This window comes from Streptococcus sp. A11, assembly GCF_043674225.1.
GTDB classification, from domain to species: Bacteria; Bacillota; Bacilli; order Lactobacillales; family Streptococcaceae; genus Streptococcus; species Streptococcus suis_V.
Genome location: NZ_JBIMJS010000021.1, coordinates 1 through 41,963, shown reverse-complemented (window position 1 = coordinate 41,963; position 41,963 = coordinate 1). Strand labels below are relative to the sequence as shown.

Here is a 41,963-nt window from a genome sequence, read left to right as displayed (position 1 = left end):
ACCTCAGTTCGAAGACGTTCATTTTCCTCTTGAAGGCGCTCTAATTCCGTCATCTCTTCCCAGGTTTTCTTGCGTTTACGTCCCATCTTGCTCGGTCTCCCTCTTGGTTTTTCAAGAATAGTATACCCGTTTTTCTTGTATTGTACTATCCAGTTTGGGAGAGTTCCTTGATTGGGTAGAGCATAATCAAGAGCTACTTGATTGAGGGACAGACCCTCAATTAGAACTTTATCAATCATTTCCTGTTTGAGTTCTGGAGGATAATAAGTGTTCTTACCTTTCTTGACAATGTTTATTCCATACCTATCGATCAGTCGAAGCATATATTGGATAATAGATTCTGAAATAGTAAATTGGTTTGACAAGTTCTTGATAGACTGACCACTTTGGCGTAGTTCATAGATTTCGATTTTGTTTTCATAGCTCAATTTCATAAAAATAGCACCCCAAAAGTTAGATTTTTCTCTCTAACTTTTGGGGTGCGGTTCACATGAACTTGTCTTTTACTTTTTACAACTCAACTGTCGCAACTTGACTATCTTTGCTTACTTGTCCAAGATTTTCAAGGCTGACAGATTTGATTTCTGCTGTGTTTGTGAAGGCAACAACGATGGTTGTTTCACGTCCTGCTGAACGGATAGCATCCAAATCTGCCACAAGGAGTAAGTCACCAGCTTCAACACGTTGACCATCTGTTACCTTAGTTGAGAATGGAGCACCGTTTAGTGCAACCGTATCTAGACCGACGTGCACCAAGACTTCTACCCCCTTGTCAGACAAAATACCGACAGCGTGTTTTGTTGGGAAGACACTGGTTACAATACCTGAAACTGGTGCGTAAACATTGCCGGAGCTAGGCTCAACTGCATAACCGTCGCCCATCATTTTTTGTGAGAAGACCGGATCTTTCACTTCTGTGATGGCAATGGCTTGCCCTTCAGCAACAGCATAAACTGCCTCGGCCACACCCTTGAATTGTGCTTCCTCAACTACTGTTTCAGTCGCAACAATTTCCGTACGAGGGATGGCTACGCCAGATTCTAATAAGTCTTGAATGTCTGATTTGAGAACATCTGCTTTTGGTCCGTAGACTGCTTGAACACCTGAGTCTTTGATAATCAAGCCCATAGCACCAGCCTGTTTCCAAGCATTTTCATCTCCAACCTGTGCCACATCTTTGACACTAACGCGAAGACGAGTCATACAAGCATCCACATCTGCGATATTATCACGACCACCAAGCAAGTTGATGATTTGTACCACTTGTGAACTAGCATCCGCAGTATCTACGTTTGAATTTGAAACCACATCTGTTGTTTCTGTATCATAGTTACCATTGCGTCCAGCTGTTGCTAGGTTGAATTTTTGAATCATGAAGTTGGCAATGAAGTACATTGCAACTGCAAAGAGGGCTGTTACCCAGATAAAATTGACAACGTCCATACCAATACCGGCTTTAATCGCCATCGGTGTACGTGTAAGGAATTCGATATTACCAAATGAGTGCATACGCAAATTGACAATATCTGCCATCGCAAAAGCCGCACCTTGTACAAATGCATAGACTACATAGAGTGGCATTGCCGCAAACATGAACATAAACTCAATTGGTTCTGTTACACCTGTCAAAAAGACAGCTGCAGCAGATGAAAGGAACATACCACGATATTTTTTCTTCTTATCCTCATCAACATTGCGGTACATAGCAAGGGTCAAGCCCATGAGAATACCTGAGGAACCAATCATTTGACCTACTTTAAAGCGAGCAGGGGTTACATTGGCAAGAAGGTCATTGTACTGAGTCAAATCACCAGCATCCTTGAGGTTAATCAAGTCTGTAATCCAAGCCAACCAGAGCGGATCTTGACCAAATACTTGTGTACCTGCTTGTGCACCTGTCAAGATGTCATAGGTACCACCAAGTGATGTATAGTTCATTGGAATGGTCAACATGTGGTGCAAACCAAATGGAAGAAGCAAACGTTCCAAGGTACCATAAACAAAAGGTGCAAGAATTGGTGCTGTATCCTGTGAGCTTGCAATCCATTTACCGAAGCTATTGATTCCTGTTTGAACAACTGGCCAAAAGATAGCTAATCCTAGCGCTACAAGAACTGAGCGATAGATAACCACAAATGGTACGAAGCGTTTGCCGTTAAAGAAGGTCAATACATCTGGCAACTTGCGATAGTTGTAATATTTGTTGTAAGCAGTCGCACCAACAAAACCAGCAATAATCCCTACAAAGACACCCATGTTCAAAGCAGGTTGTCCAAGGATATTGACAAAGTAGCCAGATACTGGAATTTCTGTCCCAAAGACTGTGCTAACAGTCGCAGTCGCATCTGCCAACATATCAGTCGTTACACCGAAGAAATGACCTGTAATCAAGTTAATCAAGATAAAAGCAAGACCTGCCGAGAAAGCACCACCAGCCTTTTCCTTAGCCCAGCTACCACCGATTGCCAAAGCAAAGAGCAAGTGAAGGTTTCCGATAATCCCCCAACCGATTTGGGCAATGATATTCCCAATACGAATGAGCAATTCTGATTCAGGACTGATTAGTGGAATCGAGTTTCCGATAGAAACCATCAGACCTGCCGCCGGCATAACGGCGATCACTACCATCAAACATTTACCGAATTTTTGCCAAAATTCGAAACTAAGAAATTTTTTCATATGTTTCTCCTAAATTTTTCTTGGTCAGTTGACCTTTAAATACTAATGTTAACTTCCACACCAAAGTGGTCTGAAATAATGGGAAGATTATCTCCATTGAAAATCACACGACTGGATTGAACCTGTCTTTTCTGATTTAAGAACACATAGTCCAGACGTTTTTCCTGACTATGACCTGCCCACCCATCAATAGCTTTTTCAACGGTGATTCCCCTATCCTTTTTCTCAGCCAAATCATAACTATCATATAAACCTAAGTCCTTGATTGCTTGATAGGCTTGTGGATTTGACAGGGCATCCGTATTGAAATCTCCCATTAGAATTTTCAAACGTCCCGAACTTGTCCGTTTCACAATCGAGCGAATATTCTCCAACTGATTTTCTTCTTTACTGTCAGGAAGATTGATATGACAGGAATACAAATCTATCAACTCATTCCCATATGCCACCGTCAATCCTATAATCTTGCGAGAAAGGATTGATGTCAATTCTTTGTGCTGACTACAGTAGAAGGCATCTACTTCATAGACAGGTAGTTTAGTCAAGAAGGCAATTCCTTCATCATATCTATCGTAACCAATATGGGAATTGGACCAGAAATAAGAATAGTCTGTCACTCCAAGCTCTTTCAGCTTTTCAAGCAAAACCAAACCATAATTGTCTTGGCGTAAGTCTTTGGTCACCAAGGGACTTGTCATTAGCTGATTGACTTCCTGAAGAGCGATCACATCATATTGCTTTTGGGCAATGGTCTGAGCTAAAATATCCAATTTTTCATGCTGGTCATCTTCTAGCCAGGCATGAACATTGACTGTTAGTAATTTCATATCTCTCCTTTCTATTTACTTCGTAAAACCTTTTCAACTTGTAGCCTTATTATAACGTAAACGTTTTCACTTGTCAACACTTTTACGGAATAATTTAAAATGTTTTACGTAAAAGTTTATCTGGACTTAGAATACTGACCTTTGGCATTTTTTATGATATACTAGCGATAAATAGCAAGCTAGGAAGTTCCCCCCAATGAGTAAATACAAGAAAGTCTATGCTGACATCAAGGAAAAAATTGAACAAAATCTCTGGCAGGCCAATCAAGAGATGCCTACAGAGAATGAGCTGATGGAGATTTATTCCTATTCCAAGGACACTATCCGCAAGGCCCTATCTCTATTGGAAATGGACGGCTATATCCAAAAACGTCAAGGGAGAAATTCCGTTATATTGGACCATAACCTCGTTAGAAAACCATTTGTGTCCGAATTGAAGACCGTCAGTGAACTCAACCGCTCTGCCCATCATCAAGTCCAGACTGAATTGACCAACCTCTATATTGTCCAAGGTCAGCCAGAAGTCATGAAAGAATTGGAAGTGGATGAAAAAACGGATCTCTACCGTGTCAGCCGCGTTCGGACTATCGACGGTGAGCGATTAGAGCATGAGATTTCCTACTTTGATCGCAGGATCGTTCCCTATCTCAGCAAGGAAATCGCTGAGAGCTCGATTTATCTGTATCTAGAATCGAACCTGGGCTTAGGAATCTCTCATTCACGTCGGGAAATTTCCTTCCGCTTTGCGACGGAGGAAGAAAAATCCTTGCTTGATCTAGCTGGCTACGACATGGTTGTCTCCGTTACCAGTACCACCTATTTAGCAGACGGCCGTCCCTTCCAGTACGGCACCATTACCTACCGACCAGACAAGGTCACCTTTGTATCTATGGCCAAACGGTAAAAACTAAACATACCAAAAAAGAATGTTCCCACTCGGAAACATTCTTTTGTTTTGGATTATTTACTATGCCAGATGTCTTCGTTGTACTGCTCGATTGTACGGTCAGAAGAGAAGAATCCTGCTTTAGCAATATTGTGAACAACTTTCTTGTTCCATGAATCTTGATCTTCGTAGTCTGCAAAGACTTGCTCTTTGACTTCAATGTATTCAGCCAAGTCAATCAAGGTCATGAACCAGTCTTTAGAAATCAATTCATGGTGCAAGCGACCAAGACGTTCTTCATTACCAAGTGCAAGCACTTCGTCGCTAACGATAAAGTCAACCGCACGTTTGATGTTAGCATCACCATTGTAGTAGTCCGCAGACACGTAGCCAGCCTTGTCGTACAAGTCGATAATGGTATCTGAATCCTTACCAAATGTATAGATATTGTCCATACCAGCCAACTCTGCAATCTCCACGTTGGCACCGTCCATGGTACCAAGGGTCAAGGCACCGTTGAGCATGAACTTCATGTTACCAGTACCTGATGCTTCTTTAGAAGCAAGCGAGATTTGCTCAGAGATGTCAGTCGCAGGGATGAGTTTTTCAGCAACAGTTACGTTATAGTTTTCGACCAAGTGAACGTTGAGGTACTTGCTCACTTCTGGGTCATTGTTGATCAACTCAGACAAGCAGAGAATCAAGTGAATGATGTCTTGGGCAATCACATAAGCTGGAGCTGCCTTACCACCGAAGATAACAGTGATTTTACGTTTCGGAAGGTTACCGTTCTTGATTTCAAGATACTTGTGGATGACATACAAGGCGTTCATTTGTTGGCGTTTGTACTCGTGGAAACGTTTGATTTGCGTATCGATGATAGAGTTTTCGTCCAACTCGATACCCTTGTTATCTTTGAGGTAACGTTTAAGAGCCAATTTGTTGTTGTGTTTGATTTGCGCCAACTTAGCATGAACTTCTTTGTCATCAGCAAAGGCCAACAATTTCTCAAGCTTAGTCGCATCTGTCAAGTATTCATCGCCAATCAATTCCTTGATGTAGTCTGCAAGATCTTGGTTAGCAAATTCCAACCAACGACGGAAGGTGATACCGTTTGTCTTGTTATTGAATTTCTCTGGGTAAAGCTCGTAGAAACCTTTCAACTCAGAGTTTTTCAAAATTTCAGTATGGAGAGCCGCAACCCCGTTGACAGAGTTTGAGAAGTGGATATCCATGTGAGCCATGTGCACACGACCAGACTCGTCGATGATGTGAAGAGCAACATCCGCTACTTCCTTAGCAACCAAGGCATCCAATTCCTTGATGATGTCTACTAAGTGAGGTACTACCTCTTCCAAGAATGACAATGGCCATTTTTCAAGGGCTTCTGCCAAGATAGTGTGGTTGGTGTAACCAGTCATGTTCTTAACGATTGCCACTGCTTCTGCAAATTCTAAGCCGTGTTTTTCAGTCAAAAGACGGATCAATTCTGGAATAACAAGTGAAGGGTGAGTATCGTTGATTTGAACGTAAGCATAGTCTGCCAAGTCACGCACATTTGAACCACGCTCTATCGCTTCATCAATCAAAAGCTGGGCAGCATTTGACACCATGAAATATTGTTGGTAAATGCGGAGCAACTCACCGTTCTTGTCTGAATCATCTGGGTACAAGAAGAGGGTCAAGTTTTCTTGGATAGCCGTCTTGTCAAACGTAATGCCATTTTCAATCAAGCCATAGTTGACAGACTGGATATCAAACAAGTTGAGGTAGTTCTTAGTGTCTTTCTTGTAACCAAGGATATCCAAACGGTCCAACTTAGAAGTCAAGGTGAAGTTTTTGAAGGGTACATCGTAGCTGATTGTCGTTGGAATCAACCAAGAATCATTTTCAATCCAGAAGTTTGGCTCTGCATCTTGTTGGTTGTCCTTGAAGACTTGCTTGAAGAGACCGCAGTGGTAGTTAAGCCCTACACCCTCACCATTGATACCAAGTGTTGACATAGAATCTACAAAGCAAGATGCCAAACGGCCAAGTCCACCGTTACCAAGTGATGGTTCTGGTTCAACGTCTTCAACCTGTGCCAAGGACTTGCCAGCTGCTGCTAATTCTGCCTGAATGTCTTTGTAGACACCCAAGTTGATCAGGTTGTTTGACAAGAGTTTACCAATAAGGAACTCTGCTGAGATATAGTAAACCTTGCGTTTACCTGTGTTTTTTGGCATATCTGCCGCTGATAGTTTGACATAGTTGAGCAACTGAAGATAGATTTCTTCGTTTGTCATGTCGGCTAATTTCTTATTGGCTTTGCTTTCTGCAAATGTAGTAAAGTTATTCATGATTTTTATTTCCTCGTTGATATAGTGTAGTCATTTTGACTAAGAAGTCTGTGCGGTCCTGGGTTAAATCTTCGGCTTTCATCCGCCATTCCCAGTTGCCTCCAACAGTTGAAGGCATGTTCATACGGCTGTCTTCACCCAAGTCCAGAACATCTTGCATGGTCGCAATAGCTGTATCGCTGACAGTTGCAAACAGTGTTCGAAGCATGGCTTGAGTAACTGGCTCAATCGGTTTTCTGTTGGTATAGGCATCTACAAATTCCTGTTGTTCAGGCTCTAGATTGTTATACCAGCCATTAACCACCTCATTATCATGGGTACCTGTATAGGCGATTGAGTTTGGCACACAACGGTGTGGGATGTCGATGCTCTGTCCAGTCACATCGAAGAAGCCAAATTCTAGGATTTTCATACCTGGGTAGCCGCAATCTGCCAGAAGTTTACGTGCCTTAGCATCGATATTTCCAAGGTCCTCTGCAATAATCGGCAGGTCCCCTAGGGCTTCTTTAACTGCCTTGAAAAGATTGTAGCCTGGTCCTGGCTCCCATGTGCCAACCTTGGCAACTTTAGCATCTCCAGCTACCTGCCAGTAGTCAGAAAAGCCTTTGAAGTGGTCAATTCTCAAGACATCGTAGATCTTGAAGCTCTCGTGAATACGGTAAATCCACCAGTTGTAGCCAGTCTTTTCATGTTGCTCCCAATCATAAAGTGGGTTACCCCAGAGCTGACCGTCCGCAGAGAAATTATCCGCTGGTACGCCTGCCACATAAAGTGGCTTGCGTTCGCTATCAAGCTTGAAGAGCTGTGGCTTGGTCCAAACTTCCACACTATCTGCCGATACGTAAATGGGCATATCTCCAATAATCTTGATGTGGTTTTTGTTGGCGTAGTCCTTCAACTGCTTCCACTGGCTAAAGAAGAAGTATTGAGTGACTTTGAAGTAGTCGATTTGATCTGCTAACTCTAAACGATACTTGGCCAAGGCTTCTTCGTTTCTGGCAACAACTTTCTTGTCATCCCATTCTTGTAGGGCCTTGTTGCCAAAATGTTCTTTAATTGCCATGAACTCTGCATAGTCATTTAGCCATGATGAATTAGCTTTTTCAAACTCTTGAAAGGCTACTTTACGCTTGTCATCAGTCAAGAAATTTTTAACAGCTCTTTCCAAGATTGGACGACGTGCTTCGTAAATCAAAGCGTAGTCCACTTTTTCTGGATTGTCCCCAAAGTTCACATCTTGGTAATCAAAGTTGGCCAATAAATCTTCTTCTGCCAATAAATCAAAATCAATTAGGTGGGTATTTCCAGCAATAGCTGAAAATGATTGGTAGGGAGAATCCCCATAACTGGTCGTTGTGAGAGGAAGAAGCTGCCAGTAGGTCTGCTTGGTTTCAACCAAGAAATCAACAAAATCATAGGCAGGCTTTCCAAAAGTACCGATACCAAACTTACCTGGAAGTGAGGTAATATGCATTAAAATTCCACTGGTACGATTCGCCATAAAAACGTTTTCCTTTCTTTCAAGTACAATCATAGTTTAACGCAAACGTTTGCACTTGTCAAGGAATTATACAAGATTTTTGAAAAACTTTTCCGTAAAACCGCTCGAAAGCTGTCAATATGAGCTTTTTTAGACACTAGTTAATACCTTTCAAAAAGAAAATCCGAGAATTTCTTCTCAGATTTTCTATATTATCTTATTTTTTTATGAAAAGGTTTGCTCTTCAATTTTGATTTCATTGTCAGCCACATCCGCGAGTAAGTTGGTCACATTTGTATGGTCCAAATAGAAGTCTGTCACCTTATCACGAATTTGATTTTCAATCACTCGACGAAGTGGACGAGCACCCATGGCCTTGTCATAGCCTGCTTCCATCAACAACTCTTTTGTTGCCTCAGTCACTTCTAAGTGAATACCTTTTTTAGCAAGTGTTTTATTGACCTGAGCCAGCATCAATTCTACGATAGCTTTGAGATCTTCTTTATCCAAATGCTTGAACTCGATAACTGCATTGAATCGATTGAGAAACTCTGGGCGGAAGAATGGAGCAATGCGGTCCATGATGTCTAGCTCTTCTTCTTGATCTTCTTCCACACCATAACCAAAACCTGCATTAGATGTAGCGATGATAATGGTATTTTTAAAGTTGACCTGATTGCCCTGTCCATCAGTCAAATGCCCGTCATCTAGCACTTGCAAGAGAAGGGTAATCACTTGTGGATCTGCTTTTTCAATCTCATCCAAGAGCACGATGGAGTACGGATTGCGGCGCACACGCTCGGTCAAGGTATGGGAATTATCATCGTAGCCCACATAACCAGCTGTGGTACCGATTAATTTGGAAACGGCTGTCCGATCGCTGTATTCAGACATATCCAAACGAATAATGGCATCCTTATTACCAAACAAGTCTAGCGCTAACTGTTTTGCCAACTCTGTCTTACCCACACCTGTCGGACCAACAAATAGGAAGGAACCAATCGGACGGTTTCCGTCATCAAAACCTGCTCGGTTACGACGAATGGCACGGGATACAGCTTCCACCGCATCGTCTTGACCGATAACGTTTGCTGCCAGACGATTTTTCAATTCCTTGAGTCGTTCAATATCAGAAGCTCCCATTTGCGAGACTGGAATTCCTGTCATCCGCTCAACTGCCTGAGCCACATCATTGACGGTCGCCACCACTTTCTGTTGCTCCGTATGATTATCAATCTGTTTTTGTAGCTTATCAATACGGACTTTTTCATTCAAGGCTTTTTCATAATCCTCTTTTTCAGCTGCTTCCAACTGCAACTGTTTTGCCTCAGCCATTTCTGCTTCCAAGGTCTGAATATCTGTCACAGGATGTTGTGCAGCCAAGTGTGCAGCAGTCACATCGACTAGGTCAATGGCCTTATCAGGCAAGCTGCGCTGTGGAATATATTGGACAGAATAATCTACTGCAGCTCTCAAAACCTCATCTGGCAATTCAATATTGTGGTGGGCTTCATAAAGCGGCTTGATTCCTTTCAAAATCTGGTAGGTGTCTTCTGCGGACGGAGCATTGACCTTGACTTCATTGAAACGACGAGCCAAAGCAGCGTTTTTGTGAATGGTATTGCGGTATTCGTCCTGTGTAGTGGCACCGATAACCGTCAATTCCCCACGGGATAAAGCTGGTTTGAGAATATCCGCTAAGCCCTTGGAACCTGAGTCTCCGCCAGTGCTACCAGCTCCCAAAATCTGATGAATTTCATCAAAGAAAAGAATGATATTTCCTGCTTTTTTGACTTCATCCACAAGATTCTGCACATTTTCCTCAAATGCTCCACGATACTGAGTCCCAGCTTCCAAGCCTGAAATGTCGATGGAGATAATTTCCTTGTTCTTAATGGCTGCTGGCACATCTCCGTTGACAATGGCTTGAGCCAAGCCTTCTACTACCGCAGTTTTACCAACACCAGCATCACCGACCAAAACAGGATTATTCTTAGTCCGACGAGCTAGGATTTCAGAAGTTTCTTGAATTTCCTTGTTGCGTCCAATGACTGGATCCAGTTTCCCATCACGCGCATCTTGGGTCAAATTGCGACCAAGTTTTGCAAGAATCCCATCTGACTTTATCTGACCTTTAGCCTGTGTTTGAGCCACTTCTTCTGTCTGTGGCAGGTGACCAGTCTGACGGTACATAGCAAATTCCTCTGGTGTCACTTCACGCCCATTGATAGAATAACGTCTACGTTCTGTGCTGTAGCCACCCATGTTTCCCATGAGTTGATTGAAAATATCGTCCATATTGTTAAAGTTATTGAAATTGTTGTTCATAGTTTTTACCTCGTTTATAAATTCTATTGTTTTTGACGTTTACTGACCTTTGTTGTATAAAAATAATAGCTAGTAGGGTATAATCCTGTCTTTCATATAACCTCCTTAGAAGTTTGTCTTTTACTGACCAAAAGGATTTTAGACAAAGTCACAACTAGATTGACCTTAACTGACCTTTTGACTAAAGAATATGCAAGGCTTATTTACCTTACATTCACTATTCTACACCATTGGTCAGTAAAAGTCAATAGTTTTGTTTGACCTTTTTTGACTTTTTATTGTCGAATGAATTATCTTTCAGACAAGGAACTGAAGCGCAGGCTATACTAAAGTATGGCAAGGCGAAAGTGACGATGTATCAAAGTTAATTCAAATGACTTTAAAAAAATCTACCTGACGGTAGATTTGGTAGCACTAGATGATAATCCCTTCCAAATGATCCAGCTCATGCTGAACAATCTGGGCTTGGAAGTCTGTTAGCTTTAGGCTCTGCTTTTTCCATGAAGCATCAAAAAACTCCACTTCAATTTCCTGATAGCGTGTCGTCGGGCGAGTACCTGTTAGCGACATGCAGCCCTCTTCTGTCTGATAGGGCTTGGCCTTGCTGATGAGGACGGGATTGTACATGACCAGGTTGGTGAAACCCATGTTGACGATGATAATCCGCTTTTTGATACCAATCATATTAGCCGCCATGCCCACGCAGGCGTGAGCGTTGGCTACCAAAGTGTCCTGCAAATCCTGACCGACTTGTAGATCCGCTTGAGTCGCAGGCTCAGACTTTTGTTGCAGGAAGAAAATATCTTTCATAATAGGTTGAATCATGGGGTGGCTCCTTACATTCTAGCTTCATCTAGTATACCAAAAAAGCCTAGTTCTCACTAGACTTTACTTATTTATTCTTTACAATAAACTGCTATTGCCTGACTAACAAAGGTTGCTGTTCCTAGTCCACCTGCTCGGTCGATATTGGCTGAAAATCGCTCGTCTTCAACATACATAAGACCTAGATTTTGTAAGATTTCCTTGGTACAGGTGTAGAAATTTTCCGTGATATAGGCCTGCAAGTTGGCTACCTGAGCCTGCACATCTGGATGACTGACTTCTAAGCTCTGCATTTTTCCAAAAACTTTAAAAATAGCCTGCATCTCTTGGGCAAACACCCGGTCCTTACTTGCATCGTATTTCTCTTCAAATTCCGCAAAGGCTGAGGTATTCCCCCAACGCTCCTTGGCCTCCGCCTTGTAGGCTTCTAGTTGACTGCTGTCAAATGCGTGAAAATCCATGACTTCTCCTCCTTTTTCTGTGAGCAATCTGGCGTGATTGATGATGCGATCCAGCCGTTCCCTTTTGAGCTCTAAAAGGGTAATATGGTCCCGCAAGACCTGCTGACGACTGACTTCCGTCACGTCCAGAAGCTGCTGAATGTCTTTGAGAGGAAAATCCAACTCACGAAACAATAGAATTTCTTGCAGACGAGCCAAATTCTCCTGATTATAGTAGCGATAACCATTTTCAGCCACAAATGCTGGTTTGAGCAAACCAATCTGGTCATAGTGGTGCAAGGTCCGCACCGTCAATCCTGTCAACCGACTGACCTGCTTAACTGTCCAATTTTCATTCATAAAAATTTCCTCTCTATGCCCAGTATAAGGGATAACGTAAGGTGAGAGTCAAGAGAAATATGATTTTTTTACCCCTTCTTTGTAATTTCATTCATATAGCCAGCCGTAATTATCCCCGCAGGTAGAGCAACAATCGCAATTCCAATTATGGAAGAAAACATTGTAATGATTTTCCCTAGCATTGTTGTTGCAAATATATCACCATAGCCAACTGTAGTTAATGATATGGTCGCCCAATAAATTGCATCAAAAAATGTTTCAAAAGTATCAGGCTCAACCGAAAAAATCAATAAAGCAGTAAAGAAAATATAACCAACAGCCAGGCTTGCTACTAGCAATAATGACTCTTTTTGATTTTGCAAAACGTTCGTCAAAATCTGAATGTTTTTTGAATAGCGGATAACTTTGAAAACTCGAAGTACTCGCCCCATCCGTACAATTTTCAATAATCGAAGACTGTTATTAAAGTATAAAAAAGTCGGTAAAATGGACAATAAGTCCACTATTGCTAATAAGCTAAATGGATAGAACAGAAATGATAGTTTTCCTTTTTGCAATTTGAAATCAGCTGTTAGCATTCTAAAAAGATAATCCAAGCAAAAAATAGCAGTCGAAATATAATCCATTAACAAATGAAAAGGATTCGTATGCTTAGACATCAAAGGAATCAAACTAACCACTATTGCAAATAACATTATTAAGTTATAGCAACGTGACAATAAACTATCGTTATCATTTTCTAGAATACAAAATAATTTTTCCCTCATCTCACTCCACCCTCACCGGCACGCGCCCATAGGTCTGCTCTGCTATTGCGTTAGCGCCCAGTTGATAGACCGCATCCGCCTGCTGGGTCATGCTGTCCCAGGGCTCTTTGCCGATCCGCGTCACCAAGTCCACCCGCTCCTTGACCGTCTTGAGATAGGCCTGGCCTCGAGCCGAAAAGCCTAGGATATGAATCGCTTCTGGCAAGGAAGTTTCCACCGCATTGACCAAGATGTAGGTCAGCACCCGCCGCACCCGCGCCTTAGTGTAGCGCTTGGTCGCAACAGCATCCACTAACTCCTCCACGGTCGCTGCGCTCCCAATGGCAGAGCGGATACGACTGGCTAGTTCTTCGTTGACCTGAAAGACCTGACTGAGATCTCGGTGGGTCGCAATCTGGTAGCGGAGCAGGGGAAAATAATTTCTCCAGCTTACCTTGGTCGCCTCTTCAAAAAGACTAGCAGACGGCAAAAAGTCACGCACCAAGTCCAACTGGTCAGCACCCTTTCGGATAGCCGTCGCCGAGGCGTAGGTCGTTTCCACCTCTTCCGAGTGAAAACCAGCCCCCTGCCGCTGAACTGGACCGAGCTGAATGCCTGTTCCAGCTACCGCCTTAGCGTAAGCTAAGGCCAGAATATGATTGGGCGTATCACCTGTGAAGGTCAGCCCAGCAAACTCCTGCCACATGGCCTGGGTCTTCTGCGGATAAGAGAGATTGTCTGGCAAGTTTTTCACAAAATTTTCCATCTCTTCCGACTTATCCATATAGATATCTGCGATTTTCTGGTAATCCAGCATTTCTTCCGTACCGAAAACCAGTTTTACCACACCTAGCCTGTGTAGAATGCTGATTGCTCCCTTGGCAAAATGGTCAGCCGACTGGACCGACACTAAAAAGGGCATCTCAACAACAAGATCTGCCCCGTGTTCCAAAGCCATCTGAGCCCGTGTCCACTTATCCACAATGGCTGGCTCACCCCGTTGCATAAAATTGCCAGACATAACCACGATTTTCAAGCCTTCCGCCTGTTCCAGCAGGTATTTATGCCCTGTATGAAAGGGATTATATTCAGCAATAATCCCTGAAATCATGCCTTGACCGCCTTGAAAAACCAACGCTGGCTAGTTTCTGTCGGAGCTTGATCTTCAAAATCCGCAAAGACTTCCACAGATGCAAAACCAGCTTGTTTCAACAAGTCTACGTAGGTTTCAATCGGATAGGTCCGCTCTTCATGAACTTCATCCCGACGAATAAACCGCTCCTCTTGACTGTCCTCATCTTTAACAAAGAAGGTCAATTCGTGAACAATGGAATGCTCATGCTCCCCTTCATAGGTGTCCCAGACAAAGGCAAAATCCTCGTAGTTTTCATGGTAGCTATAGCCTGCAAACACTTCCTCCATTTGATAGATGGAGTGAACGTCAAAAAGGAAAGTACCACCTTGATTGAGAACAGAGTGAACTCCTTCAAAGACCCGCAAAACAGCTTCTTGGTCCGCCATATAGCACAGACTGTCCGAGTAACAGGTCACCGCATCGAAATCTCCAACACCTTCCAGAGCCATCATATCTGCTTGGGACAACTCCATCATGACACCCGCAGCTTCTGCTTTTTTCTGGGCTAATTCCAACATTTCATAGGACAGGTCAAGCCCTGTCACTTCAAAGCCCTTTTGAGCAAAACGTACAGCCTGAATCCCTGTCCCACAGGCCAATTCTAAAATTGTCTTGGTGTCTTGTGGCAAGTTCCGCAAGCTAAAATCTGTCCATTTATCATACAAGCTGTCATCCATGATTTCATCATAGACCGCCGCAAAGGTTTCATAAGTCGCCATATTTCCCCATTTTTCCTTTCATAAAAAAGCAGCCAATCGACTGCTTCATTAACTCATGCTGTGTTCAAGAAGTTCATCACTTCTAATTACATAATAGTGAACTCTCTTTGGTCACTTTCGAGTTTTAAGGTGACCAGCTGAAACAGTCTATCCCCAGACTGTTTCACTATTCCACTTCTAAAAAGTCTGCGACTTCCAAGAAGCTGCCTTCGTGCCATAATTTTTCAAGGTTGTAGAGGTCACGCATTTCTTCTGAGAAGATGTGAACGACAACGCCTCCAAGGTCCAAAAGAACCCAGCCACCGTTACTATCGCCTTCTACACGGCTACCCTTGATTCCAACTTCCGCTACCTTTTCACGGATGTTTTCCGCAATAGCCTCCAACTGGCGACTGTTCATGGAGCTGGCAATCACAAAGTAGTCTGTCAGGCTGGTTACACCCTGAACATCAATTACAACTAGGTCCTCAGCTCGCTTGTCATCAGCAGCCTGAACCACAACTTTTACTAAATCTAGTTCTTTCATCTTATCCTCTAATTATATTTTCTAATTTATCCACCTGGGCAAAATTCCATGACCAGATGTTTTGGTAGTGGTCAATCAAGTCTTTGGCATCCAATTTGCCTGAATAACCTGTCGTCGTTCCGTCCTGAAGCACAGCTACCTTGTAGCCTAGTTCATAAGCTACTTTAATCGTCGTATCAATGCAAAAATTGGTCGCCATGCCCATGATGATGAGCTGCTCCATTCCCTTTTCCTGCAAATAAGCATGAAGCCCCGTTTCCTTGAAGGCACTGTTAAAGGTCTTATCGAAAATCTTCTCACTAGCTAAGGGTGCAACAGTTGAGTGAATCTCCCAGTCAGCAGTCCCCTTGACCAATTCCTGATCATGATGGCGGACATGGATGACCTCTAGCCCCGCTTGACGAGCTTTTGTGATGCTATCTTGCCAGAGGGCTAATCGCTCTTCAATGGCATAAGGTTTTTCCTCCACTAGAAGGGTTTGAATGTCAATGACTAACAATGCAGATTTCATAGCTTAACACCAGGCGTTTCCAAACGAAAGACCAATTCCCTTTCTTCTTCAAGCTCCAGAACAAAGCCTTTTTTCTCCAAGAGTCTTGCCATCTTTTGGTTGCCCTTGACATAGGCGGCTATCAGATGATTGCAGACAGGATGTGATTGAGCCATTGCTATTACAACCTCCAAAGCCGCCTGACCATAGCCCTTCCCCTGAAATTCTTGACCAATCATAAACCGCCAGAGCATATACTGCTGGATGTCCTCATCAATGTCAATCAGGGCAAAACCGACCACCTGTTCATCTGCCCAGATGGCATAGGGGAAGACATCGCCATTATCTCTATATAACCAGGCATCTGCCAAGGAACGCACGTTTGGAGCCACGAAGCCCTTGTCCTCCTCGGCTACTGTCAAGTCCAAGACTGCTTGATAGGAGCTTTCATCCACAGGTTTTAATACAATCATCCCTACTCCTTCAAATACGCAGCATAGCCATTATAGGTTTCCAAGGTTTGTGGATAAATGGGAATTCCCTTCTTGGCTAAGTAAGAAATGGTTTGGGCAGTTTCATAGGCTACTGCCTTGTCCAAGGACTCTTTTGCGATACGACGCGCCTCGTCCACCCCAGGAAAATCCCGATTGGGTTCGATGTAGTCCGCCACATAGAGAACCTTGTCCAGCAAGGTCATCTGTCCAGCACCAATGGTGTGGCGTTGAATGGCTTGGAAAATTTCCTCATCTTCCAAACCAAAATCTTCTGCGATCTTATAGGCGCCAACTACACCGTGCCAGATGTTATTATCCCAGTTGAGCAGGTCCCTGTCCAAATTATACTTGGCAATCAAGTCCAAAAAAACTTGGTCTTCCACTTCCTTAGCATAGTCATGCAAGAGTGCTGCTAGACTGGCTTTTTTCGGATCACAGCCATATTGGTCTGCCAATGCAAGCGCCGCCTGCTCCACACCCAAGACATGTTGGAAGCGCGCTGGCTTCATGGCTACACGGATTTTTTCCAAAAGAGCCTGACGGTCAAAGGTCAAATCTGCTGCAATCATTGGTAAAGTCCCTTTTCTTCGATATAGTCCAGAACTTCATGAGGCACCATAAAATTCGGCACTCGTCCTTGCTTGATAAAACTACGCACCATGCTGGAGGAAATGTCCATCAAGGGTACATCTACCCAGATAACCGGATAGGAAGTTCCTGCCTTGTAACGAGGACGCTGGACACCAACAAACTGCACCATCTGGACCAATTCATCAATCCTGTGCCATTTTGGAAGGTAGTCTACCATATCTGCACCGATGATAAAATAATAATCCGTATCAGGATTTTTTTCCTTCAGCAATTTCATGGTGTCGTAGGTATAGCTGACACCACGGCGTTCCAGTTCAATGGTTTCGATCCCCAAGCCCTCAATCCCAGCAATAGCCATCTTGAGCATGGAATAGCGATGGTATTCGTCAATGGTTTCTTTTTTATCCACATGAGGCGGAATGAATTCTGGCATGAGCAAGACTTCATCCAGCTTCAACTGTTGACGGACCTGGTCTGCCACAATCAAATGAGCATTGTGGACAGGGTTAAAATTCCCTCCCAGAATCCCCACTTGTTTGCGATTGGTTTCTTTCTTTTCAACCTCTAATTCAACCTTGGTAAAGGGTGTTAAGAGTTCAATAGCCATAGGCTCTCCTTCTTAGATTTCTTTGACCTGTTTGGAAATTTTACGGTTCTCTTTCTTGCTAGATTGTTTAAATAAAATCAAGATGCGACCGATTTTTTGAACCGTGTCCACACCGATTTCTTCTTCCAAGATTTCAGCTACCTCATGGATGTTTTCATCCGTATTTTGTAGCAAGGTCACCTTGATCAATTCACGCGCATCTAGCGCCTGACGAACACTGGTTTTAATCTGGTCATTTAGACCATTTTTCCCAATCTGAATGATGGGTTTAAGACTGTGTGCCTGACTGTTCAAAAAGGCACGTTGTTTTGAAGTTAATGACATAATTTCTCTTTTCTTTATTAAACGAATCAGATCTAGTCTGCTAACATTTTCTGAATCACTTGAGGAGGCTCTTTCAGCTTGTAGATACCAGTGTAGGGAAACTCCAGATAGCTTTGTAGTATTCCCTCATAGGCAAATGCTGTAGTTTCACCTTCTGCCATGACAAAGTCAATCCGCACATGGGGTGAAACCAACGGTGCATCGTGAACACTATCTTGATGGGTCTTTTTTGCATTTCCAAGTTCTGCCAAAAAAGTTGCTATCTCTTCTGATTGGTCGATTGTGACAACTACTTGACCTTGGACCAAACGAATTTCCCGGACCTCACTGGCTTTGGGAAGATTTGGTTCTTCCCCTGGCCAAAACCAATAGGCCAGAACACACAAACCAACAATGGCCAGCATACCAACTACTTTTTTCATAAGTGACCCCATTTAGACTTCATTAAATAATAGCCTTGCGAATCACCACATCAACACCCTTTGGAGCCCAGGCAGCAATCTTGGCCTTTTCATTGACACGAATCCAACCAAGTCCTGAGAAGACCACATCCGTCTTCTCGTTGATGGTAAATTCATGGCGGACCAATTCAGGAAATTCTTTCAATTCCTTGCTGGTTGGTGGCACTAAAAGTGTGCCCGCATGTTTCTGGTAAAATTCACTAGCTCCCTGCAACTTGGTCCGGTGGAGCTGGAGCTCATTGTCAAAGAAGGCCGTAAAGCCTTGGCGTTCACCAGCCACAAAGTCAAATCGTCCCAGACCAGCCAAGAACAAGGTTTGTTCTGGATTGAGCTGGTAGGTCTTTGGCTTGATTTCCTTGCGAGGGCTGATGTACTTGAGGTTTTTAGCCGTCAAATAATGGGCCATCTGGTGGCGGTGGATAATTCCTGGCGTGTCATAGATGTATGAACCATCATCCAAAGGAATTTCAATCTTGTCCAGCGTCGTTCCAGGGAAACGTGAAGTCGTAATGACATCCTTGTCCCCTGTGATTTCTTGAATAATAGCGTTAATCAAGGTTGACTTGCCGACATTGGTCACGCCGACCACATAGACATCCCGTCCCTTGCGGCGCTGTTCAATCTTTTCAATCAAGTCCTTGATAGCCTGCTTGTTTTGGGCCGAAGTCAAGACCACATCAACTGGTCGCATGCCGATTTCATGTGCCCGCTCAGTCAACCACTGAGTAACCTTGCCCGTCTTGACAGACTTGGGTAAAATGTCCTGCTTGTTGCCGACCAAAAGCACGTCATTTCCAGAAATAAAGCGAGGCAAGCCAGGAATGACTGAACCATTGAAATCAAAAATATCAATGACATTGACCACCAAGGCATCGCTTTCTCCTACGCTATGGAGGAGTTTCAAGAAGTCATCATCTGAGATATTGACATCTGAAATTTCATTGTAATGGCGCAAACGGAAACACCGCTGACAGTAAAGTTGTCCTGTTTCCAGACCTTTTTCGAGGGCAGATTGGGGAGTAAATCCGGCAATCTCTTTATCTGTCGTCTGAATTTGAGCACCACAACCGATACAAAATAATTCTTCCACTTACATCTCCCTCTTGTAGTCTATTGCTCCATATTTGGCGATGATTTTCTTCATGGTCCGTCGCTCACGCCAACGGTTAATCTGCGTATTGATAGAGTCCGTCTGAATCAGAGGTTTGACCAGTGCCGACTTGAGTCCTGCCCGCTTGGCCGCCCGAATATCTGTCATCAGCTGGTCACCAATCATAATGACCTCGCTAGGCTTGACATCAAAGCGTTTGAGAGCGCGGTTAATGCCGATAGTGAAGGGCTTGAGCGCATAAGATTCAAAGTCAATCTCGAATTTCTCGACCGCGCGCTTGACCCTCTCATATTTGTTATTGGACACGACGACAACTGGAATACCTGCGTCCCGCAAATCATGCAACCACTGGCGCATCTCAGGCGTTCCGTCAGGATTATTCCAAGCAATCAAGGTATTATCTAAATCGACAAACACCACCTTAATCCCATGCTTTTTCAAACTGTCCACCGTCACATCATAAGCCTTTTCCAAGGCAAAATCTGGCATGTAATTCTCTAAACTCACTAATTTCTCCAAAAAATATAATCAGATAATTATAGCATTTTTTCGCAAAAAAAGCGAATAACAAGGGGAACGATCATTTCCGCATCCCATCAAAAAAGACCGACTAGGTCGTATCCTTTCTGAGCATTTTATTGGTCAACGGCATGAGTCCTCGATTCTTCCAGACTTCATTCTATTTCTCCACCCGACTGCCAAATGCCACGAGTTGACGAATTTCTTCTATTTCGCCCTCATGCAGACCTTTGACGATTTTCGAGCCCATAATCACGCCGTCCGATACGCGGTTAAATCGGAGAATATCCTCTTGGCTGGAAACGCCAAATCCTGTTAATACTGGGATAGGAGACAAAGCCCTTAAGCGTTTCAGGTGACCATCCAAGTCCTCACGGTACTGGTTGCTCTTGCCGGTCACGCCATTGATGGCAACGGCGTAAACAAATCCTTCCGCATCCTGCACCAATTCTTGCTGCCGGTCAGTCCCTGTTGTCAAACTAACCAAGCGAATGAGGCATAAATCACTCTTTTCCAGATAGGGACGCAGGATATCCTCATGTTCGTAAGGTAGATCAGGAATAATCAAGCCTTTGACAGAAGTCGTCTCCAAATCGCGGAAAAACTGGTCCAAGCCATATTGAAAAACAGGATTAAAATAAGTCATCAAGATGAGTGGCACCTGACTGGCTTGCCCTTGCAACTGCTTGATAATGTCCAACAGATGGACACCCTTGGCCAAACTGCGTTGCCCCGCCTCCTCAATCACAGGACCGTCCGCAATAGGGTCCGAGAAAGGAACACCGATTTCAATAGCTGAAACGCCTGCCTGCTCCAGAAAATCAATGGTTTCAAATAGTCCATCTAAACCCTTTTCATGGTCACCGGCCATGATGTAGGGAAGGAAAATGCCCTTGCCATTTTCCTTAATATTCCGCAAGTATTTTTCTAGTATTTTTGTCATTATTCTTGGTCCTTTCTTTGGGCAGCTAAGCGTTCCTTGACTTGAGCAACATCCTTGTCACCGCGACCTGATAGGCAGACGATGATGGATTTGTCTAGTCCCAATTCCTTGGCTAAGCGTGGCAGATAGGCGATGGCATGGCTAGATTCTAAAGCTGGAATAATCCCTTCCAAGCGCGACAAGAGTTGGAATCCTTCCAAGGCCTCTTCATCAGTGACAGACACGTAGGTCGCCCGTTCGATAGCATTGAAATAGCTGTGCTCCGGCCCAATTCCCGGGTAATCCAAGCCGGCAGAAATGGAGAATGCCTCCATGATTTGCCCATTTTCATCCTGTAAGACGTCCATAAGCGCGCCGTGTAAAACTCCCGGTTTCCCTTTTGCAAAAGTCGCCGCATGATGCTCTGTGTCCAGACCCAGCCCAGCCGCCTCTACGCCATACATGGCAACGGACTCGTCGTCGACAAAGGGGTAAAAGAGCCCCATGGCATTAGAGCCACCACCGATACAGGCCAAGAGGGCATCGGGCAATTGTCCACCAGAAAGATCTGAAAATTGCTGCTTGGCCTCGCGTCCAATCACGCTTTGGAAGTCCCGGACGATTTCTGGAAAGGGCGCTGGCCCCAACACGGAGCCCATGACATAATGGGTATCTTCAACTTGAGCCACCCAAGCGCGCAGAGCGGCATTGACCGCATCTTTTAGCACACGCGAGCCATCAGTCACCGCATGCACCTTAGCACCCAGCAACTCCATCCGAAAGACATTGAGCGCCTGACGTTTGACATCTTCCTCGCCCATGTAAATGGTACACTCCATACCAAAGAGGGCTGCTGCTGTCGCAGTTGCTACACCGTGCTGACCTGCACCCGTTTCAGCAATAATTTTCTTCTTGCCCATGCGTTTGGCCAAGAGTACCTGTCCCAAAGAATTGTTAATCTTGTGGGCGCCCGTGTGGTTGAGATCTTCTCGTTTGAGGTAAATCTTGGCCCCACCACAATAATCGGTCAAACGTTTAGCGAAATAGAGGGGATTTTCTCTGCCCACATACTGGCGGAGCAAGTGGTCAAATTCCGCTTGAAAAGCAGGGTCCTCCTTGGCTGAACGGTAGGTTTCTTCTAGCTCCAAAACAGCTGTCATCAAGGTTTCCGGCACGAAACGGCCGCCATATTGGCCAAAAAAGCCATCTTTATTGGGTTGTTGATAGGTCATTTTTTCACTCTTTCTATAAATGCTTTAATTTTGACAGGGTCCTTGTGTCCATCCGTCTCTACTCCAGACGAAACGTCTACCGCATAGGGTGAAAACAAGTCTTGTGCCGTGGCAACATTGTCTACGGTCAAGCCACCTGCGATGAAAATCGGCTGTCTGAATTGCTTGCCGGTCAATAATTCCCAGTCAAATGTCTGCCCTGAGCCCGCTATAGGCGCATCGAAAAGCAGATAAGCCGCCTGTGTCTCACTGATATCGTCAGCCTTATCCAACTGAATGGCCCTAATAACAGGAACAGGGACTTGCTGGACATAGCTTTCATCCCAATCGCCGTGAATTTGCACAATATCCAAAGGCACTTGACCAATGGCCAACTGCAATTCTGTCGGGGTCGGACTGACAAAAACACCAACGATTTTCATCCTTTCCGGGATGAGCGTCGCCAATTGATGCGCTCTTTCTAGGCTGACCTGCCGCCTGCTGGGGGCAAAGACAAAGCCCAGATAATCCGCACCGCCCTCGATAGCCGCTCGCACAGCCTCTTCAGTGGATAGGCCACAGATTTTAACCTTTGTCAATGGCCAACTCCTTTACCTTCTGCTGAACATCCTCTGCCTGCATGAGGGCAGTCCCCACCAAAATGGCTTGAAAATGAGGTGCCAGTAAAGCCGCATCTGCCCCACTGAAAATAGCCGATTCAGATACATAGACGGCTTGGTCTTGAAAATGCTTGTTCAAGTCCAAACTGGTTTGTAAATCCGTTTCAAAAGTCGTCAAATTGCGATTGTTCACCCCGATAATCTTGGCACCGATGCGATGAGCAATCTCTAATTCTACCAAGTTATGGATTTCCACCAAGACTTCCAAGCCCAGTTTGCTGGCAAAATCATAGAGTTCCTGCAAACGATTTTCCGGTAAAGCCGCAACAATCAATAAAATCACCGTAGCCCCAGCATTTCGTGCACGAACAATCTGCTTTTCATCAATGATAAAATCCTTGGCCAAGGTTGGAATAGATACCGCCTCTGAAATTTGACGGAGATAGTCAATCTTGCCTTTGAAGAAAACCTCATCCGTCAAGACCGAAATCATGGCCGCCCCCGCCTCTTGATAGGTCCGCGCCTGAGCTAGAATATCAACATCCAGATTAATGGCGCCCAAACTAGGGCTGGCTTTTTTGATCTCGGCAATAATCTGTAGGCACTCAGAATGCTCCTTGACATAGTCGTAGAAAGAATAGGTCTGGCGAAGCGGCTGAACTTCCTCCAAAACAAGTCTAGCCACTTCTTTTTCTTTCTGCTCTAAAATGGTTGGTAAAAATGCTTTTGTCATAGCTGTACCTCTCTGAGTGCCTCTAATTTGGCAAGGGCTGAACCATCCGCCAGCAATTGACGGGCTAGGGTAATGCCATCCTTGATACTGTCTACCTTACCATTGGCAAAAAAGCCCAAACCAGCATTGAGCACCGTTGTTTCCAGATAGGGACTGGCTTGGTTGCGCAAGACGGAAACGAGAATGTTTGCATTTTCCTTGGCATCGCCCCCGCGAATATCAGCTGGCTCCACGCGTTGCATACCCAAATCCTTGTAGGAAAAACTGCCTTGGCTAATCTGCCCATCGGACAAGAGCGTGTAATGATTAGTGCCATACAAGGCCGCCTCGTCCATATTATCAGGACCGGTCACAATCACACCTCGACGCAGGCCCAGACTTTTCATGACCTGAGCCAATTCCAAGTGCAAATCGCCACGGAAAACGCCCATCAATTGGGTATCCAGAGATAACGGATTGGCCAACGGACCTACAATATTCATAATGGTCGGGATACCCAAAGCCTTACGAGCCGGACCGATATAGCGCATGGCTGGGTGCATGGATTGGGCAAAGACGAAGGCCAAACCGACTTCTGACAAGGCACGAGCCAAATTTTCTGGACTAGCTGCGATGTTGATGCCTAATTCTTCCAGAACGTCTGCCGAACCCGACTTGGAGGATACGGAACGGTTACCTCCCTTGGCCAGACGGACACCGCCCGCCGCTAGGATAAATCCTGCTGTTGTTGACACGTTAAAGCTATAAGACTGGTCCCCGCCTGTACCACAATTGCACATGGCATCGGTAAAGGTCTCTGGCAGCTGAATGGCGTGGGCCTTGAGTGATTTGACCACACCTGTAATCTCCTCGACCGTTTCCCCCTTGGTCTTAAATCCCAGCAAGAGCGCTGCAATCTGACTTTCCGACAATTGCCCCTCTAGTATTTGAGCAAAGACCCCTTCCATTTCTGACTGCTGTAAATCCTGTCTGGCTGCTATTTTTTCGTAAATTGCTTTCATCTGATTACCTCTTTCACAAACGCTTCAATCATCTTGAGCCCATCTGGCGTACCGATACTTTCTGGATGATATTGCAGACCATAAATGGGTAAAGTCACATGCTGGATGGCCATAATTTCCCCATCGTCTAGCGTGCGCGCCGTTACCTGAAAATCCTTTGGCATCTCCGTAACGACAATGGAATGGTAGCGCATGATGGTCACTTCCTTTTCCAAACCTGCAAACAAGGGCGACGATGCCTCCAAATTCATCTGGCTCTGCTTGCCATGCATGACCTGTCGCGCCAGACCAAGCTGACCGCCAAAAACCTCTGCAATAGCCTGATGACCTAGACAAATCCCCAAAATCGGTTTCTTCCCAGCAAAGGCTGCAATCATCTCTTCCATTTTACCCGCGTCTGCTGGCCAACCCGGTCCCGGAGAAAAGACCAGACCATCTGCCTTTTCGGCCTCTACAAAGAGTTGCTGGTCATCATTTCGCAAGACCTTAATCTCTGTAAAAGCTCCCACATATTGGGCCAAATTATAGGTAAAGGAATCGTAGTTATCAATAATGAGAATCATGGCAAATCTCCTATTCTAGTCATGGCCTTGGCCTTGTTGACCGTCTCTTGGTATTCATTTCCCGGAATGCTGTCGTAGACAATTCCTGCGCCCGCTTGAACATAGGCCATCTGATTTTTGATAATCATAGTCCGAATGGCAATGGCAAAATCCATATCACCAGAGGCAGATAGATAACCGATGGCACCTGCATAAACACCGCGCTTTTCCTTTTCCAGTTGGTAAATCCGTTGCATGGCACGAATTTTCGGTGCGCCTGATACCGTACCTGCTGGCAAGGTCGATTTGAGAGCGTCTAGTGGACTGAGTTCTGATAATAGCTGCCCTTTGACAATACTGGTTAAATGCATGACATAGCGAAAGAGCTCCACCTCCATGTACTTGGTCACTCGAACACTGCCGATTTGAGCAATCCGCCCCAAATCATTTCGCCCCAAATCAACCAACATCTGGTGCTCCGCCACCTCTTTCTGATCAGCTAACAAATCCGCCGCCAACGCCTTATCTGCCTCTTCATCCAGACCACGCGGACGTGTCCCCGCAATGGGATTTGTCGTCACCAGACCATCCTTGACAGAAACCAAACTTTCTGGGCTAGCTCCGATAATCTGATAGTCCCCGAAATCATAAAAGTATAGGTAATTTGAAGGATTGGTCACCCGCAAATTCCGGTAATAATCCAGTGGCTTGCCAGAAATTGGTGCCGAGAACCGCTGACTAAGAACACATTGGAACATATCCCCCTGACGAATGAGCTCCTTGGCTTTTGTCACCATCCCCTCAAATTCTTCTTTTTCCAGATGATTACGGAAAGACAAGGAATGAAGGTCATGCGGTTCAAATTCAGCCGGATGCGCCTGTTTGAGCGACTGCAAGACTTGCTCCAAAGCGCTAGCCATTTCCTGTTCATTTCGACCGCTGTAGATATTGTCCTCATGTATGGAAATGGTCTCTTTTTTATGGTCAAAGACCAAATAGGACTCATAGATGAAAAAGTGCATATCTGGCGTGCCAATCGGATCAGCCGGAATGTCGCCAATGTTTTCATAGAGGCTAATCATGTCATAACCAAGGAAACCGATGGCACCACCGCTAAAGGGACCGGCATCCGCTACTGGATGTTTACCCGTAAATTCCTGTAGATAATCCAGTGGGTCGGCATCAATAACTTTGCCATTCCGTGTCAAGATGCCATTTTCAAATTTAATCTCATAAACCGGGTTATAAGCCACAATGGAAAAACGAGCATTTTCCTTGTCTCTGGGAATAGACTCCAAAATCATCTTGTGCTGCCCCTCTAGGCGCATATAGGCTAAAATCGGGCTTAAAATATCTGCCGATAAACTTGTTTTCATATAGAACCCCTCTCACGAACACAAAAAACCTCGCACAGAAAAAATCTGTGCGAGGGCGTCTAATCATAGCTAGCGCGGTGCCACCTCCATTGACAAGAGTAGCCAAAAAGCCCTTGTCATCTCAAGCTCCTCCAACAAGAAGCCGCACGGTAAGGGGTGCCAACCGGAAGGATATTGTTTACCTTCTCTTATTTTCCATCAGCCCATTTCAACTTCGTCTGCTACTGGCTCGCAACAACCGCCAGTTTTCTGGAAACAAACCTGAAGTCTACTTCTTCTGATTGCTATTATTTTACACTATTATTTCTATATGTCAATCTTTTTTTCAGAATTTTTTTAAAATATTCGGATATTCGGATTTTCAACTCTACACAAAAAAAGGACTGGACAAGGTCCAATCCTGTGTGATGATTATTTACGTTTTGGTGGGTTGTGGATTGCCACGCCAAGAACATCAAGGAAGGCTTCATACATAACTTCTGAGAAGGTTGGGTGACCGTGGATAGATGCTGCCACGTCGTCAACTGTCAACTCAGATTCCATGATAGTCGCTGCTTCATTGATCATTTCTGCAGCAACTGGACCGATGATATGAACACCAAGCACTTCATGGTATTTCTTATCAGCAATAACTTTTACGAAACCATGTGCTTCGTTAGATGCAATGGCACGACCGTTACCAGTAAAGCTGTTGCGACCAACAAGGATGTTGTCTTTACCATATTTCTCAATTGCTTGGTCTTCTGTCAAACCAACCATAGCGATTTCTGGGTGTGTGTAGACCGCAGCTGGAGTGAAGTCCAAATGAGCTTTGTGGTGGTTACCAAGGATAGCATTTTCAGCAGCCACTTCACCCATACGGTAAGCAGCGTGAGCAAGCATCTTCGTACCGTTGACATCACCTGGTGCGTAGATACCTGGGATAGATGTTTCTTGGTATTCGTTAACCTTGATACGACCACGGTCTAGTTCAAGGTTAAGATTTTCAAGACCAGCCAATTGTGGTACACGACCGATAGAAAGAAGGGCTTTTTCAGAAATGATTTCTGAACCGTCGTTAAGCTTGATAGTCAATTGGTTGTTAGCTTCAACGATTTCAGATACACCAACTGAGGTCAAGAATTTCATACCTTTCTTAGAAAGGACTTTTTGCAATTCAACAGACACTTCGCGGTCCATACCTGGAATGATACGATCAGCCATTTCAACAACTGTTACTTCTGTACCGTATGATGCGTAAACCAAACCAAGTTCCACACCGACTACGCCACCACCCATAACAGTGAGTGACTTAGGAATTTCACGTAAGTCAAGAATATCATCAGAAGTCAATACCAACTTAGAATCGATACCTGGGATATTGATGCGGGATACTTTAGAACCTGTTGCAAGAACGATACTACGACCTTTGATGACCTTGTCGCCGATGACAACAGTCTTGTCAGGGTTTACTTGACCAAGACCGTTGAAGATAGTCACCTTGTTAGCTTTCAAGAGACCTGCTACACCGCCTGTCAAGGTCTTCACAACCTTGTTCTTGAAGTCAACTGTCTTGTCCATATCAACGGTGTAGTTTGTTGAAGCAAGGTTGATACCACGCTCAGCCGCAATCTTCAAGCCGTCAAGGATTTCAGCGTTTTTGAGGTAAGTCTTAGTTGGGATACAACCCTTGTTCAAGCAGGTACCGCCAAATTCTGATTTCTCAACGATAGCGATTTTACCGCCTAATTGAGCACCACGAATAGCTGCATAGTAACCAGCAGGGCCACCACCGACAACAACCATGTCGTACTCGTCAGCTGCCAATTCAGCCTTAGGAGCTTGTGGAGCTGCTGCAGGAGCTGCAGGCACTTCCAAACCAGCTGCTTTCAAATCAGCAGTTGCTTGAGCAACCTCAGCTGGAGCTGGTGCAGCACCCACTTCTACAGATTCGCCTTCTGCACCAAGGTATGCAATGACTTCAGTTACAGGAACAGTTGCACCGTTACCGTGAACGATTTTCAAAAGAACACCTGAATCTTCAGCTTCTAGCTCCATGCTAGTCTTGTCAGACATCATTTCCAAAATCACATCGCCTTCATTGACGAAATCACCTTCAGCTTTTTTCCACTCGATGATTTCACCTTCTTGCATGTCCACACCGAGTTTCGGCATAATAATTTCAATTGCCATAATTATGATACAAAGAACGTCCAAATGCGACTGAATTTTAGGAGTCCAACGCAGGATGATCATATCCAAGGCGGACTATCTAAATTCCGAGCATTTAGTTCGTGTTCAAATGTCACGAACCCGTTCTACATCCTTTCTTTGTTTTCTAATCAGAAATCTAATTCTCTAGTTTAAACCAATGGAGATCTTATCTTAGATCAACAATTCAAGCGGGTTTTCCAACAAGTTCTTGAGGTCAACCATGAATTTCGCGCCGTTCATACCATCAACAATACGGTGGTCAATGGTCAAGCAGAGTGCCATGATTGGACGGATTTTGATTTCACCGTCGATGACAACCGGTGTTTGAACCGTTGACGCCACACCAAGGATAGCAGAGTTTGGTTGGTTGATGATTGGGTTAAAGGTCTTAGTTCCAAACATACCCAAGTTTGTGATAGAGAATGTCGAACCAGACATTTCAGCACCCTTCAACTTACCAGATTGCGCTTTCTTGATGACATCTTTGGATGCAACCACGAATTCAGACAAGCTCATCTTATCTGCACCGTGAACAACTGGTACAATCAGACCTTCATCCAAACCAACAGCGATACCAAGGTTAACGAACTTGTGCAATTCGATTTCTTGCGCATCGTTGATGAGAGACGCATTCATGTAACGGTGTTCTTCTTTCATAAGCGTACGAACAACTGCAAGACCGATCAAGTCTGTGAAGGTTACTTTAAGACCTGTCTTGTTCATGATTGGTTCAAGAACCTGCTTACGAAGTGCCATGAGGTTGGTCATGTCAATGTCGTAGTTCAGCGTGAAGGTTGGTGCAGTCAAGTGAGAGTTAACCATACCTTTCGAAATAGCCTTACGCATTGGACTCATCTTGATGATTTCAACGCCTTCTGGCAATTCTTTGACTGATTTTTCTTCTGCTTTAGGACTAGCTGCTGCTTCAACCGCTGGAGCTGGTGCAACAAGGGCAAGAACGTCTTCTTTCTTGATTTTACCGTTGACACCTGTTCCTGTCACAGTTGTCAAATCAACACCCAGGTCAGCTGCAATACGAGCTGCAAGTGGAGTAGCCTTAGGAGCCGCACCCTTGAAGTCTTCAACGTCAGACTTGTGGACACGACCATTGGCACCCGTACCAGGTACTAAACCAAGGTCGATACCCAAATCACGCGCCAATTTACGAGCTGCTGGAGTTGCACGAACTTTACCACCACCTTGCGGTTTCGCAGCCACTGCTGGAGTTACAATAACCGGTGTACGGCTAGCAGGAACTTCTTCGATAGCTGCTGCTGGCTCAACCGCTGGAGCAGAGCTACCAGCCGCTTCCACTGTTTCACCTTCTGCACCGAGATAGGCAATGACTTCCGTTACTGGAACTGTCGCACCATTTCCATGCACAATTTTCAAGAGAACGCCTGACTCTTCAGCTTCCAATTCCATGCTGGTTTTATCAGACATCATTTCCAAGATGACGTCGCCTTCATTGACGAAATCGCCTTCCTGTTTTTTCCACTCGATGATTTCACCTTCTTGCATGTCCACACCGAGCTTAGGCATAATAATTTCAATTGCCATATTTAAGATACCAGGGCCCAACAGAGAGTGACTGGAAATGAGAAATTCCTAAAAATTCCTGATTTCCCAACTCTCCGGCCGGGTTCAATTCCTTTCTTTCAGTTTCTTACGTTTCATTCTTGTTTATAACAAGATTTTCTCTTAACCCTTGTTAACTTGTTTGTAGATTGCCGCTTTGATTTTCTCTACGTTTGGCAATACAGCATTTTCAAGAACGTTTGCGTAAGGAACTGGTACATCGTCTGAAGCGATACGGATGATTGGTGCATCCAAGTAGTCAAAGGCTTCACTTTCAGTGATGATTGATGCGATTTCACCGATGAAACCACCTGTTTTGTAAGCATCGTTGACCAAGATAACCTTACCAGTTTTCTTCACTGATTCGATGATCAATTCTTTATCCAATGGGATAAGGGTACGTGGGTCAACCACTTCAACGCTGATGCCTTCTGCAGCCACTTCATCAGCAGCTTGGATTGCACGCTCAAGCATACGACCGTAGGAGATGATAGTCACATCTGTACCTTCGCGCTTGATATCCCCTTTACCAAGTGGGATATAGAAATCTGGGTCCAAGTTAACTTCTTCTTTTTTACCGTAGAGAGCTTTTGGCTCCAAGAAGATAACTGGGTTGTTGTCAAGGATTGATGATTTCAACAGACCTTTTGCATCGTTAGCAGTACCTGGTGCAACCACCTTGATACCTGGGATGTGCGTCAACCAAGCTTCAAGAGATTGTGAGTGCTGAGCCGCAGAACCGATACCTGAGCCTGAAGCCACACGGAAGGTTACAGGCGTTTTCAAACCACCACCAAACATGTAGTTGGTTTTAGCAGCTTGGTTAACAATCGCATCAAGGGCAATGGTTACGAAGTCCATGAAAGTCAAGTCAACGATTGGACGAAGACCAGTTTGAGCCGCACCAACCGCAGAACCAGCGATTGCAGCCTCAGAGATAGGCGTGTCGCGAACGCGTTTTGGACCAAATTCGTCCAACATACCAACAGATGTACCGAAGTCACCGCCGTAGATACCGACGTCTTCACCCATCAAGAATACTTTTTCATCCTTACGCATTTCTTCGCTTTGAGCCAAGTTAATCGCTTCACGCAAGGCCATTACTTTTGTTTCAGCCATTTTTACAATTTCTCCTACTTATAAAAAATTTTTCTTCAATCTAGACTGTAGACTAGTCCACAAAAACGTCTTCGTATGCAATTGAAATATCTGGATCTGGGCTTTCTTGTGCGAATTTCACAGCTGCCTCAACTTGTTCAGCAACTTGTGCTTCGATTGCATCCAATTCTTCGTCGGTAGCAATTTTGTTTTCAGTCAAATACTTGCGGTATTTCTTAAGCGGATCTTTTGCTTTCCACTCGTTAACTTCTTCTTTTGTACGGTAAACACCAGCATCGGCTGTTGAGTGACCAAACCAACGATAAGATTCAACCTCAACCATGGCTGGACCGTTACCTGCACGAACATATTCGATAACTTCTTGCATTTTCTCGTAAACAGCAACCACATCGTTACCATCTTCGATATAGTGACCTGGCATACCATAAGCCGCTGCACGAAGGTAAAGGTGAGGAATCTTCGTGGAGTAAGAAATATCAGTTGAGATACCGTAGCGGTTGTTTGTGATAAAGAAGATAACTGGCAAATTCCAAACAGCTGCCAAGTTCATTGACTCATGGAAAGAACCTTCGTTCGTCGCTGAGTCACCTGAGAAGGCGATAACGATATTATCTGTACCAAGGTATTGTTGGGTCAAAGCCGCACCAACAGCCAGGGCATAACCACCACCTACGATACCGTTAGAACCGAAGTTCCCTTTTTCAACGTTGGCCAAGTGCATGGAACCACCACGGCCTTTAGATGTACCAGTTGCCTTACCAGCAAGCTCTGCCATCATACCGTTGATATCAATACCTTTTGCAATGACGTGACCGTGACCACGGTGGTGAGAGAAGATAATATCTTGGTCTGTCAAGCTAGCAATCGGACCTACCGCTGCTGCTTCTTCACCAACTGAGAAGTGAGTCATACCTTGTACAAAGCCACGACGCACTAATTTGTTCAACTTCATGTCAACATCACGAATTTGCTGCATTTTCAAGAACATATCCAAATGTTGCTCTTTTGAAATAGATACCATAATTTCCTCCAAAGGTTTTTTCTCTTTCCTTACTATGATAGACCTTTTTTTCACAAATGGCAAATTTTTGAACCGTTTTCCATTTTCTTGTAAACTTTCTGAAAACCTTGATTTCGTTCACTTTTTCACAAAAATGTCGACAAGGACGCACCTGATAAAGTTCTTTTTATCACAAACTTTTTTCTCTTGAACTTCCAATTGTTTCTATGGTAAACTAGAGGTGGAGGTAGGTATGGATTTTGAGCTATTTCTTATCATTTGTAACTACATAGGGACAATCGCTTTTGCTGTTTCAGGTGCCGTTAAAGGTTTCAGAAAAAAACTAGATATATTTGGGATTTCTCTCCTCAGTCTGATGACAGCTGTGGGAGGTGGTATTATTCGAGATATCATGGCCAATCGTATTCCAACTGCTCTGACGGACCCTTCAGCCATCTACTTATCCGTTGTCGTGGCCATTCTACTCTATCTCTGCGCCATTCATATCCGACAGGATACACCTCTTGACAAGCGGGCCCTGATTCTCCTTGCCCAAACCAACCTCATCTTCGACGCGATAGGTCTGGCGATTTTCGCCCTAATCGGGGCCAACACTGGCATAGAGTTACAGCTAAATGCTGTGACAACAGGTATTCTTGCGACCCTGACTGGAGTTGGTGGTGGCATTGTCCGAGACTTATTGGTCAATGAGACCCCTATTGTCCTTCGAGAGGACGTTTATGCTGTCTTGGCCCTATTTTCCGGTATGATTTACCATATCTGTGTGGTCAATTGGCAAGTACCTCAAATTCCTACCTTTATTACTATATTTGTCATCTCTTTGATTATCCGACTGCTAGTCATCAAATACAAAATCAATCTTCCCAACATGGATAGAAAACCAAAGGCCTGAGCATCAACTCAAGCCTTTTACTATTGTGCTTCTATCTGAATCCAGGTCAAACTGTTCAGATCAAAAACTGGTGATTCTGCTTCTATCTCAGGAACAGGACCCAATCCCGGAATATGTTCGTCATATTGATAGAGCTTGGATTGACCAGCAACCTCATAAAGATAGCTACCATCTTGTAGGGGACGGAGAATGGCCTCCTCACCTATTTCAGGACCGATATGACGGAAACTGTCAACCAGGCGTAAGAGGTCCCCTCCACCATACAGAGTATAGAGGTCAATCAGCACATAACTATCTGATTTTTTCAGAGCAATGATCAGATCTTCAACCCCATCTTGGTTAAAATCATACAGGCTATAGAAAGCGCCAGCATAGATTTCCGGCTGATGAACCAAGAATAATTGGGTGCTGACCTGTTCGGGATTGATAGCTTCTGGTTGGGCAAGACTAGCTTGGTAATTTCCGATGACGTCCTGATAAATTACTGGTAAGGAAAAACCTTGCTGAGCAGAAGACCCCGCCTCTTGCTCACTTGAACCAACCGATATCTCTTCTGATTCCGTTGGAGCAGAAGTTTGAGTAGACGTTTCTGTCTCAGTAGTAGTGGACTGCAAATCTGCTGGCTGACAAGCAGCTAGAAATGTCATAGCCCCCAAGAGCAGACCAAGATATTTTACCCTCTTCATAGAAACCTCCAAATGTTCTTTCTATTCTTAGTATAACAAATATTCTGAGGCTTGTATAGGATTTGGAGAGCCAGAACGAATAACCCCTGACTCTCATAACATATCTGAAGTCAGTCACCCCTTTCAAACTAGCTCAATAGTAACAGCATTCTTTGTCTCCAATCTACAGATAGTTCAATGCTCATAGTTCTCGCTCCATCCCCGATAAAATATAAAAAAGAAAGAAAACACCCGACAAATGCCGGGCGCCTTCAGGAGATTATATGAAAAAGAATAAATAGAGTATACTGAAGCCTCCTTAAAGAAAACTTAAAGTTTTCTTACCAAAACAATTTTGTTCCATGGACTTGGTCAATCGGTAGCTTGTTGACCAATTCTGGAACGTTATTCACCGTCAATCCACCACCAATAAGGATTTGAATTTTTCCCTTGGCATAAGTCACAATCTCGTTTAGCCAGTCAATGTTTTCCAAAGCACAACCAGACAGATTACCCCGCGTTAAAATCCGCGTCACACCGTGTGCTGCCAGCCAATCAATGGCCTCAAATTGTCTCCTGCGTGGTATTTGATCAAAGGCCATGTGAAAAACAACTTCGCACCCTTCAGACACGGCCAATAATTTCTCCAAAGCGACCTCGTCCAGCCAATTTTCCTCGGTCAACAGACCATAAACCAGACCGTCCGAACCCAGTTTCTTGGCCACCTTACAATCTTCTACCATCATGTCCACTTCCACCTCATCATAACAGAAATTCCCGCCACGGGGGCGAATCATGGTCATGACCGTCGCATCATTTTCATGGGCCAGTTGACAAACGTAATCAATCACCGCATAGCTAGGTGTCGTTCCACCGACTGCCAAATTATCGCACAACTCCACTCGTTGCGCCCCTAAAGAAAGGGCACGCGCTACGTCAATATGGTTCTCCGAACAAAATTCTCTAAGCATATTTTCTCCTTTGTAAGCCTTTTCTTTTAGTATAACAAAAAAGAGCATCTTAACCAATACTCTTTCGTGAAATCACTAAATCTTTCAGGGAAATCAGTAGAACAGCCACCAAAATCAGCACCATCCCCAAAAAATCAATGGGATAAAATTGCTCATTAACTAGCCAAACGGCAAAAAAGACCGATGCGACCGGCTCAATCGAAGCCAACAGACTGCCCTTGACCGGACCGACCATGCTGACGCCCTTGAGAAAGGCCGTATAGGCAAAAATGGTACCAACACCAACAATTCCCAACATGCCCAAGAGACTACCACCGTCCACGGGAAGGCTCTGGCCCCAGGTCCTAAAGGCAAAAACTGCCACCAAACCACCCATCAGCATGCCAATCCCAATGACCACCATACTTCCATATTGGCGAATATAGCGACTAGGCAGGATGATATAGAGGGCGTAAGTGAAGGCTGAGAAAATCCCCCATGCCAGACCAAGCGGTGTCACCGCCAGCTTGTCCAATTGCCCATGTGTCGCAATCAGAAATGTACCTACTACAGCAAGAGCAATCGACATCAATTCAACCGCTGTCGGCTTTTGTCGGTCCCGCAGACAGGTATAACCCAAGACCAAAATAGGACAGAGGTATTGCAAAACCGTTGCCGTACCGGCATTTGTATAGTAAATGGCTTGTAGATAAGCGATTTGATTGAGTACCAAGCCCAGCATGGCAAAGAGGAAAATCCCGAGCAGGGCTTTTTTATTTTTCAAAACAGCCATCAACTGGTCCCTACTGGTCAAATAGGCCACGCCCAGCAGAACCACGCCCGAAATCACCAAACGCAGGGTCGTAATCATCTCAACCGTCACCCCACGCGTCATCAAATATTGCCCACTGACTCCCGACAAACCCCAAGCAATACCTGCCACAAGCGTAATGAAAGTCCCAATTTTTGAATTTTTCATATCTACTCCTTTGATAACTTTTACTATTATAACAAAAAGAGCAGGCATCTGCCTACCCTTCGAAAGTTATTATACAACCCCCACAAACTCGACAAACCTTCTAAAGGCAACTTGGCCTTCTGGTGTGCGTTTGTAGACGCCAGCATCTTCAAGTACACGGGCAAAGATTTGTCCCACGGACGTGCGGACAATCTCTTGGACATTTTCAGCGGTAATTGAGCTGTGAGCGGCCTTCAAGCGGTCTGCCCAGTCTTGGTGATAGACTGCCACTTGACTGTCCTGCCCCAGCAGGAATTTCTCCACCTCGGCCAACTCCGCCTTAAGGCGCGGTGGCAAGATGGCCAAGCCCATGACTTCAATTAAGCCGATATTTTCTTTCTTGATATGCTGAACATCTGGATGAGGATGGTAGATGCCATCTGGGAATTCCTCCGAGGTCTGATTGTCGCGGAGGACCAAGTCCAGCTCATAACGACCGTCACGCTTGCGGGCAATCGGTGTAATGGTATGATGCGGTACTCCATTCGTCTCAGCCTTAATTCCAACCAAGTCATCTGAATAGCTCCGCCATTTTTCCAAAATCTTAGCCGCCAAACCAAGCAGCGCCGTCCGATCGCTGGAAGTCAAACGGATGACCGACATGGGCCACTTGACCAGTCCAGCCTGTACACCTTCAAAGCCTGTAAACGTCAGCTCCTGCTCAATCGGCGCCTCATCCATGGGGAAGGTGTGCCGACCGCCCTGATAGTGATTGTGGGTCAAGATAGAGCCACCAGAAATCGGCAAATCCGAATTGGAACCGACAAAATAACCCGGCAAAAGGTCAATCAAATCCAAGAGTTGCTCAAAGGTCTGTGGCGTAATAGCCATTGGCACATGCTCAGCATTGAGGAAAATGGCATGCTCATTAAAATAAGCATAGGGCGAATACTGAAAGCCCCAGTTCTCCTGCCCCAACTGAAGACGAATAATCCGGTGATTCGCACGAGCAGGATGATTGATCCGCCCCTGATAGCCCTCATTTTCCATACAGAGCAGGCATTTAGGATAATTACTTGCTTCTGCTAATTTGGCCGCCGCAATGGCTTTCGGATCCTTCTCTGGTTTGGACAAGTTGATGGTGATTTCCAGATTGCCATAATCTGTCGGTACTTGGTAATAGATATTTTTGGCAACAGCTGCTAGCTTGATATAATCATTGCGCTTGCTGAGGTCATAGAAAGCCGCAATAGCCTGCTCCGGACTATTTTCATAGGTCGCCCAAAATTGACGGTTGACCTGACTAGGAGCCGGTGTCACCAAGTCCATCAGACTAGCCCCAACCATGTCCTGCTCCTCCAAGAGTTCCCCAACTTGACCAGCCTCAAGAGCCGATGCCAACAAGGCATCTTTGAGGGCAATCATATCCGTCAGCTCCGTCTCAATGTCCAAGACCTGCTCGCCAACCAAAGCCAAAACCCGATTGCGCAGATAGAGACGGTCCATCTCCTCAAAGTCACTATGAACAATCGCTTGCTCCACAAATGTATCTACCAGATTTGCCATCGTCTCTCCTTCATCATTTCACATCTTACAAAACGGTTGAACCGCCAGCAATTTCTGCCACATAAAAGCTAGGTGCATAGCCGACCACTTCTGTGTAGGTCTTGCCAACATTTTCCTTAAAGGCCTCTACCTTATCCTTGTGGACAATGGCAATGCCACAGCCACCAAATCCTGCTCCCGTCATCCTCGCCCCGAGAACGCCCTCTTGTTGCCAAGCGGTGTGGGCCAACGTATCCAATTCCAGACCGGTCACTTCATAATCATGCTCCAAGGACACATGTGAGGCATTGACCAGACGACCGAATTTTGCCAAATCACCAGCTTCAAGCGCTGCCCGAGCCTGCAAGGTCCGTTGATTTTCCAGAACGGCATGGCGCGCCCGTTTGAGACGGTTTTCGTCCTTAATCAAGTAAGCATATTCGTCAAAAGTCCATTCGTCCAACTCACCCAAGGTCTCGATAGAGAGGACAGAATTGAGCTCTTCCACCGCTTTTTCACATTCCGCACGGCGCTCATTGTACTTAGAATCTGCCAATTCACGGCGCTTATTGGTATTCATGATAACAATGACATGGTCGCCCAAATCCAGCGGCACCAAGTCATATTCCAACGTATTGGTATCTAGGTAAATCGCCTTATTGTCCGCACCCATACCGATAGCAAATTGGTCCATGATTCCTGAATTAACCCCGATGAACTGATTTTCCGTCAATTTTCCGATTTTAACCAAATCAAGGCGAGTCAAGTCTAACTTGTATAGCTCCTCCGCAATAATCCCAATCAGCAGTTCCAAAGAGGCTGATGAGGACAGGCCAGACCCATTTGGAATATTGCCATAGATATAGACGTCCATACCCGAGTCAATCGTATGTCCAGCCTCCTGCAAGAACTTAAGTACGCCCTTGGCGTAGTTGGTCCAGTTATGGGCCTTGTCATAGACTAAATTGCCCAAATCCACCTCAATAATACCCAATTCCTCAAAATTGGCAGAGTAAAAGCGCAGGACTTGGTCATCACGCTTGCGGGCTGCACCATAGGTCCCCAAAGTAATGGCAGCTGGGAAAACATGACCGCCGTTGTAGTCCGTGTGTTCACCAATCAGGTTAATTCGACCTGGCGAGAAGAATGCCGCGTCCGCTTCTTGACCAAATACATCCTGAAAGGCTTGTGTGATTTGTTCCTTGTTCATAAGAACCTCCTTGAATTGTAATCGATTTCTTTTATTTTATATCTAAAAAAAGACCTTGTCAAGAATTTACTAAAATTTTACTAATCTTTTCTATTGTGCTATAATCAAAGAAAAAGAAAGGGGAAAGCCATGGTCACTATCAAAGAAATTGCAGTTAGAGCACAGCTCTCATCCGCCACTATTTCCAGAGTTCTCAATGGAGATAACAGCCTATCCGTCAGTCCAGAAACTCGCGAACGCATCCTAGACTTGGCTCAAGAAATGGGCTATACCAAACATTTGAAAAAGCAGGCGCCCCAACAAAAAGGCACCATCGGACTTGTCCAATGGTACACAGAAAGCGAGGAATTAGCCGACCTCTACTATTACTCTATCCGCGTCAGCATCGAGCGCGAGGCTAGCCGACTGGGCTATCAGCTCATCCTCTCCTTCAACGACCTGAGCAATCCGCTCCTGGCCGAGGTTAACGGCATCATCGCAGTGGGCAAATTTTCTTCTAGGCAAATAGCAGAGCTGACCAGCTTGTCTCCTCATCTGGTCTTTGTGGACAGTGATACTCTGACCGAAGGGTTCTCCTGTGTAACCACTGATTTTAACCACTCGGTTCAAACCGTCATCAATCATTTTCGCAGTCAAGGTATCGCTGACATCGGACTGCTAGTCGGGCAGGAAAAGACCTCCGACGGACAAGACCTACCTGCCGACCCCCGCTTGCTCAGCTATCATGACTATCTGTCCACCTTGGGCATCTACAAAGAAAATTACTGCTATATCGGGAAATTTTCCACCCAGTCAGGCTACGAACTGATGACCCGTGCAATACAAGAATTGGGCGACGACCTGCCACCAGCCTTCTTCATGGCCAACGATACGCTGGCTGTCGGTGCTTTGCGAGCCCTACAAGAGCGGCAAATTGAGGTTCCTGATCGTGTTCAAATCATCACCTTCAACGACACCGCCATCACTCGTCAAGTCTATCCGGCACTCTCCTCTATCAGCGTTTTCACGGAGGAAATGGGCCTTGAAGCTATGCAACTCTTGGACCGCATCATTGCAAATCCAACCACCCACCACCCACGAAAAATCAAACTCAGAACGACATTGACCATTAGAGAAAGTTCATATTAAAAAAGGCTCTTTGTCAACAGTTGTAGGTGGGCGAAAATGACTTTTACGCGATTTCTAACCTGTCTGGAATAGCGTAAAAATCAACACTATGGACATGTTTAGCCCATGTTATCAGCTGGCTAACCCCTTCGCTTTCTAATTTCCAAGCTCAGGCTGAAATAGTCTCCCAGACTATTTCACTCCCGCATGCCAAAATCGTCCTTGATCGCTTTCATATTGTTCAACAACTTAGCCGTGCTATGAACCGTGTTCGTATTCAAATTATGAATCAATTCGACAGAAAATCGCACGAATACCGAGCCTTAAAACGCTACTGGAAATTGATACAACAAGATAGCCGTAAACTCAGCGATAAACGATTTTATCGCCCTATGTTTCGAATGTATTTGACTAACAAGGAAATACTTGAAAAACTACTGACTTGTTCAGAGGAACTACGACAACACTATCAACTCTATCAGCTTCTCTTATTTCATTTCCAAGAGAAGAACTCAGACCATTTCTTTGACATAATTGAACAGGAACTAGCCACTGTTAATCCTATTTTCCAGACGGTATTTAAGACATTTCTAAAGGATAAAGACAAGGTTTTGAATGCCATGGAATTGCCTTATTCCAACGCCAAACTGGAAGCTACCAACAATCTCATCAAAGTCATTAAGAGAAATGCCTTTGGTTTCAGGAAGATGAGAACTTTAAAAAACGCATTTTGATTGCTTTGAACAGTGAAAAGGGCTGGGGAGAGCCCTATTCAGCTTATCTCCTAAAAACAGCTCTATAATTTCTGTAGTGGGTAAATCCACTGTAGAGATTATGTAGCCTTTTTGAGTGTATACAAAAAATCCCATATGACCTATAATGAAAAGCAACCACACTCACATTAGAAAGACTCATATGGAACAACTTTATCATACCACAAAACTAATTGGAATCAAAGACAAAAACATCAAAATTCTCTTCGTTTTAAAACATCAGACCCATCTGGAAATTCGGGCAAGGCTGGATTATGACAGCCCTAGCTGTCCTCATTGCCAAGGAAAGTGTATCAAGTACGACTTTCAAAAGTCGTCAAAGATTCCGATTTTGGATTGTCAGGGCTTTCCGACCCTCCTCTTGCTTAAGAAACGGCGGTTTCAATGCAAATCTTGCCAAAAAGTGACTGTAGCTGAGACAGCTCTAGTCAAGAAAAACTGTCAGATTTCCCAACCTATTTGGAAGAAAGTGACACAACTCCATACAGAAAACATGACCAATATAGCCATCGCTAAGAGATTACATATCTCCGTATCGGTCGTCCAGAGGAAACTGGCTCAGTTTCAATTTGAGCATGATTTTACGACATTACCAAAAGTCTTGAGCTGGGATGAATTTAGTCGGAACAAGGGAAAACTCGCCTTTATTGCTCAGGATTTTGAGACGAGATCGATTGTGACCATTCTTGACAACAACCGCCAAACCACCATCAAGAACTATTTCTACAAGTATCCTAGGGCGGTCAGAGAAACTGTCGAGGTCGTAACAGTGGACATGTCGGGTAGCTATATTCCTATCATCAAACAGTTATTTCCAAATGCGAAAATTGTTCTTGATAGATTTCACATTATCCAACACCTGAGCCGTGCTATGATGACGACTAGAATTGATATTATGAAGACTTTCGATACGCGTTCCCTACCTTATCGATCCATGAAAAATCACTGGCGTATTCTCCAAAAAGATAGTCGTAAACTGTCTCTGAATCGCTTCTTTTCTCGCACTTTCGGGCAAACAGTAACACCGAAAGAGGTTGTCCAGAAGACATTGAATTTCTCTGTGGAACTGAAATTCTATTACGAACTCTACCAGGTCCTTCTCTTCCATTTCCAAGAGAAGAACTCGAAACATTTCTTCGAGCTTCTAGAGGACAACCTGAATCTTGTCAATCCAACCTTTAGGACTGTTTTTAAGACATTTCTAAAATATAAAACTTACATCACGAACGCCATGGAACTTCCATGTTCCAACGCTAAACTGGAAGCGACCAATAAACTCATCAAAGACATTAAGAGGCAAGCGTTTGGCTTTAGGAACTTTACGAACTTTAAAACCAAGATATATATTGCTTTAAACATCAAAAATGAGAGAACGAAGTTCGTCCTCTCTAGGTGTTAGCTTTTCATCTACCCACTACAGTTGACAAAGAGCCCTAAAAACTAGAAAGAGATAAAGAAAGAGAGAACGAAGTTCGTCCTCTCTAGGTCTTAGCTTTTCATCTACCCACTAAAGTTGACAAAGAGCTTAAATTTTTTGAACAGTAAAATCAAAAAAGAATGCCCAATGAGCACTCTTTGATTTGTAACATCGGGAAGACAGGATTCGAACCTGCGACACCTTGGTCCCAAACCAAGTACTCTACCAAGCTGAGCTACTTCC

The 41,963-nt window shown here is 44.6% G+C and carries 40 protein-coding genes, 1 tRNA gene and 1 pseudogene; 5 read left to right on the top strand and 37 right to left on the bottom strand.

Annotated elements, in window-relative coordinates; genetic code table 11:
• The 3 genes from ACHBIF_RS10350 to ACHBIF_RS10340 all read right to left on the bottom strand — a co-directional run.
• Positions 1-434: transposase (locus ACHBIF_RS10350; protein ID WP_394720356.1), on the bottom strand; the 434-nt coding region annotated here is incomplete at its 3' end.
• Positions 435-510: 76 nt separating this feature from the next.
• Positions 511-2,679: a PTS transporter subunit IIBC gene (locus tag ACHBIF_RS10345; RefSeq protein WP_394720354.1), complete on the bottom strand. Its 2,169-nt coding sequence runs from the start codon at positions 2,677-2,679 to the stop codon at positions 511-513.
• A 35-nt stretch (positions 2,680-2,714) separates the two neighbouring features.
• Positions 2,715-3,506, bottom strand: a complete 792-nt coding sequence (locus tag ACHBIF_RS10340; protein WP_172059919.1) for an endonuclease/exonuclease/phosphatase family protein — start codon at positions 3,504-3,506, stop codon at positions 2,715-2,717.
• A gap of 196 nt (positions 3,507-3,702) precedes the next feature.
• On the opposite strand from ACHBIF_RS10340, the gene ACHBIF_RS10335 reads away from it, so the two are divergent.
• On the top strand, positions 3,703-4,410 hold the full coding sequence (locus tag ACHBIF_RS10335; protein WP_172062050.1) for a UTRA domain-containing protein: 708 nt from the start codon (positions 3,703-3,705) through the stop codon (positions 4,408-4,410).
• A 56-nt stretch (positions 4,411-4,466) separates the two neighbouring features.
• Here ACHBIF_RS10335 and glgP read toward each other — a convergent pair whose 3' ends face one another.
• The 28 genes from glgP to ACHBIF_RS10195 all read right to left on the bottom strand — a co-directional run bounded on the left by glgP (position 4,467) and on the right by ACHBIF_RS10195 (position 32,203).
• Entirely contained in the window at positions 4,467-6,731 is a 2,265-nt protein-coding gene (gene glgP, locus ACHBIF_RS10330; RefSeq protein WP_394720351.1) for a glycogen/starch/alpha-glucan family phosphorylase, read from the bottom strand.
• The gene (gene malQ / locus ACHBIF_RS10325) at positions 6,724-8,232 is read right to left on the bottom strand and encodes a 4-alpha-glucanotransferase (RefSeq protein WP_172021714.1); all 1,509 of its coding nucleotides are present in this window, start codon (positions 8,230-8,232) and stop codon (positions 6,724-6,726) included. Before malQ ends, glgP begins: the two co-directional genes overlap by 8 nt.
• Before the next feature lie 204 nt (positions 8,233-8,436).
• Positions 8,437-10,539: an ATP-dependent Clp protease ATP-binding subunit gene (locus tag ACHBIF_RS10320; protein WP_394720350.1), complete on the bottom strand. Its 2,103-nt coding sequence runs from the start codon at positions 10,537-10,539 to the stop codon at positions 8,437-8,439.
• A 414-nt stretch (positions 10,540-10,953) separates the two neighbouring features.
• Positions 10,954-11,364 carry a peptide deformylase gene (locus tag ACHBIF_RS10315; protein ID WP_105111172.1) on the bottom strand — a complete coding sequence of 137 codons (411 nt, stop codon included), beginning with the start codon at positions 11,362-11,364 and terminating at the stop codon, positions 10,954-10,956.
• Positions 11,365-11,435: 71 nt separating this feature from the next.
• Entirely contained in the window at positions 11,436-12,164 is a 729-nt protein-coding gene (locus ACHBIF_RS10310; RefSeq protein WP_394720348.1) for a MerR family transcriptional regulator, read from the bottom strand.
• A 68-nt stretch (positions 12,165-12,232) separates the two neighbouring features.
• Entirely contained in the window at positions 12,233-12,931 is a 699-nt protein-coding gene (locus ACHBIF_RS10305; protein ID WP_394720346.1) for an ion transporter, read from the bottom strand.
• A gap of 1 nt (position 12,932) precedes the next feature.
• Entirely contained in the window at positions 12,933-14,021 is a 1,089-nt protein-coding gene (locus tag ACHBIF_RS10300) for a nucleotidyltransferase (RefSeq protein ID WP_394720344.1), read from the bottom strand.
• Positions 14,018-14,764 carry a class I SAM-dependent DNA methyltransferase gene (locus ACHBIF_RS10295; RefSeq protein ID WP_394720342.1) on the bottom strand — a complete coding sequence of 249 codons (747 nt, stop codon included), beginning with the start codon at positions 14,762-14,764 and terminating at the stop codon, positions 14,018-14,020. Before ACHBIF_RS10295 ends, ACHBIF_RS10300 begins: the two co-directional genes overlap by 4 nt.
• A gap of 166 nt (positions 14,765-14,930) precedes the next feature.
• Positions 14,931-15,290 (bottom strand): ribosome silencing factor, encoded by a 360-nt coding sequence (rsfS, locus tag ACHBIF_RS10290; RefSeq protein ID WP_044781673.1) that lies wholly within the window; start codon positions 15,288-15,290, stop codon positions 14,931-14,933.
• A gap of 1 nt (position 15,291) precedes the next feature.
• Entirely contained in the window at positions 15,292-15,801 is a 510-nt protein-coding gene (locus tag ACHBIF_RS10285; protein WP_394720339.1) for a cysteine hydrolase family protein, read from the bottom strand.
• Positions 15,798-16,253, bottom strand: a complete 456-nt coding sequence (locus ACHBIF_RS10280) for a GNAT family N-acetyltransferase (RefSeq protein ID WP_394720337.1) — start codon at positions 16,251-16,253, stop codon at positions 15,798-15,800. The genes ACHBIF_RS10285 and ACHBIF_RS10280 overlap by 4 nt, the downstream gene beginning before the upstream one ends.
• A gap of 2 nt (positions 16,254-16,255) precedes the next feature.
• Complete coding sequence (yqeK, locus tag ACHBIF_RS10275; RefSeq protein WP_394720335.1) at positions 16,256-16,843, bottom strand: bis(5'-nucleosyl)-tetraphosphatase (symmetrical) YqeK; 588 nt, start codon at positions 16,841-16,843, stop codon at positions 16,256-16,258.
• Complete coding sequence (locus ACHBIF_RS10270) at positions 16,840-17,472, bottom strand: nicotinate-nucleotide adenylyltransferase (protein WP_105209938.1); 633 nt, start codon at positions 17,470-17,472, stop codon at positions 16,840-16,842. The genes yqeK and ACHBIF_RS10270 overlap by 4 nt, the downstream gene beginning before the upstream one ends.
• Before the next feature lie 12 nt (positions 17,473-17,484).
• Positions 17,485-17,796, bottom strand: coding sequence for a ribosome assembly RNA-binding protein YhbY (gene yhbY, locus ACHBIF_RS10265; RefSeq protein WP_004195298.1), 312 nt, complete (start codon positions 17,794-17,796; stop codon positions 17,485-17,487).
• 32 nt (positions 17,797-17,828) lie between these two features.
• On the bottom strand, positions 17,829-18,218 hold the full coding sequence (locus ACHBIF_RS10260) for a DUF5301 domain-containing protein (protein WP_394720332.1): 390 nt from the start codon (positions 18,216-18,218) through the stop codon (positions 17,829-17,831).
• Between the two features lie 22 nt (positions 18,219-18,240).
• Positions 18,241-19,347 (bottom strand): ribosome biogenesis GTPase YqeH, encoded by a 1,107-nt coding sequence (gene yqeH / locus ACHBIF_RS10255; RefSeq protein WP_394720330.1) that lies wholly within the window; start codon positions 19,345-19,347, stop codon positions 18,241-18,243.
• The gene (locus tag ACHBIF_RS10250) at positions 19,348-19,875 is read right to left on the bottom strand and encodes a YqeG family HAD IIIA-type phosphatase (protein ID WP_105110329.1); all 528 of its coding nucleotides are present in this window, start codon (positions 19,873-19,875) and stop codon (positions 19,348-19,350) included.
• Between the two features lie 172 nt (positions 19,876-20,047).
• Entirely contained in the window at positions 20,048-20,830 is a 783-nt protein-coding gene (gene trpA / locus ACHBIF_RS10245) for a tryptophan synthase subunit alpha (protein ID WP_172068021.1), read from the bottom strand.
• Positions 20,830-22,041, bottom strand: coding sequence for a tryptophan synthase subunit beta (gene trpB / locus ACHBIF_RS10240; protein ID WP_394720327.1), 1,212 nt, complete (start codon positions 22,039-22,041; stop codon positions 20,830-20,832). Before trpB ends, trpA begins: the two co-directional genes overlap by 1 nt.
• On the bottom strand, positions 22,038-22,619 hold the full coding sequence (locus ACHBIF_RS10235) for a phosphoribosylanthranilate isomerase (RefSeq protein WP_125265428.1): 582 nt from the start codon (positions 22,617-22,619) through the stop codon (positions 22,038-22,040). The genes trpB and ACHBIF_RS10235 overlap by 4 nt, the downstream gene beginning before the upstream one ends.
• On the bottom strand, positions 22,606-23,373 hold the full coding sequence (gene trpC / locus ACHBIF_RS10230; protein ID WP_125265429.1) for an indole-3-glycerol phosphate synthase TrpC: 768 nt from the start codon (positions 23,371-23,373) through the stop codon (positions 22,606-22,608). The genes ACHBIF_RS10235 and trpC overlap by 14 nt, the downstream gene beginning before the upstream one ends.
• The gene (trpD, locus tag ACHBIF_RS10225; RefSeq protein WP_394720324.1) at positions 23,370-24,374 is read right to left on the bottom strand and encodes an anthranilate phosphoribosyltransferase; all 1,005 of its coding nucleotides are present in this window, start codon (positions 24,372-24,374) and stop codon (positions 23,370-23,372) included. Before trpD ends, trpC begins: the two co-directional genes overlap by 4 nt.
• Positions 24,371-24,937, bottom strand: coding sequence for an aminodeoxychorismate/anthranilate synthase component II (locus ACHBIF_RS10220; protein WP_105160102.1), 567 nt, complete (start codon positions 24,935-24,937; stop codon positions 24,371-24,373). Before ACHBIF_RS10220 ends, trpD begins: the two co-directional genes overlap by 4 nt.
• Positions 24,934-26,292 carry an anthranilate synthase component I gene (gene trpE / locus ACHBIF_RS10215; RefSeq protein ID WP_394720321.1) on the bottom strand — a complete coding sequence of 453 codons (1,359 nt, stop codon included), beginning with the start codon at positions 26,290-26,292 and terminating at the stop codon, positions 24,934-24,936. The genes ACHBIF_RS10220 and trpE overlap by 4 nt, the downstream gene beginning before the upstream one ends.
• Before the next feature lie 411 nt (positions 26,293-26,703).
• Positions 26,704-28,464, bottom strand: coding sequence for a dihydrolipoyl dehydrogenase (gene lpdA / locus ACHBIF_RS10210; RefSeq protein WP_105111453.1), 1,761 nt, complete (start codon positions 28,462-28,464; stop codon positions 26,704-26,706).
• Positions 28,465-28,656: 192 nt separating this feature from the next.
• Entirely contained in the window at positions 28,657-30,045 is a 1,389-nt protein-coding gene (locus tag ACHBIF_RS10205) for a dihydrolipoamide acetyltransferase (protein ID WP_105123552.1), read from the bottom strand.
• 141 nt (positions 30,046-30,186) lie between these two features.
• The gene (locus ACHBIF_RS10200; RefSeq protein WP_105111445.1) at positions 30,187-31,182 is read right to left on the bottom strand and encodes an alpha-ketoacid dehydrogenase subunit beta; all 996 of its coding nucleotides are present in this window, start codon (positions 31,180-31,182) and stop codon (positions 30,187-30,189) included.
• A 52-nt stretch (positions 31,183-31,234) separates the two neighbouring features.
• On the bottom strand, positions 31,235-32,203 hold the full coding sequence (locus ACHBIF_RS10195) for a thiamine pyrophosphate-dependent dehydrogenase E1 component subunit alpha (RefSeq protein WP_105111446.1): 969 nt from the start codon (positions 32,201-32,203) through the stop codon (positions 31,235-31,237).
• A 232-nt stretch (positions 32,204-32,435) separates the two neighbouring features.
• On the opposite strand from ACHBIF_RS10195, the gene ACHBIF_RS10190 reads away from it, so the two are divergent.
• Complete coding sequence (locus ACHBIF_RS10190) at positions 32,436-33,095, top strand: trimeric intracellular cation channel family protein (protein WP_125265433.1); 660 nt, start codon at positions 32,436-32,438, stop codon at positions 33,093-33,095.
• A gap of 20 nt (positions 33,096-33,115) precedes the next feature.
• Here the strand turns inward: ACHBIF_RS10190 and ACHBIF_RS10185 are convergent, their stop codons facing one another.
• The 5 genes from ACHBIF_RS10185 to ACHBIF_RS10165 all read right to left on the bottom strand — a co-directional run bounded on the left by ACHBIF_RS10185 (position 33,116) and on the right by ACHBIF_RS10165 (position 38,423).
• On the bottom strand, positions 33,116-33,781 hold the full coding sequence (locus tag ACHBIF_RS10185) for a colicin lysis protein (protein ID WP_125265434.1): 666 nt from the start codon (positions 33,779-33,781) through the stop codon (positions 33,116-33,118).
• A 320-nt stretch (positions 33,782-34,101) separates the two neighbouring features.
• A complete protein-coding gene (locus tag ACHBIF_RS10180; RefSeq protein WP_105160108.1) occupies positions 34,102-34,731 on the bottom strand; it encodes a copper homeostasis protein CutC in 630 nt (209 codons plus the stop codon).
• A 49-nt stretch (positions 34,732-34,780) separates the two neighbouring features.
• Entirely contained in the window at positions 34,781-35,689 is a 909-nt protein-coding gene (locus ACHBIF_RS10175) for a DMT family transporter (protein WP_105160104.1), read from the bottom strand.
• Positions 35,690-35,758: 69 nt separating this feature from the next.
• On the bottom strand, positions 35,759-37,234 hold the full coding sequence (galT, locus tag ACHBIF_RS10170; protein WP_125265436.1) for a UDP-glucose--hexose-1-phosphate uridylyltransferase: 1,476 nt from the start codon (positions 37,232-37,234) through the stop codon (positions 35,759-35,761).
• 25 nt (positions 37,235-37,259) lie between these two features.
• Positions 37,260-38,423, bottom strand: a complete 1,164-nt coding sequence (locus tag ACHBIF_RS10165; RefSeq protein ID WP_105160106.1) for a galactokinase — start codon at positions 38,421-38,423, stop codon at positions 37,260-37,262.
• Between the two features lie 129 nt (positions 38,424-38,552).
• Here ACHBIF_RS10165 and ACHBIF_RS10160 point away from each other — a divergent pair, with 129 nt between their 5' ends.
• The 3 genes and pseudogenes from ACHBIF_RS10160 (at position 38,553) to ACHBIF_RS10150 (ending at position 41,702) form a co-directional block, all read left to right on the top strand.
• Complete coding sequence (locus tag ACHBIF_RS10160) at positions 38,553-39,551, top strand: LacI family DNA-binding transcriptional regulator (protein WP_125265437.1); 999 nt, start codon at positions 38,553-38,555, stop codon at positions 39,549-39,551.
• Between the two features lie 61 nt (positions 39,552-39,612).
• A pseudogene (locus tag ACHBIF_RS10155) lies at positions 39,613-40,332 on the top strand (transposase); the annotation flags it as partial.
• A 113-nt stretch (positions 40,333-40,445) separates the two neighbouring features.
• Positions 40,446-41,702, top strand: coding sequence for an ISL3 family transposase (locus tag ACHBIF_RS10150; protein ID WP_394720315.1), 1,257 nt, complete (start codon positions 40,446-40,448; stop codon positions 41,700-41,702).
• 189 nt (positions 41,703-41,891) lie between these two features.
• On the opposite strand, the gene ACHBIF_RS10145 is transcribed toward ACHBIF_RS10150, so the two are convergent.
• Positions 41,892-41,963, bottom strand: a tRNA-Pro gene (locus ACHBIF_RS10145).

Excerpts from the sequence above, each read along its gene's own strand:
- ACHBIF_RS10345 (WP_394720354.1), bottom strand. The coding sequence starts at position 2,679 with ATGAAAAAATTTCTTAGTTTCGAATTTTGGCAAAAATTCGGTAAATGT.
- ACHBIF_RS10340 (WP_172059919.1), bottom strand. The coding sequence starts at position 3,506 with ATGAAATTACTAACAGTCAATGTTCATGCCTGGCTAGAAGATGACCAG.
- ACHBIF_RS10335 (WP_172062050.1), top strand. The coding sequence starts at position 3,703 with ATGAGTAAATACAAGAAAGTCTATGCTGACATCAAGGAAAAAATTGAA.
- glgP (WP_394720351.1), bottom strand. The coding sequence starts at position 6,731 with ATGAATAACTTTACTACATTTGCAGAAAGCAAAGCCAATAAGAAATTA.
- malQ (WP_172021714.1), bottom strand. The coding sequence starts at position 8,232 with ATGGCGAATCGTACCAGTGGAATTTTAATGCATATTACCTCACTTCCA.
- ACHBIF_RS10320 (WP_394720350.1), bottom strand. The coding sequence starts at position 10,539 with ATGAACAACAATTTCAATAACTTTAACAATATGGACGATATTTTCAAT.
- ACHBIF_RS10315 (WP_105111172.1), bottom strand. The coding sequence starts at position 11,364 with ATGATTCAACCTATTATGAAAGATATTTTCTTCCTGCAACAAAAGTCT.
- ACHBIF_RS10310 (WP_394720348.1), bottom strand. The coding sequence starts at position 12,164 with ATGAATGAAAATTGGACAGTTAAGCAGGTCAGTCGGTTGACAGGATTG.
- ACHBIF_RS10305 (WP_394720346.1), bottom strand. The coding sequence starts at position 12,931 with ATGAGGGAAAAATTATTTTGTATTCTAGAAAATGATAACGATAGTTTA.
- ACHBIF_RS10300 (WP_394720344.1), bottom strand. The coding sequence starts at position 14,021 with ATGATTTCAGGGATTATTGCTGAATATAATCCCTTTCATACAGGGCAT.
- ACHBIF_RS10295 (WP_394720342.1), bottom strand. The coding sequence starts at position 14,764 with ATGGCGACTTATGAAACCTTTGCGGCGGTCTATGATGAAATCATGGAT.
- rsfS (WP_044781673.1), bottom strand. The coding sequence starts at position 15,290 with ATGAAAGAACTAGATTTAGTAAAAGTTGTGGTTCAGGCTGCTGATGAC.
- ACHBIF_RS10285 (WP_394720339.1), bottom strand. The coding sequence starts at position 15,801 with ATGAAATCTGCATTGTTAGTCATTGACATTCAAACCCTTCTAGTGGAG.
- ACHBIF_RS10280 (WP_394720337.1), bottom strand. The coding sequence starts at position 16,253 with ATGATTGTATTAAAACCTGTGGATGAAAGCTCCTATCAAGCAGTCTTG.
- yqeK (WP_394720335.1), bottom strand. The coding sequence starts at position 16,843 with ATGATTGCAGCAGATTTGACCTTTGACCGTCAGGCTCTTTTGGAAAAA.
- ACHBIF_RS10270 (WP_105209938.1), bottom strand. The coding sequence starts at position 17,472 with ATGGCTATTGAACTCTTAACACCCTTTACCAAGGTTGAATTAGAGGTT.
- yhbY (WP_004195298.1), bottom strand. The coding sequence starts at position 17,796 with ATGTCATTAACTTCAAAACAACGTGCCTTTTTGAACAGTCAGGCACAC.
- ACHBIF_RS10260 (WP_394720332.1), bottom strand. The coding sequence starts at position 18,218 with ATGAAAAAAGTAGTTGGTATGCTGGCCATTGTTGGTTTGTGTGTTCTG.
- trpA (WP_172068021.1), bottom strand. The coding sequence starts at position 20,830 with ATGACAAAAATACTAGAAAAATACTTGCGGAATATTAAGGAAAATGGC.
- trpB (WP_394720327.1), bottom strand. The coding sequence starts at position 22,041 with ATGACCTATCAACAACCCAATAAAGATGGCTTTTTTGGCCAATATGGC.
- trpC (WP_125265429.1), bottom strand. The coding sequence starts at position 23,373 with ATGACAAAAGCATTTTTACCAACCATTTTAGAGCAGAAAGAAAAAGAA.
- trpD (WP_394720324.1), bottom strand. The coding sequence starts at position 24,374 with ATGAAAGCAATTTACGAAAAAATAGCAGCCAGACAGGATTTACAGCAG.
- ACHBIF_RS10220 (WP_105160102.1), bottom strand. The coding sequence starts at position 24,937 with ATGATTCTCATTATTGATAACTACGATTCCTTTACCTATAATTTGGCC.
- trpE (WP_394720321.1), bottom strand. The coding sequence starts at position 26,292 with ATGAAAACAAGTTTATCGGCAGATATTTTAAGCCCGATTTTAGCCTAT.
- lpdA (WP_105111453.1), bottom strand. The coding sequence starts at position 28,464 with ATGGCAATTGAAATTATTATGCCGAAACTCGGTGTGGACATGCAAGAA.
- ACHBIF_RS10205 (WP_105123552.1), bottom strand. The coding sequence starts at position 30,045 with ATGGCAATTGAAATTATTATGCCTAAGCTCGGTGTGGACATGCAAGAA.
- ACHBIF_RS10200 (WP_105111445.1), bottom strand. The coding sequence starts at position 31,182 with ATGGCTGAAACAAAAGTAATGGCCTTGCGTGAAGCGATTAACTTGGCT.
- ACHBIF_RS10195 (WP_105111446.1), bottom strand. The coding sequence starts at position 32,203 with ATGGTATCTATTTCAAAAGAGCAACATTTGGATATGTTCTTGAAAATG.
- ACHBIF_RS10190 (WP_125265433.1), top strand. The coding sequence starts at position 32,436 with ATGGATTTTGAGCTATTTCTTATCATTTGTAACTACATAGGGACAATC.
- ACHBIF_RS10185 (WP_125265434.1), bottom strand. The coding sequence starts at position 33,781 with ATGAAGAGGGTAAAATATCTTGGTCTGCTCTTGGGGGCTATGACATTT.
- ACHBIF_RS10180 (WP_105160108.1), bottom strand. The coding sequence starts at position 34,731 with ATGCTTAGAGAATTTTGTTCGGAGAACCATATTGACGTAGCGCGTGCC.
- ACHBIF_RS10175 (WP_105160104.1), bottom strand. The coding sequence starts at position 35,689 with ATGAAAAATTCAAAAATTGGGACTTTCATTACGCTTGTGGCAGGTATT.
- galT (WP_125265436.1), bottom strand. The coding sequence starts at position 37,234 with ATGGCAAATCTGGTAGATACATTTGTGGAGCAAGCGATTGTTCATAGT.
- ACHBIF_RS10165 (WP_105160106.1), bottom strand. The coding sequence starts at position 38,423 with ATGAACAAGGAACAAATCACACAAGCCTTTCAGGATGTATTTGGTCAA.
- ACHBIF_RS10160 (WP_125265437.1), top strand. The coding sequence starts at position 38,553 with ATGGTCACTATCAAAGAAATTGCAGTTAGAGCACAGCTCTCATCCGCC.
- ACHBIF_RS10150 (WP_394720315.1), top strand. The coding sequence starts at position 40,446 with ATGGAACAACTTTATCATACCACAAAACTAATTGGAATCAAAGACAAA.